Below are 57,671 nucleotides of genomic sequence, written 5' to 3'. Positions count from 1 at the left end.
GCATCGGGGAACTACAAAGAAGAAGATCAATTTATTAAAGTACGCAGAAAGTTCTTTGATCGATTTGGGAAGCCTATCCAAGGAAATCAATTCAAGCAGAATGATTTGATCATCGTTCAATTGACTCTTGAACAAGCCTATAACAAGCCTGTAGAACAAATTGTAATTACTGATCTACTGCCGGCCGGTTTTGAAATAGAAAACCCAAGAACAAAAGAAATTCCCGGAATGGATTGGATCAAAGATGGGGCGACGCCTACGGCCTTAGACGTTCGGGATGATCGTATCTTATTCTTCCTCGACTTGTTCAATACCAAACAAACTTATTACTATGCGGTAAGGGCTGTTTCTCCGGGAGTGTACCAATTGGCTCCTGCAGCCGCTGACGCTATGTATAAAGGAGAATACCATTCATACAACGGTGCCGGAAGCATTCGGATCGTAAAATAAGTGAGATGGATAAAATCAAAAGGCGGATTGAACTTTAAAGTTCAGTCCGCCTTTTTTATTCGCTGACTACTGTTTTGTTTTGATTTCAATGCGTTCGCCAACGGCATCGTATCGGTATTTCTTGTAGCGCCTCAGATAGAGTAGTTTGCCGTTCTTGTCGTAAAACTTCCAATCTCCAATTTTCCAATTGTTCTTGTACTGACCGATCGATTTTATTTCCCCTTCTTCCAAATATTCCAGCCATACTCCTTCGCGCTCATTAAGCTTGAAAAAGCCGGAATCTTTGAGTTTTCCGGAGGAAAACCAAGATTTGTATTCTCCGTCGAGTAGACTGTTAATATTGACCCTACCTTTTCTGATGGTATAATTCCGGATGTTCATGAGTTGGCCATTGTAATGCCATGTTTTCCAAATACCCTTACTATAATTTCTCCAGAACAATCCGGAATCTGCTAAAACTCCATTACTAAAATAGCGTTGGTAAACACCTGTTAAAAGGCTCTTTTTGAAAACAGCAGTAGAAGCCACCGATCCGTCGGGGAAGTAGCGTACGAATACACCGCTTTTGTTTTTAAGTCCGTGTCCTTTGTATTCACCAAAAGCAACTTTGTTTCCGTCTAAGGTGTAGAATGTAATCTCGTACTTGTTTTTGTAAAGTCTCTTCGGCAAACCCATAAAGGTCACATACTCCATTTCACTTTCTGCTTCAAAATTAGAATTGAAATAGACGTACTTCATTGTGTCGGAAGAGTCTGAAACAAAGAAGGATTTAAGTAACAATATGGGCAACCACTGCAGCATCGTTATTTTACAAATGGTATTTCAAAACTTACGGTAAAATCGATCGCTCGGTTGTGTGAAACGGCCGGTGACCATTGCTTGAGGCTTCTAAAGAAGCGCTCGGTTTCTTTCGACAAAAGTTCGTGGGGGCTATCCGTAATCACAAAATCTTTAAACTCACCCAATTTAGTGATCGTGTATCTGCCTTTTACCATTCCGCTCACGTTCTTATCCAGAAGCTCTTTGGGCCAGAAAATATTATCGAGCATATACGTATTGAAATCAGTGAATCGATCCAAATTTGGGTAGGGGGCTTTAGCAATGCTACAGAAATCGCCGGTTTTGGTACCTGTGCTGTCGAAACATTCCATAGCGGTTACTTTATCGGATTTGTAAACTTCAATGGTACTCAAATTTCCATTTTCATGGTAGTAATTCCATTTTCCTTCCTTCAAATTGTAGACATATGAACCTTTTGAATCGATTTTTCCATTGGGGAAGTAACTGGTCCAGCCTCCATGCAGCGAAAATGCAGGCAAACTGTTGTGTAGAATTTCTTTTACAATTAGTGGCTTAGATGAAGCATAAATGCTGTCGGGATCGGGGAAACCGGCTTCGAATTTTAATCCACCGTTTTCATACCAACTGCTCCAGCTACCGGTCATTTGGTCATTAATTACCATACCCGAATCTTTCATGCCTCCTGACTGGTAGTAAAATTTCCAAACGCCTTGGCGAGAATTATTGATAAAATTACCTTCACTAGCTTTGTTTCCGTTTTCATAGTACACAGAATAAGGACCGTCTTTGACTTCTAAATTGGGGTCTTTGAAGTATGCTTTTAGAATGGGTTTGTTATTTGGATAAACTGCTATCAAATACCAGTGATCTCCGGACCGAATTGCTAGACCGGCGATGGCAGCTTTTGATTTTGAAGTCGGCTGAAATGACGCGTCAAAGTATTTCCTTAACGTATCATTTTTTTGAGAAAATGATGCGTAACTACTTAAGATAAAAAGAAGGAGTAGTGTTTTTTTCATGCGTTTGATTGTCAGTACAATGAATCGAAACTATTTATTTTGTCCGATTTCATAAAAATTGGATTGAATAAGTTTTTAACATGCTATTCTCCTCTTTGAGATGAATGATTCCTTTTTCAACATACAATTTGCTACTCTAGTTCTAAATCATGAGTTTACTATGACGATAGGTATTGCTTTTGAACACATTATGCGCAACCCTTTAATGATTGTAATTCAATGGCTGAACCCACTGCTACCATACTTTCAACCTAAAGGCGGAGGCATTTCTATTACAAATAGATGAACACCTCCCTGCGAATTATTTTCGGCCGATGATCCCCGAATTATTAAAGGGAATCACAAATTTCATTGTATAATCGATATTTCTGTTATGAGAAACGGCCGGCACCCATTGTTTGAGGCTCTTGAAAAAGCGCTCTGTTTCTTTTGATAGCAGTTCGTGAACGCTACTCGTTATTTTAAAATCAATGAGTTCGCCATTTCGGGTAATAGTGTATTCTCCAAATACAACTCCATCAATTGCTTGCTTCAATAATTCTTTTGGCCAGGTAATGTGATCGTACATATAGGTTTTGAAATCGGTGCGTTCATCTAAAATGGGATAAGGCTCGCGTTCTAATGCACAATGGTCGTGCGTTTTAAATCCTGTACTATCAAAGCATTCCAATGATTCTAATTTTTGTTCTTTGTATTCTTCTTTTGTGCTGATTTCTCCATTCTCATAGTAGAATTCCCATGAACCTGTTCTTTGATTGTTCAAATAGCTTCCTTTGGAATCAAGATGTCCATTGCTGTGATAACTTATAAAATCCCCGTTTAATGAGGAGGATGGATATTCATTCATTATTATCCAAAAAATGACCACTGTCTTTGAAGCTTTCTCCAAGCTATCATAACTAGGATAGTTCGCTATTGATTTCACTTGCCCATTCTCATGCCAACTGGTCCATGTTCCGGCCATTCTTCCGTGAACAACCATGCCGGAATCCTTTAGTTTTCCCGAAGCATAGTAATACTTCCATATGCCCTCTTGCACGTTGTTTATAAAAGTTCCCTCATCCGCTTTTTGGCCATTTTCGTGATAGAAAACATAAGGTCCATTTTTTGTTTGACGGCTTTTTTCCTTGAAGTATGCTTTAATCATCGGTTGGCCGTTGGGATATACAAATTTCTGAAACCATTGGTTTCCTACCCGAAAGGCAATTCCATTATAGAAAGATGCAGCTTTTGTAGCGTTCTTGAAGTCGGCGTCCATAAATACACTCAACGTGTCGTTCTTTTGCGAAAAGCCGCTGTTCAGAAAGATTGTAAGGAGTAAAAGGAGTAAAGGTTTTCTCATTCGGTGCCAAGAATTAGACTGTCAAATTAAGAAAATAAAAGAGGGCTGTTTTTCAATAATCAAATATTAGGAAATTTTTATGTGTAGGGTTTTGCACAATCAGTGATGTTTGTGGAAAAATAACTCTCGCTATCGGACATTGTTAGATTTAAGGATGCGGTAATTTTACACTTGTTAAGCCATTCGCTTTTCCCCGAATCCATGAGACAAACCATACTATCTTTTTTTGTTGTTGCACTTTCCTTGCAAAATGGGTATTCACAAGTTGTTGAAAATCGAATACCCGACGGGGGAGGAGCATTTCTTTCCGGGCCTTCCGACCAGATGGATCCTGCTATCAAAAAATTATGGGTGTATCGATTGAAGCAATCTGTTGCATCTTTAAGGGCAAGTGGCGTTATTCCCGCGGCACCTATAAGCCCTCAAATTACCTATAGCTCTCTTCGGATGCCTCTCAAAAGGGCTACCGCATTTACAGACTCAGGGTACTATGCCATGGAAGCTTTCATGGATCATAACCCCGCAGCAGGTCAATTGCGTGATTTCAACTGCGGTACCCGCACTTGGGAATACAATGGCGACTACAATCATACCGGAACAGATATCAATATTTTTCCATTTCCTTGGACGCGAATGAATGATAATTCTGTGGAAGTTGTGGCAGCTGCTGCCGGATACATCATTGAAGGAAATGGCTACAATCGATCGAATGTAGATGGATGTGATTTTACCAATTGTCAAGGCGGGGCTCCTTGTGAGGCCAATCAGATTTTTTTGTTACACGACGATGGCACTGTTGGAGTTTACCTTCATATGAAAAGGAATACCATCACAACAAAAGCTATTGGCGCTCGAATTGAAAAGGGCGAGTATCTCGGAATAGTTGGAAGTTCCGGTCGTTCTAGAGTACCCCACCTGCATTTTGAAATTTGGCAGGATACCAACGGAGAACCCATCGATCCTTGGATGGGAACCTGTAATACCACTATTGCAAGTGGTCAAACCATGTGGGAAACTCAAGAAGCTTACCGAGCTTCATCTATTTTAAAAGTAATGACACATGGCCTAGCGCCGGTTATGGCAGCATGCCCGGAAAACGAGCAGGTAAATGTGCAAACTGTTTTTGTGCCGGGCAATACTTTGAAAGTGGCGGCGTATTATCGAGATAATATTTCAGGGCAAACAGTAACGCATCGCGTGTATGATGCTAACAACGATCTGTACTCACAATGGACACAAACATTCACTTCCACAGACAATACTTCATTTGCATATTACAATGTAGTGTTACCCGTAAACGCCATAGCAGGCTCTTGGCGATACGAAGCTAGCTATGCCGGGTACACGAAGTCAACAAACTTTATTGTAACCTTGAGTTCGCTGCCTCTTGATTTATTGGGTTTTGAAGTAAGTACCAATTCAAATAAAAAAAATGAGTTGAGTTGGGAAGTAGTGAACGATCAAGAACTCCAAGAATATGAAGTTGAGAGAGGGCAAGATGGAAGATCAGGAATTAGTATTGGTAAAGTAGCCGTGAAACAAGCATTGCAAAACAGTTATAAGTTTACTGACGAACAAAGCTTGCCGGGCATTGCATATTATCGACTTAAGATGGTCGGTAAAAATGGTGCCGTAAAATATTCAAAGTGGGTAGTGGCGAAGAATGGATCTACAAGTGGTTTTACTGCTGCTACCGTTTCTAATTCGTCCATTCAAGTACAACTGTTAGAGGCTAGTTCAAAAGGCATGTTATACCTACGAAACAGTCAAGGACAGGTAGTGAAATCTTGGAATATAGCGGGAACAATAGGGCAAGTACTCACACTGAAAGCTTCAGGATTGGCTTCAGGCGTGTATCTCTTGGAATTCCGCAATGATCAATACCAGCCCTTTACCAAGAAGGTATTGATTGCACGATAAAAGGTATATCTGCATGCAAGAAATAACACTCCACAAGAACGGTTTTGATCTTTCTACCGATCGCTCCAGAATTGATTTGGATGCCGTGCACCTGTTTCTTTCTACGAAAGCCTATTGGAGTTTGCATATCCCCAAAGAAACTGTGGCGAAGGCTATTGAGCAGTCTCTTTGCTTTGGTGTGTACCATGAAGACCGCCAAGTCGGATTTGCTCGGGTCATTACAGATTATGCAACCATTGCTTATTTGGGAGATGTTTACATTGAAGAGGAGTGTAGGGGATTGGGACTCTCAAAATGGCTGGTAGAAACGATCATGAATCACCCATCCTTACAAGGACTTCGAAGATGGATATTATTAACCGGTGATGCGCATGGGTTGTACCGTCAATACGGGTGGAAAGAAATAGCCCAACCGGAGAAATGGATGGAATGCCACAACAAAGAGGTTTACACCAAGGGGTAGGAGCAACAATAAAAAAATCCCGCCAAAAGCGGGATCAATATTGGTTTACGAGTTTTTCAACCTCGAATAGACTGCTTACTTAGCGATCGCATTCACACGCTTCGTCAAACCGCTCTTTAAGTTAGCAGCTTTGTTTTTGTGGATGATGCCACGCTTAGCGAGTTTATCGATCATAGAAGATACTTCAGTCAATTTAGCACCCGCTTCAGTTGCCGTTTTGATTTCTTTCAAATCACGAATCGCATTACGGGTTGTTTTTCCGTAATATTTATTTCTATCGCGGCGTTTTGCAGCCTGACGTACATCCTTCTGGGTAGCTTTGTGATTAGCCATGAACTCTAAAATTTAGGACGGCAAAGGTAATCGCTGTAAGGAGAACTACCAAAAAAATACAGGGTTTATTTCTGTTTTTTTTCAAAAATAGGCGCTTTTTCGACTAAATCCGGGCTTTTATTCGTTTAAAAACACCTTGTTTTTCAAGGTGCTGGACATTTTATCAAAATTTTCAAAAAATAGTGATTATCAGGGGTTCAACTACTCGGAGTTCCACCATTTTCACCGATATTTGCAAACCATTCAAAAGACGATGTTTTCATGAAGGATTTTTCGTACATCACACAGTCACACCCACAGTTTATCGAGCATTTGTACCAGGATTTTGTAAAAGACCCTGCCAGTGTTGATCCAGATTTTAAAAAGTTTTTCGAAGGATTCGATTTTGCCGTGAATTCAGGCGCTGCCACCAATGGTACCGCAACCGGTAGCACGAATGTCGGAGCCGATATCGATTGGAAAGCTGAAATAAACGCCTACCGAATGATCTTGGGGTATCGCAACAAAGGACATTTGATTGCCACTACCAATCCTATTCGCACTCGTAAAGACAGAGGAGCCAATCTCGATCTCTCCTTTTTTGGGTTCTCTGAGGCCGATCTCAATAAAGAATTCTTCGCGGGAAACATCATCGGATTAGGACGTACCGCCCTTCGCAATATTCTCAATCACTTACAAAAGAGCTACGCTTCCCACGTAGGGATTGAATTCAAATACATTAGCGACCAGAAGAAAGTAGATTTTCTGACTACTGAAATTGAGCAGAAATTCCATCAAGACATGCCCTTTGAAACCAAAAAGCGCATTCTTGAAAAATTGAACCAAGGGGTGATGTTTGAAAAATTCCTTCACACCAAGTACATCGGTCAAAAACGATTCTCATTGGAAGGAGGGGAAACAACCATTGCTGCCCTTGACGCGATCATTAACACTGCTGCCGATCATGAAGTTCAAGAAGTAGTGATTGGAATGGCACACCGCGGTCGTTTGAATGTACTCGCTAACATCATGGGAAAAACCTATGAGCAAATCTTTAGTGAATTTGAAGGAACGGCCAAGTTGGATCAAACCATGGGTAGCGGCGACGTGAAATACCATATGGGCTATGGTTCGGAATTAAAAACTCCGAATGGGAAAACCATTCACTTGAAATTGATGCCCAACCCTTCACACCTGGAAGCGGTTGATCCGGTGGTTGTAGGTTTTGCTCGCGCAAAAGCAGATATTTTATACAAGAGTGATTTCGATAAAATTCTTCCGATCCTGATTCATGGCGACGCTTCAGTTGCAGGTCAAGGTATCGTATACGAAGTATTGCAAATGAGTGACCTCGATGGCTATTTCACGGGAGGTACCATTCACTTCGTGATCAATAACCAAATTGGATTCACCACTGATTTTGATGATGCGCGTAGTTCTGACTACTGTACATCATTAGCGGCTGCTGTTCAAGCACCGGTATTGCACGTGAATGGCGATGATCCTGAAGCAGTAGTGAAATGCGTGCAAATAGCAACTCGTTACCGTCAGGCTTTCAACTCAGATGTTTTCATCGACATGGTTTGTTACCGTCGTCATGGTCACAATGAAGGAGATGATCCTAAGTTCACTCAACCACAGCTCTATTCATTGATCGATAAACACCCCAACCCTCGTGAAGTGTACACTACGTATTTGTTGGATAAGGGTGAAAAGGACGTAAAAGAGTTGGCCAAGGAAATGGAACAGAAGTTCTGGGGCGATCTTCAAGAACGTTTAGATGAAGTAAAACAAAATCCACTTCCTTATACTTACCAGCAACCCGAATTGGCTTGGAAAAGTTTGAGAACGGCAACAAACGATGACTTTGAAAGAAGTCCAATCACCGCCATCAAAAAAGAGGATTTTGAAAAAGTGTTCAATGCATTGATGGCATGGCCTTCTGATTTCAAACCATTGAAAAAAATTGAAAAGATCATTCAAGATAAAGTGAAACTCTTCGAAGCCGAGCAAAAAATTGATTGGGCTACAGGAGAGTTACTTGCTTATGGAACATTGATCAATGATGGCAAGGATGTACGTATGAGCGGACAGGACGTACGCAGAGGTACTTTTAGTCATCGTCATGCTGTTTTGCGCGATGAGAATACGGATGTTGCCTACAATCGTTTGAGCAGAATAGAAGGTGCAACAGGTGAATTTAGAATTTACAACTCATTGCTCAGTGAATACGGAGTATTGGGATTTGAATACGGTTATTCATTGGCCAACCCTAATGCCTTGGTGTTGTGGGAAGCTCAGTTTGGAGACTTCAGCAATGGGGCCCAAACCATGATCGACCAGTTCATTAGTGCAGGCGAGCAAAAATGGAACCGTATGAACGGTATCACCATGTTGTTGCCTCACGGGTACGAAGGCCAAGGTCCGGAACACAGTAGTGCTCGTTTGGAACGTTACCTCCAAATGTGTGCTGAATTAAATATGGTGGTTACCAATATCACCACAGCTGCGAATTTCTTCCACGCATTGCGACGTCAGTTGGCATGGCCTTTCCGCAAGCCAATGATCAATTTTAGCCCGAAAGCGAATTTGCGTCACCCCGGAACCTATTCACCGGTGTCTGCATTTTTAGAGGGTGGATTCAAAGAAGTGCTCGATGATACGTATGTGAAAGATCCAGCGCAAGTGAAGAAAGTATTGTTCTGCAGCGGTAAGATCTATTTTGATTTGGCCGAACAACAAGAGAAAAGAGGTGCAACCGATGTAGCCATTGTTCGTTTGGAACAATTGTATCCATTGCCTGCAACTCAAATAGAAGCTTTGTATAAAAAGTATAGCAAAGCAACTTGGTTCTGGGTTCAAGAAGAACCCTTGAACATGGGAGCCGCTTCTTTCTTGCAAATGAACTTGAAGTCAATTAATTACGGAGTGATCAGTCGTCAGCCGAGCGCTGCTACCGCCACAGGTTATGCGAAAGTTCACAAGGCAGAGCAAGAAGAAATCATCGAAACAGCATTTACTATTTAAGCATTCAACGAATTTTAATTAAGAATATATTTTTATGATCGATATTAAAGTACCAACCGTCGGAGAGTCCATTAGTGAAGTAACCTTACTGAAATGGACGAAGAAGACCGGCGATTATGTAAAGCGCGACGAAGTGATTGCAGAATTGGAAAGTGAGAAAGCAACATTTGAAGTGAATGCTGAACAGGCCGGTGTTATTACATTGGGAAATATTGCAGAAGGCGATACCATTAAAATTGGTGATGTAATCGCTTCTATTGATGAAACAGCTGCTGCTCCTGCCGCTGCACCTGAAGCTCCTAAAGCAGAAGCACCCAAGGCTGAAGCTCCAAAAGCAGAGGCTCCAAAGCCCGCTTCTGCACCTGCTGAAAATGTGAAAGCAACTCCGGTAGCATCAGCTATCATTGCCGATAAAAAAGTAGATCCTAAATCGGTTACTCCAAGTGGAGTAGGTGGAAAAATATTGAAAGATGATGTATTGGCTGCCTTGAGCAATCCGGGAAGAAAGCCGGGTGCTGAACTCTTTGGTCGCAATGTGAAGAAGGAAAAAATGAGCAACCTCCGCAAAACCATTTCTCGCAGATTGGTGGAAGCGAAGAATACAACAGCCATGTTAACTACTTTCAATGAAGTAGACATGAAGCCGATCATGGACATCCGCGCTCAGTACAAAGACAAGTTCAAAGAGAAACATGGTGTAAACCTAGGCTTCATGAGCTTTTTTGCCAAAGCCTGTGCGTACGCTTTGCAAGAATGGCCGGCAGTAAATGCCTATATTGATGGTGATGAATTGATTTACCACGATTATTGCGATATCTCTATTGCTGTCTCTACACCACGTGGATTGACCGTTCCTGTAATGCGCAACGTAGAAAGCCTTGGAATGGCCGATATTGAAAAGAAAGTAGTGGAATTGGCCGGAAAGGCACGTGATAACAAATTAACCATGGAAGACTTGCAAGGAGGTACTTTTACCATCACCAATGGTGGTGTGTTTGGTTCTTTGCTCAGTACTCCCATTATTAATATTCCTCAATCTGCAATCTTAGGAATGCATAAAATTGAAGAACGACCCATTGCTATGAATGGTCAAGTAGTGATTCGCCCGATGATGTATTTGGCGTTAAGCTACGATCACCGTATCATTGATGGTCGTGAAAGTGTTAGCTTCCTAGTGCGCGTGAAGGAATTGTTGGAGAATCCTCAGTTGATGCTTTTCGGAAAAGATCCGGTGAAAGCATTGCTGGAAATTTAAACCTTAAACGAGAACTGCTTATGTTACGCGATCTTATCAAATGGGCTTTGCCCGTGCTTTTATTATCTGCCTGCGGGAAAGAACTGAGTGTTGATTCTACTGACCCGGGTTATTCCGGAAATGGCGGAGGCGGTAGTACGAATGGAGGCCTTCTTACCAAAGTAGTGGCCGCATCATCCATTGATACTTCAACTACCGAATATACCTACGACGTTAACAAACGTCTCATAAAAGAAACCTACTTAAGTACTTCGGGTTCATTAGGTGGTATGCAGGCTAGCTATGAATTCCGCATTTACAGAAATTCTGCAGGCCTTATTACTAAGTACACCTATATTACAAGTGAGTTGGCAGGTTCGGGATTAGACAGTCTTGTTTATGAGGCTCGTTACAACAGTGCTACTTCACGTTATACTGCCATTGTTTCTTATGCATATGAAACCGGGTTTGATCCGGAAGTGTATGATAGTACCGCATTGACTTACAATACCGCAGGCAAGTTGATCAAGGCCAACGGTTACGTAAATGCGTTCGGAACTTATGAATTGTATTCTGCTTACGATTATACGTATGATGCATCAGGCAATTTAGGCAGCTCAACACAGTCGGTTGAAACCGGTAGCGGCGTGGCTCCTCTGATGAAACTTGGCTTTACGTACGATGGAAAAAAGGCGTCTATAACTCTTCCTTATCAAGATGCTGTAGCGTTGAATAATATGCAATATGCCAATTCTCAAAATGTACTGAAAACAAATATTACAGTTTATTCAAGTGGTGCACCTCAATCTTTTGAAGTAGCTTCTACCTACAAGTACAATTCAAATAACCAGCCTTCTTCAGCAAACTTAGTTTCTCAAAACGGTATTCAAACGGCTACTTACTTTTATAAGTAGTTATTATCAAATAATTGAGAAGCCCGATTCAATAGAATCGGGCTTTGTTATCTTTGTACAAATTCATCTCTTTTGAGTCGATACTATTCTTATATCAATACCGCTGCATCCATTCTTCATCACTATCAGGGAGCAGAACCCCTTGCTGCGCATTTGAAAAAAATCTTTGCTCAGAACAAGAAAATGGGTTCTAAAGACCGAAAGTGGGTGACAAGTCTCTGCTACGATTATTGCAGAGTGAAACCACATTTAACTACCAATGACCTCCCTACCGCGGTACTTCAAGCACATTTTCTTTTAACACAACAGTCTACTGCATTATTGGAAGTAGCGGCTCCGGAATGGAACTTGTTAGCTTCGGAATCTTTTCAAGAAAAAATAGAAAGAATTGGCGCTTCGTTAACGGCCAATATAGCTTGGGTGAATGAGCTGTCGCTTGAAATAAATAAAGACGCTTATTTTACCGGCATTCTTCATCAACCTCCTTTTTATCTAAGACTTCGCCCAAGTTATGAGAAAATAGTTGTTGATAAATTGAAGAAGGCTGAACTCGCATTTGAATCGATGTCTCCAACTTGCATCGCCTTGCAGGCCGGATTGAACATAGAAAATATAATACAGCTAAACAGGGAAGCAGTTGTTCAAGATCTTAGCTCACAACGTGTACAAGAATTCTATCAGCTAATTTCTTGGGTAGGAAAACCTGAAAGGAAAACACCCACCGTTTGGGATTGCTGCGCCGCCAGCGGTGGTAAATCAATTTTACTATTCGACACGCTTTCAACCATTGAACTATCAGTATCGGATATACGAGACTCCATTCTGCATAATTTATCAAACCGCTTTAAAGAAGCAGGCATTAAGAATTACCACCGATTTGTGTTTGATGCCGGCAGGGGAAGCAAGCACGATCGCAAGTTCGACTTGGTAATTGCTGATGTGCCTTGCACAGGCAGCGGCACCTGGTCGAGAACGCCTGAGCAATACCTTTTCTTTGATCAACAAAAAATTGAAACCTACGCAGCAGTTCAATCCAAAATTGTAAGCAATGTTCTTGCAAATGTGAAGCCCGGGGGCTATTTCCTGTATTGTACCTGCTCTGTATTTACCAAAGAAAATGAAGAGAGAGTGCAAGAAATTCTTTCCAATAAAAAAATGAGATTGGTTTATTCGGGATATCTAGACGGAACTTCAAGAAAGGCCGATACCTTATTTGCAGCTTTGTTTATTTCTGAATAGTAATTCGTTGAGTTGAAGTTCCATCGCGGTATTCAACTATGTAAACGCCTGCAGATAATTTTGCTGCAGCTCCAAAGCTTAAAGTGTAAGTGCTGCCAGCCTGAACATCTAGCTGTTTCAATTCTATCAATTGCCCGCTGCTATTGAACAAGCGGAGTGTGGCTTTACCAGTATTGGGTGCTTTTAATAATGCAGAGAGGGATTGTTTAAATGGAACGGGGTAGATCTTGATCCAATTCGATCCAAGAATTGCATCCTGATTCTTTTTCAGTCTTTCCGCTGCAAGATATTCATATGCTTTTCTGAAATTCGGAATGCCATATCCCAAGCTATCATTGGGACTTGTATAAGTGCTCGAACTTTTTTGAACGGCATTGATGATTTCCATATTGGTGAACTCGGGATATGCTTGCCACAGGCAAGCGATCAATCCACAAGCGAGCGGGTTCGAAAACGAAGTACCATTTCCACTCGATGCATTACCGGCGGTATTGGCCAGTACCGTGGCTTGACCTACTGATACAATATTCGGTTTTCGAGCACCGGCACCATTGGGCCCCCAACTGCTGAATTTTGCGCGAATGCCGGCCTGTGTTACCGCACCTACTGCCACCACGCTATCGCCATCGGCCGGGCAAGCAATGTATTTCGTATCATTTGTAGCATTACCCGAATTACCTGCACTATTGGTTACAATGATTCCTTTTTTAGCGGCTAAGTCGGCGCCTAATGTAACGAGTGCCGTATTACCATTGCGCTGGGCATAACTATGGTTGAAGGAAGCGTCGTCAAAATCATAATAACCCAATGATGAACTGATCATATCAACTCCCACACTGTCGGCATATTCTGCCGCTGCTACCCAGTTTTGTTCTTCTACGGGATATTCTGAATTCACATCCTCTGTTCTGAATAAATAGAAGCTAGCGTGAGGTGCTGACCCCATTAAGGAGCCCGGTTTGTTGCCGGCTATAATGGAGAAACAGTACAATCCATGTGGATGATCTTCATTTACACTTTCTTCATTGGCTACATAATCCCATACTCCCAAAATTCTGTTCTGAGAACGAACACTGTCCATGGCCACATTGGTTTTATAACCAAAAAAGCCTCCGTCAAGGATGGCGATGGTAATGCCTTTGCCGGTAAAGCCAAGATCGTGTAAGTATTCGCCTTCGTGTAAATGAATTTGATTGTAACTATTTCCGTAACTGAGAGAGTGGGTACCGTTGAGGCCGTTCATGCCAATCAATTCATTTCCCACTACGCCATATTTTTCATTTGTGATTGGTTGCCCTTTGTCGATATTGTCTACATTCAATGCAATAGGAGCCGCGGTTTTCACGAAAGGAAAACTATTGATTTTTACCAGTGCAGCGGGGTCGGTAGTTTTGACCAATACTTGGTTAAACCATTTTGAAACATTTAGTACCGTAACATTTGGTACGGAACGAATACTGTCTAAATAAGCGGGGGTAATGGGCAGATCGGTGGAATCGATACTGATATTTTGTTTCGCTCTTCGCGCGATGGCTTTCGCGCTGAGATAGCTAGATGGATTGGAAAGGCTGTGCGGGGTATTCTTCTTATCCGTAAACTTTACCACGTACCTGCTATACTGTGCAGTACTTGAAAGTGTTGCAAAGAAAAGAATTCCCATCAACAGCAGTACCCGTCTCATTTCCAGCTTTTTTAATTGTGATCGATCATCGTTAATTTGATACCATAACCAGTATATCCATGATTTGAACTACTTGGTGGTTGGTATTCCCAGTGCAAGAATTCTTTGTAGATGAGGCCAATGCCCTTTCCAAAAACTTCCTTGCTAAAGTTTCGTTCGCTGTAGAAATTAGCGTCTGTTGGAGTTCCTAAGGTTTCATCGCGTTGATTCACGGTTACTGTGTTGGGAATGTTTAGATTGTTCCAAACAGTGAACGCTTGCTCAAACTTGTCGTATACATAGTCCCACCCTTTCAGATACTGAACAGTAGAACTTTCAGAAGTTGTTTGAATATAATTGTTGCCACCCCAAGTAACGCCGTCTGCAATAGGTAGTTTCAACTTCACGAAACGAAGATTGTTTTCTACCAGTTCAATAGTTGCATTGGTTGGTGTTACCGTGTATGTACTAATAGGTGTCCAAGTGCCGGAAGCGGCAGTATCATTGAGATAACGAATGATTCGATAAGTAGGACGATTTGAATTGTCGGTTATTAATGCGTCAACTACGTCTTTTACTTGATAGGATTTTACGGTATCCTTGGTGCCGAAGTTTACAAATACGGTAGAGTCGCATCTGTAGCGAATGTATTTTCCAACTTCCAGGGGCATATAATCACTTAATGCAGGAGTCAATACTTGCGCTTTCTCGTCGCAAGAGGTGAGCAAGCTTGCGCTTACGAACAACAGCAGTGCTATTTTCAACAGTCTTTGCATAATATGGATATAGGGTTGAGATTTGGGTTAAAACACAAAACAACTTCACAATTAACGATTTAGAACCTGTTTTATTGCTTTTCCAACCAAAAAGCAGAAAATGCAAGGAGTTGAAAATCAATCGATTTTAAAATGGCCGCTGAATGATGCCACCCCCAACTACATCGTCTCCTTCGTAAAACACAGCACTTTGACCCGGCGCAACCCCTTTTGCATCCTGATAAAACTTCACTTCAATTCCTTTTTCATGGTTGTACAAATGGCTCATGGTACCACCATCTTTGTATCGAATTTTGGTAGTTGCTTCAAAGCCATCTTCCACACCTTCGTATTTTACCCAATTGATTTTGGATACGATCATCTCATTTTTATTCAAATCTTCCTCATCTCCTAAAACTACGGTATTGGTTTCCGGTTGGATGCCTGTAACATACACCGGTTTACCAAAAGTAATGTCCAATCCCTTTCTTTGACCAATGGTATAGAAAGGATAACCTTTGTGTTTACCAAGAATATTTCCCGATTTGTCAACAAAGTTTCCGCCGTTTACTTTTTCTTCCAGCCCTTCTACTTTTCTTTTTAGAAAACCACGGTAGTCATTGTCGGGCACAAAACAGATTTCATAACTCTCGTGCTTTTTAGCTAATTCAGGATAGCCATAATCGTGAGCCATTTGACGAATCTCTGTTTTACGATAAGGGCCAAGGGGTAACAAGGTTCTACTCAATAGATCTTGTTGCAATCCCCATAGCACATAGCTTTGATCTTTGGTTTCGTCTACTGCTTTGCTTACATAATACCGACCATTGCTGTGTTGAAAGCGTTTTGCATAGTGACCTGTTGCAATGAATTCACAATCCAATGCATCGGCTCTTTTAAGCAAAGCACGCCATTTAATATGGGTATTGCACATCACACAAGGGTTGGGCGTTCTTCCTGCCAAGTATTCTTCAACGAAATTATCGATCACGAAATCACCGAATTCATCTCGAATGTCCAATATATAGTGGGGGAAGCCATGTTGTACGGCTGCCATGCGCGCATCATTAAAGCTGTCGATATTGCAACAGCCGGTTTCTTTCTTGCTGCCACCGCTGGCTGCATAGTCCCATGTTTTCATGGTAATACCAATCACCTCATACCCTTGATCGTTCAACATCAGGGCGGTAACGGTACTGTCGATACCGCCACTCATCGCTACCAGCACTTTTCCTTTTTTACTCATACGTTCTTCACTTGAATGGGCAAAGATACGATGCTTGGGCGGTTTAAGAGGGTGGTATCCTCGAGGTGAGTCGCCGGTTTTCAACATGTTTTTCTTATTTCGTAAACCGGAAGGGATGGGAGGTGCTTTTATACCGTAAACTTTGTTACCTTAGAAATCCAACTAAAAATGTATGAGAAAACTTCCCATTGCGCTGATTTTCAGCCTGTTTACCTTTTTTGCAAGTGCTCAGGAATTGAGTTATTATTTGCCCGACAGTGTTAGTTACAATCCCAACATTCCCACTCCTAAATCGGTGATCTACCATGAAGTAGGGGAATGGCATGTAACACATGACCGATTGGTAAATTACATGAAGGCTCTTGCTGTAGCAGCCCCCGACAGAATTAAATTGGAAACCATGGGTTTTACGTATGAGGGCCGTCCTCAGGTGCTCCTCATCATTACTTCTCCAAAAAATCATGCGCGTTTAGAAGAGATCAGACAACAGCACGTTCAATTAACCGATCCTTCATTCAATGGAAACCTGCCCATTGATCAAATGCCGATTGTGGTTTGGGTTGGGCATTCCATTCATGGTAATGAGCCCAGTGGTGCCAATGCTAGTTTATTAAGCGCCTATTATTTGGCCGCAGCCCAAGGCAAAAACATAGATGAATTGTTAGATAAAGTAGTGATCTTATTTGATCCTTCTTTTAATCCCGATGGATTGCAACGCTTCTCCACTTGGGTGAACCAACATAAGAGCAAGAATTTGGTGACCGATCCCAATTCAAGAGAATTCAATGAAGTATGGCCCGGAGGTCGTTTCAACCATTATTGGTTCGATTTGAACCGCGATTGGTTGCCGGCTGTACATGTTGAAAGTCAAAACCGATTGAAATGGTTCCATTTATGGAAGCCCAATATTTTAACCGATCACCACGAACAAGGAAGCAATGCTACCTTTTTCTTTCAACCTGGTGTTCCTTCCCGTGTGAATCCGATTACTCCTGAAAAGAATCAAGAGTTGACGGGCAAGCTCGCTGTGTACCACGCGAAATTTTTGGATCGAATCGGTTCTTTGTATTTTACCAAAGAAAACTACGACGACTATTATTACGGAAAAGGATCCACTTATCCGGATGTGAACGGCGCCATCGGAATCTTGTTTGAACAGGCAAGTTCCAGAGGTCATGCACAACAAACATCCAATGGATTGTTGAAATTCCCTTTTACCATTCGCAATCAATTCGTGACCACTCTTTCAACTTTGGAAGGTGCCGCTGCTTTGAAGAAGGAGTTTTTACAATGGCAACGTGAGTTTTACAAAACAGCTATTTCAGAAGCGGCCACCGCACCCGTAAAAGCATTTGTGTACAGTGCGAAAAAAGATGCAACCAAGGCGGCTATTTTCACGGAGATGCTCAAACGCCATCAAATTGAAGTTTACAAAACTGCTGCGGAAGTAGCGGGTGACAATGGCGTCATTCCGAAAGGAGAAGGATACATTGTTCCGGCCAATCAACCTCAATACCGCTTGATCCATGGAATTTTTGATAAAACATTGCAGTATAAAGACAGCTTGTTCTACGATATCACCGCTTGGACCTTACCACTGGCTTTTGGTTTGAATTATGCCGAATTGGGAGCTGCTAAATTTAGTCCTTCCTTAATAGGTGATAGAGTGGAGGCCGTAACCATGCCCTCTGGTTCAGTGGTTGGAGGAAAATCGAATTATGCTTATTTGTTTGAGTGGGATGAATTGCTAGCACCTAAATTTTTATACGAATTGCAGAACAGTGGAATCATTGTGAAAACTGCAACCAATACTTTTGAAATTCCAACAAGTGCGGGTAGTCGAAAATTTGCCTATGGTACTATCTCTATTTCTGTACAATTGCAAAGCATGAGTTCAGATCAGTTGTATAAAAAGATTGAAGAAGGTGCTATTCGAAATGGTATTACAGTTTACAGTGTGGCAACAGGTAATGTAACAAGCGGAAGCGACTTGGGAAGCAGTCGCATGGCAGTAGTGCCCAAACCTTCTGTAGCAATGTTGGTTGGTAACAGTGTAAGTGCAACTGATGCAGGTGAAATTTGGCATTTGTTAGATCAACGCATGAATATTCCTTCTACACATTTGGATGTGAGTAGTTTTAACAGAGTGGAGCTGGGTCGCTACAACACCTTGATCATGGTTTCAGGTGGTTATGGAGATATCAATAAAGACAAATTGAAAGCTTGGGTTCAACAAGGCGGAACACTCATTGCTTTAGAAGAGGCTATTAATTGGTGTGCCGATAATGGTATTACAACCGTCAATTTCAAAAAGGCGAAATCTCCTTTAGACAGTCTAAAAAATCTTACTTATGTAGATCGTGAACAGATCAACGGTGCTCAACAAATGAGTGGAGCTATTTTTGGTGCGGCGATCGACCAAAGCAATCCGCTTGCTTATGGTTACCAGCAAAAAGTGGTGAGTTTGTTCAAGGCCAATAGAGTGTACATGGAAAAGGGAAAGAATCCTTTTGCTATTCCCTTCGTGTATACTGCGAATCCATTGCAGAGTGGCTGGGTTAGTAAAGAGAATTACGATGCTGTAAAAGGCTGTGCAGCAGTTTTGGTGAGCCAGGTAGGATCGGGTCGTGTGATCAATATTGCCGATAATCCAAACTTTAGAGCATTCTGGCTGGGTGGAACCAAGTTGTTTATGAATGCTATTTTCTTCGGAAGATTGGTGAACAGTGGTGGTGATAGGGGAGAAGAATAATATACCCAAATACCTTTGGTGTTGAAAATTTCTTAACAACCAAATATGTATTCTAATGTTTGTGCAGTATGTTTAGCCTATTCTAACACTTAAGAATGCATGAAGAAATTTTTGACTATAACGATAGACGTGGAGCCGGATTGTAGCAGTGATTGGACGTATTCATCCCCGTTAACCTTTACCGGTGTGGAGAAAGGGATCAAAGACATTTTGCATCCTTTGTTCATCAAATACGATCTGGTTCCTACCTATTTGTTAAACAATGTGGTTATTGAAAACGAGGCCAGTGTCGCTGTTTTAAGAGAATTGGAAGGTGCATATGAACTTGGCACTCATTTACATCCTGAGTTTATTGCTCCCGAAAAAAGTTTTGACAATTATGCAGGTAAAAAGGCAAGGGCCAATTGTTGTGATTATCCCAATGACATTGAAGAGGGAAAGTTGAACGCCATTACAGATTTGTTCGAATCAAAATTTGGATACAAACCGATTGTTTTTCGAGCAGGTCGATTTGCGGCAGGAGTGAATACCATTCGGGTTCTAAAGAAATTGGGTTATAAGGTAGATACCAGTGTTACCCCGCATATAAAATGGGACGATCATACACGCAAAAATATTTGTGATTTCAAAAATGCTCCTGAACAACCTTACTTTATGACAGACTTTTCTATGATAGAAAAGTCGAAGTTGTCGGAAGGGATTCTCCAGATACCGGTTTCGATAGCACTTCAGAAAATACCTTATTGGAAAGAGTGGCTTTTTTCATTGGGAGGCTTGCGAAGAAAGCCCTATTATTTCAAGAGAACTTGGCTGCGCCCGAGTTTTTTTGGAGATAAAGAGCTGCAAAAGTTGGTAAAGCAATACCAGTTTACTTATCAGGGAGAAGAGATCATTGTTTACAATATGATGTTCCATAATATTGAGGTGATGCCGGGAATTAATCCTTATGCACCAACTCAAAAAGATTGTGACCAGATCTTAGCCGCCATGGAATCTTTTTTTGCTTTTTGTAAGGAGGAGGGAATTCGGGGTATTTCTACAGAAGAACTGTATGATCGGTATTATGCAAAACCGTCAAAAGCTGCGAAACCATCGTTGGTCTCTCGTTTGTCGTCACTGAGTTTTTTGCCGTATCTTCTTGGTTCTGAGGAAGTAGAGGCTGCGGTTGCACTCTTTTCCGAACTGCCATTGGCCGTGTAGAAAACCCCGGCATTTTAAGTTGAAAAAACTTTTCCCCAACGGGTTTTACCCCGAGGAAGTCACTAGGGTATAGTGTAATTTGCCCTCGAATTTTTAAGCAAGGACGCAAAAAACAATAAGTTATGATCAAAATGCAAGTGATTGGCAATCTGGGGAAAGATTGTGTTACCAATGCCGTTAATGGAAAGAATGTTATCAATTTCAGCGTTGCGCATACCGAAAAATACCGCGATCAACAAGGGAACCAAAAAGATAAGACGATTTGGGTGGAATGTGCCTATTGGACAGACCGTACAGGAATCGCTCCGTATTTGAAAAAGGGTACACAAGTGTATGTTGAAGGTTCTCCTGAAGTACGCACTTATGCCAAAAACGATGGCACTAGTGGTGCATCTTTAACCCTTCGTGTGAGCAGTGTTCAATTGTTAGGTAGCCGTGGTGATGCAGGAGCAAGTCCTAGCTACAGCGGACCCGCTTCAAACAGCTCGGTTGGTTCACCGGTGATGGATATTAATGAACCAATGGACGATTTACCCTTCTAATTAAGGCTCGTTCTTCATAAATTACTCCCGCAAGTGTTTCTTGCGGGAGTTTTTATTTAATACCATTATATGAAACCGATTGTAACCGGCTTTTGCTTCCTGTTTTTAAGCACATACGGATGGACTCAAACAACGCTTAACACTGATGTATTGGTGATTGGAGGCAGCACGGGTGGCGTAGGCGCCGCTATCCAATCGGCGCGCCTTCAAAACAAAACTATTTTGATAGAACCAACGCAATGGTTGGGGGGCATGTTAACGGCTGCCGGTGTGAGCTGTACCGATGGAAACGATGAACTCCACAGTGGCATTTGGATGGAGTTCCGAGAAGAATTATACAAGCATTACAAAACCCGAAACCTGTTCACGGGTTGGATCAGTGAAACCTGTTTTGAAGCACAAGTTGGAGATAGCATTTTCAAAGCCATGTTCAAGCGGGAGAAATTTCTAACTGTAAAGTATCAATGGTTTTTTGAGAAAGCGTTGATGATGGGGAAGTCAATAACAGGAGCTGTTTTTGTAAATCAAAAAGGACAAAAGCTTACTGTGAATGCTTCACTGGTGATTGACGCAACTGATTTAGGTGATGTATTTGCATCAGCCGGGGCGGGTTTTGATTTGGGCATGGAACATCCCATTTATGCCAAAGAAACTATGGCCCCTGGTAAATCGGACATGATTCAAGATCTTACTTGGGTGGCGGTTTTAAAAGACTACGGTCCTAATGCCAATAAAACCATTCCTCGCCCGAAAAACTATGACAGCACCCGCTATTTCTGTTCTTGTTTGGATGCTCCCTGCCCCGATGGTTCAGCCTACAAAGTAAACACCGAGAAAATGTTGGACTATGCCTTGCTTCCCAATAAACAATACATGATCAATTGGCCGGCGCACGGGAATGATTACTATGTAAACGTAACATCGATTCCTCAAATAAAGAGATACGAATACCTTGAAGCAGCCCGCCAACAAACACTCGGATTCGTTTATTTTATTCAAACTCAGTTAGGAAAAAAGAACCTCGGTTTATCTCCTTTATTTCCGGGTGGTTCAGGATTGGCATTGATGCCCTATCATCGTGAGGGTAGAAGAGTAAAAGGTGAAGTTCGCCTAAATGTAAACGATTTGATTGAGCCTTTTGACCAAAATGATCCTTTATATAGAACCGGAATTTCGGTAGGCGATTATCCGGTAGATCATCATCACAGCAAAGAAAAGAATCCGCCGAATATTGATTTCCCGCGCGTGCCTTCATTTAGTATTCCATTGGGTAGTTTGATTCCAAAAGATGTCGAGAACTTGATTGTGGCCGAAAAAGGAATTTCTGTTTCCAATATTGTTAATGGATCTACTCGCTTGCAACCTTGTGTATTGCTTACCGGACAGGCTGCAGGAGCCCTCGCCGCGGTTGTTTTGAAGGAACGAAAAGCAAACCCATCATATTCAGTAAAGCAAGCCGATGTTCGAAATGTTCAAGCGCAATTACTAGCGGCGAAAGCTTATCTCAGACCCTATTTTGATGTGAAACCTGAGCATCCTAATTGGATATCCATTCAGCGCATAGGGGTTACCGGTATATTGAAGTCGAGAGGTGTTCCGGAAGGTTGGGCCAATAAAACTTTTTTCGATCCTGATTCTTTAATTACTGAAAATGAATTGTCGGAGGGTCTTGGCTCCTTTTTTGGAATTGGCGGGCTCAGTAAATCAAATACCAAGATCACAGTGAGTAATTTAAAAGCTCAGTTGATCATTGTGATGTTAGCGAAACGAATCAAGATAAGCTTTTGGAAGTCGAATGAAGAATTGCAAGAAGTTCTGAGCAACCGTTCTATCAATAGTTCAACTGCTTTAACAAAAGCTCAAGTAGCCGTGATACTCGATCACTACCTGCATCCATTTAATTACCCGGTTGATCATTTTGGAAGACTCAACAATTCCAATGATACGCCTACAATTGAGTTGAGGCCTTAATGTCATCACTTCAATAATGCTTCCAGTTCAGCTCTTGTAACAGGGCCGTTTTTGTCGTTAAGGTTAATGACGATTAAATAGCCTTTTGAACCGGAGGTAGACATAAAAGCACTGTACATATTGAACTGCTCACTCACTAGCGGTTTGCCGGTGGTTACATTCCACAATTCTTTTGCGCACAAACAGCCCATTGTTGGTGTGAGGGGATAGAAAGGATAGTCTTTAAAGAATTCCGGATCAATGGTAGTACCGTGTGCAATGATCTCAGAGCGGCCGATTTTGCCTGCTTCCAGTGCTTCCAATCGGGGCTTGAATTTCAGCCATGAAGCGGGCCAATAGTTTTGATAATGACTGATGAGTTCTTCGTTTGAAAGTTTGAGTCCATGAAAGAAATTCTTTGAACTGTCTTCCAAAGGCATTACTAATTGAATATTGGGTGTAGGGCCAATGAAACCGAGTCTTGATACAGCGGTCCCCTGAATGCTGTACATTCCTTGCGGTGTGTTTCCATTTGAAATGAAATAGGGAAGAGATGAGCCTGAACGAGCCAGTTGTTCGAACATCATAATGGCGCCGTCTGCTCTTCTTTCAAAACTTCCATCTGCATTCTGCACAATGGCCATACCCGGATAGTCGCGATTCTCTCTTTGAAAGGAGTAGATTACTTTATTGCCTTTTTCTTTGTGAAATTGAATAAGGTCTTTGACAGATGGAGCGCTGGTCTTTTTAGGCTTGATCTTGTCTTGCACATAATGAGTAAGCGATTCTAAAATAGGAAAGGAATCCGGCTCTGAAAATTGCTCTACAGTTCTTATGCTAATTTGATTGCTCACATCAATTGAAGGATTGGCGCGAATCCAGTACGCCGCCGCCATTGAGAACAGTTTTGCATCGGTTTGTTTTCGGAAAATTTGCTGTATTTGCTCTGTGAACTCGGTAGGGTATACCGCATAAGCCGCTTCTAGCAATGCTTTTCGAGTATCATATTGAAGTTGATCGAATGCATTAAAGAGTTTACGAAAGCCAAGTTTTACGGTGTCGTTTTTAATAAGAAACTGGGAAATGGCATTGCAAGCCGACTCAAAACGGTGCTCATTGTCTTCGTTGATGTCTTGCAAGAATGTTTTGGCGATTACATTTTCTCTAATATCCTTAGCCATCCGTTGGCGTTTGCCATATAAAGCCATTTCAGTATATAAATTCTGAACGGATTGGGCATTGATTTCAGAAAGGAGCATCCATAAAAAAACTACCAACAAACTTCGCTTCATAGCGCAAAATTAGCGCATCCTTTCTTAACTTGAATGCAATGAAAGCTGAGGAATGAGATTCCTCCGATAAATTTCATCATCAATCGATTGCTCAACCAAACTATTTCTTATGAGTGCTTCACGTCGTAAATTTCTTCAACAACTAAGCAGTACCGCTTTGTTTTATGGTGCAGGTTCTTTGGAACGGCTGCAAGCAGAGGAGCGATACGATACTCGAATGCTGCAATACGAAAGAAAATACACAGCCAACGATGCCATTCGTGTGGCGGTAGTAGGAACCGGTATCATGGGGCACAATGACCTCGCTTCTGCTTTAAAGGTTCCCGGCGTTAGTTTAGCAGGTGCTTGCGATTTGTATAAAGGGCGACTAACAAGAATGAAAGAACTCTATGGGAAAGATCTGTTTGTGACGCAAGACTATCGAGAACTTTTACTGCGAAAAGATATTGATGCCATTATCATTGCTACCAGTGATTACCACCATGCGCGCATTTCTACCGATGCGTTGAAAGCCGGTAAGCATGTGTATTGTGAAAAGCCAATGGTGCATCAACTATCGCAAGGATTGGGTGTGATCAATACCTGGAAAGCCAGTGGTAAAACAATGCAAGTGGGAAGTCAGGGAATTAGCGGATTGGATTTTGCGAAAGCAAGAGAACTGTATCGTTCGGGAGCCATTGGTCAATTGAATTGTATTGAGGCATTCACGGATCGACAAAGTGCACTTGGTGCTTGGCAATATACGTTACCCACAGATGCAAGTGCTGCTACTGTTGATTGGGACAAGTACATTGCAGGAATGCCCAAACAAGCTTTTGATCCCATGAAGTTCTTTAGATGGAGAAACTATAAGGAATTTGGAACCGGCATGTCGGGCGATCTTTTTGTACACCTCTTAACCGGAATTCATTTTATAACAGGAAGCCATGGACCTTCCAAAATAATGGCAAACGGGCAACTAGTGTACTGGAAAGACGGTCGCAATGTACCGGATGTTTTAACCGCCATTCTTGAATATCCAAGTACCGATCAACATCCTTCTTTTCAAGTAATGCTCCGTGTGAATTTTATCAGTGGGGCAGGAGACAAGGGAAGTACTCGATTGGTGGGAAGCGATGGTGTAATGGAGTTAGGATGGGATGGTCTCACTGTGCATAACAGCTTAATGCCCAAAGCACCTGGTATTGGAGGTTGGGATTCTTTAGAAACCTACCCCAAAGCCATGCAAGAAGAATTATTGAAAGCATACGATCAAAAGTACTCGGCAGCAGACAAAGCTTCGCCCACTAAAGAACCGATTCAATTCAAAACACCGGAAGGATTCAATGAGCATGTGGAGCATTTTGCGAACTTCTTTAATGGAGTGAGAACCGGAGCAAAAGTGATTGAAGATCCAATAGTTGGTTTCAGAGCCTGCGCGCCTTGCTTGGCGGTAAATGATAGCATTTTTCAGAAGAAGATCATTTATTGGGATGCAGAGAAGATGATGACGAGAGTATAATTAATAATTAATAAGTAATAATTAATAATTGGGGCCTCGAGGTAAAAAGTTTAAAACAAGCAATGAAAGGATATCAATCACCTACACTTTATCATAAGAGCTCACTCTATGAAAAAATGAAGCAAGTACTATTGTTTGTATTTAAGTAGAAATTTTTCGACATCTTTGGTGATCAGGTTCGCCAAACTATCGGCGGGATGGGTTTGTGTCCAATACTGCGAATGAATTTGATAGTCGCATTTCAGATCTAGATAAGGGATATTATTCTTTTGAGTGAAGGCATGAATGTATTCGTCGAATTCGCGGCTGTCTGAACGTTCACATTCCAGAATAGGAGCACGGAATAGGTAGAGCTTGATATGATTCCGGTTGCATAGATCTACAAAGCGTTCAAAATAGTCCAAGTCATCTGCTTCAATGGTATCACGGTAATTCTCAATTTTTACATTCGGATCGGGGAAGAAAGGAGAGTAGCCCTTATCAATTCCAAAAAAGGCAATGTTTTTTTGATAGCTTCTTTCCAAAAACTTGATGCGATTTTTAAATACCAAAGGGTACCTTCTTACAAACTTGTAAAAATCGTTGTACATCACATTCGCCATGAATGGAAAGTCTTTAACTGTTTCTGCGATATAAGGATTGCGGTACCTGCAAAAAGCATTGTAAACGGCGCTGTCTTGTAAGTCGGTCACAAAATAATCATCCCTAAACTTACTACTGAAGCCATTGCTTCCATTGAAACTGAATTCATCAACTTGTAATACAACATGATTTATCTGTACTTTGTATTTCTCTAACAGTACTTTTAAAAGCAAGTAATTCGATGGCAAACCATGACCATCTTCTCCAATATTGAACACTTTCAATTTTGTAGTATCCATAACATTGGGTTTGATGCAGTGTTCTGCTCTCGATGATCCCATTACCAGATAATCAACGTTTCGATCTATTTGCTCCACATACTGTTGCTTTCTTCCTTCTACCCAACTTGGATCGAGTTTGAAAAGCATCAGGTATAGGCTCACCAATAAAAACCCACCAAACAAAAGCGATTTTTTGAGAAATTGTTTCATGGGTTAAAATTGAAAGTAAATGAATTGGGTTTTGTTCAAATAGGGGAAATGCAATACTATGAGCACACACAGAATCCAGTATACAAAATACCGCAACCAATGATTCTTGATTTGTAATACATTTCTTTCATCGTGACGTTGATACCATTCTCCCATCAACAATACAATTACATAAGGAAGGTATTCCCATCCCGCAGGTTTGGTAAAGAAGCGATCCGGAATTTGTTTGAAAAAAGAAAGTGCATCTGATAGTGTAGCCGATCGAAAGAACACCCAAGAGGCCGTTACCAACAAAAAGGTACTAAGCATCTGAAACAATTCCTTTAACGACGGTAGTGCCTTTCCTTCGGCCACTACACTGTTACGGAAGTTTTTTGTTTTGTTATGCAGAAGCAGGGGTAAGAATAACAAAGCATGAATCAAGCCCCAAAATATGAATGTATAATTCGCTCCATGCCAGAATCCACTCACAAGAAATACGATGAATGTATTACGAATCGTGATCCACTTCCCATTCTTTGAACCGCCTAGAGGAATGTATAAATAGTCGCGAAACCAACCTGTTAAACTCAAATGCCAACGTTGCCAAAATTCTGCAATGTTTCGAGAGAAATAGGGGAACCTGAAATTGCTGTACAGTTCAAATCCAAATAACTTAGATGTGCCTAAAGCGATATCAGAATACCCACTGAAGTCGCCATAAATTTGAATTGAAAAATAGATCGCTGCTAGTACCAAAGAGGAACCATTCAAGTGTTCATGACCTCTAAAGGCCGGTGCTACGGCAACTGCCAGCGTATCGGCTATCACTACTTTCTTAAAAAATCCCCATAACATCAATCGAAGTCCGGCAAAGGCTTGTGCCGTATTAAAAGGCTTTTTAGCTTGAATTTGTGGGATGAGGTGGCTGGCTCTTTCAATAGGTCCTGCTACCAACAATGGAAAGAAGCATACGAATACCGCATACTCTAAAAAATTCCGAACCGGTTTTTGTTTGTCGCGATAGATATCAAATACATAACTCATTCCATGAAACGTGTAGAATGAAATGCCAACGGGAAGAGCAATGTGGAGCAGGGTTGGATGAATGTTCCAACCGATGCCTTTGAGCATCAGTTGGAACGATTCTATGAAAAAATTATAGTATTTGAAAAAAAGTAGTACGCCAAGATTGTTGACGATACTTAGTACCAACCAAAGTTTGCGGTGTTTGGATTCTTTGCCTAGTAGCAAGCCGAATCCATAGTCCATTACGGTTGATCCAATCAGCAACAATAGAAACCTCCAATCCCACCAGCCATAGAAGAAATAACTCGCTACCAAAATCAAGGCCTGTTGGGCTCTTAAGCGCCCCGAACCGATCAGCCAATAAAGGGTAAAGACCGGAATCAGGAATAGAAAAAAGGTGATCGAGTTAAATAGCACGGTTGATTAGGGTTTCATTTGGTACTAGAACGTCTTTTTATCGCCTCCTGTTGTGCCGGCAGGGGGCGGGTTCTTTACATATTTCTCCAGCCATTGGTTTTGTTCCCAAAGCATGTGCAAAATGTTTTCTTTTCCAGCATAGCCATGACTTTCGTAAGGCAAGAACACCAATCGAGTGGTGCCGCCGTGTCCTTTAATGGCATTGTACATGCGTTCACTTTGAATGGGGAAAGTGCCTGAGTTGTTGTCCATTTCACCGTGAATCATCAAAAGCGGAGTCTTGATTTTATTGGCAAAGCTGAACGGACTCATGTTGTAATACACATCCGGAGCTTCCCAATAGGTTCTTTCTTCGGCCTGAAAGCCAAATGGAGTAAGGGTTCTATTGTATGCCCCGCTTCTGGCAATACCGGCTTTGAAGAGTTTGGTATGCGCCAATAAATTAGCGGTCATGAAGGCTCCGTAACTATGTCCACCCACTGCTACGCGGTTGCTATCTCCCACGCCCATTTTTGAAAGGGCTTGAATGGCTGCATGTGCATTCAGATACAATTGCGGAATGAAGGCATCATTGGGTTCTTTGTTTCCTTCTCCTACAATGGGCATTTCTGCATTATCGAGCACCGCATATCCTTGTGTGATCCAGAAAATAGGTGAGCCATAGTTGATTCGGGTGAAGGTATATTTTGACCCTCTTACTTGAGCGGCATCACTGGCGCTTTTGTATTCTCTAGGATAAGCCCACATGATCACAGGCAAAGGACCGTCTTTTTTTGCATCGTATCCTTTTGGCAAGTATAGATCGCCTGTTAAGTCGATGCCGTCGGCTCTTTTGTAAGAAATCTTTTGCTTGGCTACTCCTTCCATTTGAGGATAAGGGTTCTTGAAATCAGTAATGGCTATCGGAGCTACTTTCTTTTTCAAGTTGCGGATATAGTAGTTGGGTGTTTCGGTTGGACTTTCCTTCGAAGTGATGAACACTCCATTTTCTGCATCTAACACATCTACTACCGTTTCATAATACGGTGCTTCGCAACGCCACAAAATGGTTCCTTTCTTTGTTTTCAAATCGAAGCTTTGCAAGAAAGGCATGTCTCCTTCCGGAGATGAACCGGCACCTCTTAATAATAAATTGCCATTTTTTGTTTGCATCAATACTTCTTTGCCGAAACTATTTTTAGAAGTGATGGGCGAGCCGATATCACTGTATGCATCGTTGCTGCTTCTTTCATTGATCAAATCTAACTGACCATTTGAGGGGTTGAAGGCAAAGATCTGTTGCTTGCGATCGTAGGTCATGCTCTGATAAACCAAGGCTAAGTTGCCATTGCCCCAAATTACATTGCGCAATCTTCTGGTAGCCTTCAGTAAACTGCTCGCATTGTCGATAGAGACAGGTGAACCGTTGATGGGAAGTTGCATCAATTCATCATGAAATTCCGTTTTGCTTCTGCCCATTCCTTTGTCTAATGCTTTTGTGAAAACAACGGTAGAAGGCAGATCGGCTCTCCATTCAAAATCTCTAGGGAAACTCACCACATCATCGAAGCCAATGGGCTGACCTTCTGCAGAAGGATTCTTTACCAATACAAATTCGCTTCCTGTTGATGCTGATATCACAGATATAGAATGAGGAAATCCGCTAGCAGGAACTAAATAAGAAAAGGGTCTGAGTATTTTCGTAGCAAGAATGTATTGCTTGTCGGGCGAAAGGCTCACACTTTGATAAATGGCCGGTTTACCCAAGGCTTGCTCTTCTGTAAGGTTATTGATCACGAGTTGACTGGTAGTCATGTAATCAAACAAATCTTCGTCGTAGCCGTTTTTGATCAAGTCTTGGTAGGTACGACTAGCAGCAGCCTTCCCCAGGTTTTCTTGAACCACCGGACCTTTGGGTGCCAATGGTGCCGGCGGATAGGTTCTATAATTATTCGGAACTACTTTGTAAAGAAGAGCGTTGTTGCTGATCCATTGGAAAGAACCACCGATCGTAGTATTCAAAGCGTTCTTATTGATCTTACTCGCTTTTTTGGTAACCACGTCTATTATGTACAAATCAACGCGATTGCCACTACTATGAGTAAACGCAATTTTGGTTTCATCCGGACTCCACTGAATGCTACCGGCTCTCAAATTTTCAGGCAAACCTTCGATCGCGCTAATAGCACCTGTTTTTATGTTTTTCAGTTGCAAGCCAACAGCGTAGCCGGTTCTGCTGGGACTGAAATTTTGAGGGTTCAGTCTCAATCCCCCAATACGCAATTCAGGTTGTGCCAATTCTTCTACAGAGGGAAAACTGCTTCTTTCAGAGAGCAACATCAAGCTTCCTTTGCTATCGATGCTCACGCCCGGAGTGGGTTTGGCGAGCACGAGGTCTTGAATGTCTTTCGGTGGCAATTGATACGAAAACGCGTCTTGCGCTTTCGAACTCATCAATGCCAAGCAAAAACTAAGTGATACTAGGATTCTTCTCATAATCTTGGTTTTATAGTGAGTGCAAGTACTTATTGATAAACACGTACGTAATCGATTTCCATTTTTTGTGGCCAAATTTTTTCGTCTACTCCTTTCGCACCGCCCCAGTTGCCACCGGCTGCGATGTTCAAGATCAAATACATTTTGTTATCGAAGGGCCAGGCAGCGTAATCGGTATGATCGTTTTTGAATCGGAAATAAACATTTTCATCGATGGTCATAATCACTTCATCTTTATTCCATTCTACTCCATATACATGAAATGCTTCGCTACAGTCGGGCAGCACTACATTGGCGGTTTTCTGTGTACCAATAATATGATTATAGGTTTTACAGTGAATAGACGCATGAACTCTTCCTTGATCGTATCCAACGTGTTCCATGATGTCGATTTCGCCATCGTCGGGCCATTTCAGCGGAGTGGTGCTACCCAGCATCCAGATGGCGGGCCAGGTACCCAAACCCTTGGGTAATTTGGCGCGAACTCTGATTTTCCCATACTGCCAATCGCCTTTTCCCTTGGTCACCAATCTTGCAGAGCTGTATTCCATTCCTTCAAACTTCTCTTTAATGCAGGTAATGGTCAACAGGCCCTTGTCTACAGAAGCATTGTCCAATCTGGCTTTTGTATAGTATTGTTTCTCATTGTTTCCCCATCCATTACCGCCAACATCGTAGTTCCATTTGGTGCTATCGGGAAGGCCGGTATAGTTGAATTCGTCGGCCCAGATCAATTTCCAGGATTTTTCCTGAGCTTGACCGGGACCTGACTGAGTCAGCAAAAGGGTCAAAAAAACGGGGGCAAGAAGTCGTTTCATGTGCGTCAATTTTAGTGTGTTAAGATACTGATAAACCATACAAACAAGTGTTGGTTTTTACAGGAGAGGTTGATTTTATTTTGGAGGTTTCATTTTTGGGCGTACTTTTGCCCCGGAAATGAGAAAAAACACCGTACATATTCATCATCATCATTCTTGCCTGCAAGGGTAAGCCGATGTGTATTGTATGTATTTGATCATAGAATTACGTGGCTTACTTCGGTAAGCCATTTTTTTTGCACGTTATTCAAATAAAAGAAAAACTATATGTCAGCGGTGAAACTAAAGATCGCCATCCAGAAATCAGGTCGCCTCTACGAAGATTCAACGGCTTTGCTCAAAGAATGTGGCATCGACTTGAGAAACGTGAAAGACCGTTTAAAAACCGAGAGTGATAATTTTCCTTTGGAAGTATTCTTCCTGCGCGACGATGATATTCCTCAATACGTTGAAGACGGTGTAGCAGACATCGGCATCGTGGGTGAAAACGTACTCTTGGAAAAAAACAAGAAAGTAAGCACGATTGAAAAACTGGGTTTTGGAAAATGCCGTTTGTCGATCGCCATTCCTAGAAATCAGGAATACGGCGGTGCTGAAAGCTTGGAAGGCAAACGCATCGCAACCAGCTATCCCTTTCTAGTGTCGCAATACTTGGCAAACCACAATGTTACTGCAGATATTCACGAGATCAGCGGATCGGTTGAAATTGCTCCCGGCATTGGACTGGCGGATGTGGTGGCCGATTTAGTAAGCAGTGGTTCTACCTTATTCATGAATGGGTTGAAAGAAGTAGAAACCATTCTGAAAAGTGAAGCCGTGTTGATTCAGAACAATCAACTCAGTGAAGAACAACTTCAATTATTGAATACCCTTTTGTTCCGTATTCGCACTGTTAAAAAAGCGAAGAAGAACAAATACGTTTTAATGAACGTACCGAACGAAAAACTCGAAACCGTTGTTTCTTTATTACCCGGTATGAGAAGCCCAACTATTTTACCCTTGGCCTCTACAGGTTGGAGCAGCGTACACAGCGTGCTCAGTGAAGCTGAATTCTGGGACAAGATCGAGCAATTGAAAGAAGCAGGTGCAGAGGGGATTTTGGTAGTGCCGATTGAGAAGATGGTGTTGTAGAGGAAGGAGGATAAGAGGAGGGAGGAAGGAGGAGAAAAAGAACAAGAAGAAGGACAGGGGGAGTTAATTAATAAATAATCAATTAATAATTAATAATGGAATAGCCGGGAGTAATTAATAATTAACAATTAATAATTAATAATGGAGCAGCCGGAAAACAGGAGGGAGGAGGGAGGCTGGTTTTGCGTAGCAAAAGCAGTGGAGTCTATCCCGTGAGGAACGATACGGGACAGGCGAAGCCGTTGCGGGAAGGGAGGAAATACAGAGAGACTGACAGCGCTGCGAAAACGCTGCGGTCGCTGCGCCGCCGCGGTGAAAAAACGGACGGCAATAAGCAATAGAACTTTTTGATACTAAAAAATTAAAACACTCAAATCTCAACAAACTATGAGATTGTATACAAATCCGGAAAAATCACAATGGTCGGAGATCGTAGCTAGACCCGTGATGGATGCGCAGAAATTAGAAAAGACCGTTCGGAAGATTTTAGAGAAAGTGTCGGACAAAGGCGATAAAGCCGTAAAAAAATTCACCAAAGAATTGGATGGCATTTCATTGAAGCGCTTGCTCGTTACTGAAAAAGAATGGAAGCAAGGCATTGCCTCGCTCGATCCGGCTTTGAAAGCCGCCATGGATCAAGCCGCTGCCAATATTAGAAAATTCCACGAAGCACAACAAAGCGAAGTGCAGGTAATTGAGACCATGCCCGGTATTCAATGCTGGCGCAAATCCATAGCCATCGAAAAAGTGGGCTTGTACATTCCGGGTGGCACCGCTCCATTATTTTCTACCATATTGATGTTGGGCATTCCTGCTCAAATTGCAGGCTGTAAAGAAATTGTGTTGTGCTCTCCTCCCAATAAAGAAGGAGGCTTGCATCCGGCTATTCTCTATGCTGCCAAATTAGTGGGCGTAACCGTTCTTGCTAAATGCGGCGGTGCGCAAGCGATCGGCGCCATGGCCTATGGAACCGATTCTATTCCCGCTGTATATAAAATATTTGGTCCCGGAAATCAATACGTCACTTGTGCGAAACAGTTAGTTCAACAATCGGGTACCGCCATCGACATGCCTGCCGGCCCTAGCGAAGTTGCAGTGTTTGCCGAAGCAACCGCCAATGTTGATTTTGTGGCAGCCGATCTTCTTTCACAAGCAGAACACGGGATCGATAGTCAAGTAATTTGTGTTACTACAGATGCTAGTCTTCCCGAAAAATTGAAAGAAGCCGTAGCACAGCAGCTTTCTCAATTGCCCCGCAAACACTTGGCCGATCAGGCATTGGAGAACAGCAAGATAGTTGTAGTGAAAGACCGTGAGACAGCGCTACAATTGCTAAATGCCTATGCTGCTGAACATTTGATCTTGAATTGCGAAGACCCACAAGCATTAATTCCATCCATTGTTAATGCAGGATCTGTTTTCTTGGGAGCGTATACTCCGGAGAGTGTGGGCGATTATGCCAGTGGTACCAACCACACCCTTCCCACCAATGGTTATGCGAAAGCATACAGCGGTGTGAGTCTGGATAGTTTTGTGAAGAAAGTAACCTTCCAGCAATTGTCTAAAGAAGGACTTCAAGCCATTGGCACAACTGTTACTACCATGGCCGAGGCAGAGGGACTGCTAGCGCACGCCAATGCGGTAACGGTTCGATTAAAAACATTATAATTCGATAGCGATGAATTTTGATATTAACAATCTACTGCGTGATAATATCCGCAATTTGGTTCCTTACTCTTCTGCTAGAGACGAGTTTAAAGGAGAAGCGAGTGTGTATTTAGATGCCAATGAAAACAGCTTGGGCTCGCCCCTCACCAAATGGTATCATCGTTATCCGGATCCCCTACAGTGGGCCATTAAAGAAAAACTGTCTGCCATTAAAGCTGTAAAACCGGAACAAATTTTCTTAGGTAATGGAAGTGATGAATGCATCGACGTGTTGATTCGTGCGGTATGCGAACCGGGGATCGATAATATCTTGATTTGTCCGCCTACTTATGGCATGTATTCGGTAAGCGCGAATATCAATAATGTGAAAATTAAGTCGGTGCCCTTGACGCCCGATTTTCAACTCGATATTCCCGCCATTGATGCGGCCATCGACGATCATACTAAAATGATCTTCCTTTGTTCACCGAACAACCCTACCGGCAATTCTTTGAATAGAGCCGATGTGGAAGTGCTGCTGAACAACTATTTCGGGTTGATTGTGATTGATGAAGCCTATATCAACTTTTCTCGTCAGCCTTCTTATGCCCGCGATTTGGTGGAATTCCCCCAATTAGTGGTAATGCAAACGCTGAGTAAAGCCTGGGGATTGGCAGCGCTCCGCGTGGGAATGGCATTCGCAAGTAAAGCCATCATTGATGTGATGAACAAAGTGAAACCGCCTTATAATATCAACCAGGCTTCTCAAGATTTGGTGCTAAAAGCCTTGGAGGAAGTGGGACAGGTGAACGATATGATCCGAATTTTAGTGGAAGAAAGAGATAAACTGGCCGCTGAATTGACCACCGTTCCCGGAGTAGAAAAAGTGTATCCTTCCGATGCGAACTTCTTGTTGGTAAAAGTAAAAGACGGAAGAGCCGTATACGATTACCTTCTCACTCAAGGAATTGTGGTTCGTGATCGGAGTAACGTCACTTTATGCGAGGGTTGTTTAAGAGTAACCGTAGGTACCCCCGCCGAGAATCAAACACTGGTCGCCGCTCTTAAAAATTATTCAAAATAAGGGTGGTAAATAAGTTAAATTGCGATTCGCATAAACTAAAATAACATGATGAAAACCTTGCTTCGCACAACTGCATTGGCCGCCTTTGCGGTTCCATTTTTGTTTGCCAGCTCATTACATAAGTATTGGCTGCCGGTAGAACAAATCAAATTAAAAGTTCCGGAAGGATTTACCGCCACTACCATCGCTGCTAATAAAGGCCGCGCTCGTCATATTGCGGTGAACACCAATGGTGACGTGTTTGTGAAATTGGAGCGTTTGAGTGGAGGTGCCGGGATTTTACGCCTTCGCGATACGAATAAAGACGGCTTTTTAGATGATACCTTGAAATTCGGTAACTACATCGGTACCGGTATCGCCATCAAGAACGGTTATTTGTATGCTTCATCAAACGATGATGTGTTTCGTTACAAATTGAAAGCAAACGGTGATATTGAAAACATCGAGAACCCTGATAAGATTGTGAGCGGATTGGTGAATAAGAACCAGCACGCTTCTAAATCATTGGCACTCGACAATGCCGGAAACATTTATGTAAACATCGGTGCCCCAAGCAATGTATGTCAGGAAAGCGATCGCAAGAAAGGTTCTAAAGGAATGATGCCTTGCCCCATTCTGGAAACAGCCGGTGGGATTTGGCAATTCAAAGCAGATAAACTCAATCAAACCTATGCCGATGGCGTTCGCTATGCTACAGGTTTGAGAAACGTAGTGGGATTGGATTGGAACAGTGACGCAAACGACTTGTTTGTAATGCAACACGGTCGTGATATGTTGTTCCAAGATTTTCCCGAAATGTTCGATGCGAAAGCTGGTGCCAACAGCCCTGCTGAAGAAATGTTCCGTATTAAGAAAGGAGTTGACTGCGGATGGCCCTATTGTTATTTCGACAACGATAAGAAGTTGAAATTGTTGAACCCTGAATACGGCGGCAATCGTGAGAAAGAAGATATCTGTGCTACCAAAGAACATTCTGTAGCGCAATATCCAGGTCACATGGCTCCCAACGGTTTGTTGTTCTATACCGGAAATCAATTCCCCGCTAAGTACAAAAATGGTGCTTTCATTGCCTTCCATGGTTCTTGGAACAGACCACCCGAGCCTCAATATGGTTATTTCGTGGTATTCCAACCATTCAAGAACGGCGTTCCTTCAGGTGAGTGGGAAGTATTCGCTGATGGCTTTGCAGGCGAGAACATCAATCGTGCAAAATACCGTCCTTGTGGCTTAGCTCAAGGTCCCGATGGATCTATCTATGTTACCGAAGACAATGCCGGTATGATTTGGAAAGTATCGTATAAAAAATAAGGATACATGAAAAAGTATTGGATTGCCTCATTGCTATTAGTTACAACAGGAGCGCTTTTGATGAGTTATACCGCTCCTCAACCGGCTCCTTTGAAAGCAGCCATGACAAGAGGTAAGAAAGTGTACGACGAAGTGTGCATGGCCTGTCACCAAGCAGATGCCGGTGGGGTTCCTAGAATGAATCCGCCACTGATCAAAACAAAATATGTATTGGGCGATAAGAAGGCCTTGATCAAAATTGTTTTGAAAGGATTGAAAGGGGGAGAAGTAGAGATCGATGGAGATCGTTATGAAAACCCCATGCCTCCGCAAGAATCGGTATTGACCGATCAACAAATTGCGGATGTGTTGACCTATGTTCGAAACAGTTTTGGTAACAAAGCGAGTTTGGTAACACCGGCCGAAGTAAAAGCTCAAAGAGGAAAATAATCCTCCATAGAATAAGTAACTTGCAAGCTGTTTCAATTTGAAACAGCTTGTTTTTTAAAGAATCGTATGAAACGTTGTTTATTTATCGATCGCGATGGTACGCTTATTTTAGAAGCACCACCTACTTATCAGTTAGACAGTTTTGATAAACTCACATTCTATCCAAAAGTGTTTGAGTTCTTGGGTAAGATTGCCAAAGAACTCGATTATGAATTGGTAATGCCTACCAATCAGGATGGATTGGGAACTGCAACCTTTCCCGAAGATACCTTCTGGCCTTTGCACAATTTTGTGATCAAAAGTCTGGAAAACGAAGGGATCAAATTTGAAGAGGTATTGATCGATAAAACCTACCCTCATGAAAATGCTCCCACCCGTAAACCGGGCACCGGCATGTTCACCAAATACATCAACAATCCTGAATACGATTTGGCCAATTCATTTGTAATTGGTGATCGAATTACCGATATGCAACTCGCTAAAAATCTAGGTTGCAAAGGTATTTGGATGGTAGAAGATCCAACACTCGGCGCTGCTGAAATTCAAGACCAAGTAGCGCTGTTGAGAGAAGAAACGGTGGTATTGGAATCAACCGATTGGCAGAAAATTTATGAGTTCTTGAAATTGGGATTGAGAAGGGTGAATCACGATCGCAATACCAACGAAACACAAATTCATGTAGAGTTGAATTTGGATGGAACCGGTAAAGCGAATATTCATACCGGACTCGGATTCTTTGATCACATGCTTGATCAAATTGCCCGTCACGGCTCTATGGATTTAACCGTGATTGCAAAAGGAGATCTGCACATCGACGAACATCATACCATTGAAGATACAGGTATCGCACTCGGCGAAGCATTCGGAAAAGCCTTGGCCGATAAGCGTGGAATAGAGCGCTACGGATTTGCACTTCCTATGGACGAAGCCGAAGCAAAAGTGTTGATTGATTTTGGCGGACGCAATTGGATTGTATGGAATGCTCTGTTCAAACGTGAACGCATCGGTGAAATGCCAACAGAAATGTTCTTCCATTTCTTCAAAAGCTTCAGTGATGCAGCGAAATGTAATTTGAACATTGAATGTCACGGCGACAACGAGCACCATAAAATCGAAGCGATCTTCAAAGCCTTCGCCAAAGCCATTCGCATGGCAGTAAAACGAGACCCGATGAAGAATTATTTACCGTCGACGAAAGGAGTACTTTGAGGAATTAATAGTTTAGAATTAATAATTAATAATGAGGCCCACACTATTGTGTGAGGCCTTTTTCTTTTTAATGAAATAGAGACAGGCTTGAAATGGAATTCTAACTTCTCAAAAAGATGTTCTATTGCAATCATGCCACTTGAGAATTTCAATTCATTAATGTTATAGAGCGTTACCTGCATTTAAAAGAACAATCTACTTTCTATGCTACTCTTCCAACCGATATTTTGAGTGGGCCCCACAAGGTCCCTGAGTATCCCGAAGGGATTATCGAAGGGCCGATGTGGGGGCCACGAAAAATATCGAATGTTTAATAAAAAAATGAGGGGTCATTCCGAACGACTGAGTTTGCAAAGCAAACGAAGGAGAGAGGAACCTCAGAACGGGTTTTATAGAAGGAATCTGATTTCGAAGCCCTGACGCTTCACGCTATTAATTGCTAAGTAATTGAGTTGTTGAGTTTTTTAGTTCTTAAGTTGTTGCACTATTGAAGAATGGAGCCGATCTTCAGGCAAAAATGCCCAAAAGCACAAATTCAAACCAGTGTCTTGTGCAAAGCCCCAAACACAAAAACTAAACAATAGGTTTAGTGAAAAAAATAGTTTCAAAACCGTCTCTTCTCTAACAACACATTGTTAGTTTCCTTTATCAAATGCCAAGCTCTTAAGTTATTTAGTTTTTAAGTTCTTCAGTTGCTACACTATTGACGCATGGCACTCATGTCCACGCAAGAATACCAAAAGCACAAATTCAAACCAGTGTCTTGTGCAAAGCCCCAAACTCAAAAACTAAACAACTAAATCACTAAAGAACTAACCAACGAGTTTAGTGAAAAAAAATAGTTTCAAAGCCGTCTCTTCTTTAACAACACATTTTGAGTTTCCTCTCTCGCTGCGGCTGCTTCGCAGCCTCGCTCGATCGGAATGACGGGGATTTTTTAAAAAGAACCCAGATTTCTCGCATACTTCTTCAGGCCTTTGGCCTTTCGAAGCATGCTCGAAATGGCTTCGGACATCGTTTTCTTCATAGATGGACGAATGGAACTTAAAAAATGAAATCATTTTGAATATATAAGCAGTATGCGACAGAGAAAATGTAAGAGAAAGCAGTCTTGCTTTTTGATGCCATCAGTTTTTCTTGATTAGCCATTAGCACAACGAATTAATAATTAATAATGAGGCCCACACTATTTTGTGAGGCCTTTCTCTTTAGAGCCAAATGGAGAAAGGGCTTTCAAAATAGCAATAGTGAATCGCTTGCGAAATCCAGTGTTGTCAATATTTGCGAAGCAACCCAATTCTTAATTCTTAACTCTTAATTCTTAATTACCTTCCCTCCTAACATCACAAATCCCACTGCCTTCACTGCCCCAATATTCTTACTAGGGTCACCGTCAACAGCAATAAGATCGGCGAGTAATCCGGGTTTGATGAAGCCCATTTTATCGGCTACGCCGAATACCGTGGCATTCACAGAAGTGGCCGATTTTAATACATCAATTGGAGTCATTCCGTATTCAACCATCATGATCATTTCACGGGCATTATCGCCGTGCGTAAACACGCCCACATCTCCGCCCATTACGATGGTAACACCTGCTGCAAGTGCTGCTTGAAAACTTTTCTTTTTTTGTTGAATGCTGGCGGGAGTGATTCCGGAAGCTTTGTTCCAGCCACCGTATTGTTCATACGCATCACTGGCCGCAAGGGTAGGGCAGTAGGCGATGCCTTTTTCTTTCATTAGTTTGAATACTTCTAGGGTGCCCTGATCGCCGTGCTCAATGGTGTACACTCCGGCAGCAATGGCTCTTTTCATGCCTTCCACACTGGTGGCATGGGCTACCACTTGTCGGCCGCCCGATTGTGCAATTTCCACCGCTGCTTTCATTTCTTCTACAGTAAAAGTAGGCATGGCTTCATGACTTTTACCCCAACGGTAATCGGCATATAGTTTTATCAGATCCGCACCTTTAGAAATTTGAAGGCGTACTTCACTTTGCATTTCTCCTACATTGCCCACTTCCGCAGCACCTTGGTGGAAATCAATATCAGAACTGGCCGGACGTGGCGCGTAGGTTCCTCTTGCCACAATAGCCTTGGTAACTACTTGCATTCTTGGTCCAATAATGAGTCCTTTTTCAATCGCTTTTTTCAATCCCACATCATCGTATTCAGCACCTTCGGTACCTAGATCGCGCACCATGGTGAAGCCCGCTAATACGGTGGCTTTGGCGTGATTGCCTGCACGCAACATGCGTTCAGCTCTTGATTCTTTCAAAACCTGATCTTCCCATTTTGTTTCGTTGTAGGGATGTAGCAAGAGGTGAGAATGTCCTTCAATCAATCCGGGCATTAAGGTTTTGCCGGGCAATTCGATGATGGTGGTGCCGGCAGGCAGCTTGAATTGCTGCGGTCCTGCAGCCACTATGGTATCGTTTTTTACCAGTACGATCCAGTTATCGTGCATTTCAACGCCGTCGAATACACGAGCGGGCTTGAGTAAAGTGTATTTGTCTGTTTGACCGAAGCTTTGAGCAGATATTAATAAAAGAAAGAATAGCAAACGCATGAGAGTCGATTTGCTATAAAGATATTGGATAATTTTTAGAGAAAGTGCGCAAAGTGCGCGGAGAGAGCGCAAAGAGGCGCAAAGGGAGAATAGAGTAATGTTTTCTCCGCGTATCTCCGCGCCCTCCTTCATTTTGCGATGAAAAAAGAAGGAAGGCACAGCATTTTTATAGGATCGTTAACTACAGAATAATCGTAGTGTTTTCTCCGCGTATCTCCGCGCCCTCCTTCTCTTTGCGATGAAAAAAGCCGGATATTACAGCATTTCGATTGGATCATCCACCACTCTAAAATTTTCATTCAATCCACACAGTCTTTCCATATCAGCTTCACTAATTTCAAAATCAAACACATCAAAATTCTCCCTCAACCTTGCTTCATTTGATGATTTCGGAATAGTGGAAACCCCCAACTGCAAGTTCCAACGAATGATGATTTGTGCGGGCGTTTTTGAATACTTTGTAGAAAGTTCTTGAATCAGCGGATCGCTGAATTTCTTACCTCGAACCAGTGGTGTATACGATTGCAATTGAATCCCGTCTTTTTTGCAACGATCCAATTCGGCTTTTAAATACAACCAAGGACTGAATTCCATTTGATCGATCACCGGAACAATATTGGCGTAAGATTTCAATTCATCTAGAAAAGGGACCAAGTAATTGGCCACTCCAACCGATCGAACCCGTTTTTCTTCGTACAAGCGCTCCACTGCTTTCCAAGTATCTTTTCGCTTTCCTTTGATAGGCCAGTGCACGAGGTAGGCGTCTATGTATTCGATGTTCAATAATTTCATACTGGTATCGAATGCGCGTAGGGTAGAGTCGTATCCCTGATCTCCATTGCCCACTTTAGTAGTTACAAAAATCTCATTTCTCGGTAGGGAACTGTTTCTTACGGCATTGCCTATCTCTTTTTCGTTTCGATAGAGCGAAGCCGTATCAATCAATCGATATCCGATCTCCAATGCTTTTGAAACTGCCGCTTCTGCTTCAGCATTGTACATGTCGTACACACCCAATCCCAGCAGCGGCATGGATATTCCGTTGTTTAATGTAGTAGTCATTTGGTGGTATGTTTTTCGGGGCAGGTAGCTTTTTTTTGAGTTTTTTAGACCACAGATTCGCACAGATTATAACGGATTAACACAGATTAGAGTCTGAATATTTTGTCTTGCTGATATTCTTTCGGCCTCTAATCTGTGTAAATCTTGTATTTGTAATCTGTGTGTTCTGTGGTCAAAAAAAGCCTAAAGCCTAAGGCCCAATGCCTAAAACACCGAACTCAATAACTCAAAACTTGATCTAAAGGTGTTCTGTGTTCAAAATAAAAAATCATTCTCTAACTCCAACTTCTCAACCCCAACAACTTCTCCCCCAATTCCGTCAACTCCGCTGTTCCGTATTTATTCTGCTCCCATTTTCTTGGATCGCCGGGGAATGCATACCCTTCCGGTGCAATACGGTCTCTCCAAGAATTGATGCGCCATTCTTTTAATGCAGGATTGTCTTCTTCCGCAGGCATCATGGAAATGTACTGTGCAATACGCACTTTATTGCCCGATAAATTCGGACGAATGCCGTGCGCCAAAAGACTATTGAAGATCAACAAATCGCCCGCTTCCATTTTTACTTTTACCAGATCAAATCCGGTTGTATCGGGACGGAAATGGTTTCGGTCTTCCGGCTGCGTTAGTTTCCACGTATCATAGGTTCTGTACAATTCGGGGATGCATTGAAAGCCGCCCATGTTTTCATCGGTTTGATCGGCCAAGGCCAATACCCCTTGAACGTTTTGTGGTTTGGTTTCAGGGTCGTAGTCCCAATGAATAAAGCCTTTGAATTCAAATCCGGGTCGCATAGGGAAATTCAAATTCGCACGGTCGATTGTGACCCATAGCTCTTCTGTTCCCCAAATATCACTAAAGGCATCGTATACTCGTTGCATTTGACGGTTGTTCCACAAATGTTGGTTGTTGTACACTTCTACCATGCCACTATTAGTAAGCTCTTTCATTTGTATTTCTGCGCGAGGTGGTGCGTACCAAGTCTCCGGATCATTCGGGTCTTTTTCCTCAAATTCCCAAAGAAAGGCTGCTGTGGCTTCGGCTTGTTCTTTTGGAACCGCGTTTTTGATCACGATATAGCCGTTCTCGATCCAGAACTTCCAATCTTCTTCCGACAAAACTTTCAATGGTTTTCCATTGGAGCGGTCGTTCAATCGTTGTTGACTGCTCTTCGCAACGGAAGGATTGCCGGGGATGTCTTTATGGGCATTGGTGGCCATCGTTGGGGCCATGGTTGCCGCCATAGTGGGGTTCATTGTTGGTGTGGGATTCATATAGCAATTGATTTAATACACCAAAGCTACTTTTTCATAGAGGCTGAATACAAGCCCTGTTTTGGCTATTTTTTGCACTGTATTGACCGTTTTTATCTTTTCTGAACCAAAATTCAGTAAATTCAGGTATGAAGATCTTGCTGGAGAACATTCAAAAAGATGAGGATAGTTCCTTTAAACTATTGCTTACGCCGGGGTTGAACGATGTCTATTATTGGCATTTTCACCCGGAGTTTGAATTGTTGTATGTAGAAGCAGATCGCGGCCCTCGTCAAATTGGCGACCATGTTACATTTTACGAAGAATCGGATTTGGTGTTGATTGGTCCGCATACGCCCCACCTGAATTTCGACTACGGCGTTAACACCCCCATCGATCAAACCATTGTACAATTAAACGAAGATTTCTTGGGCTCCGCGCTCACGCATTCGCCTGAAATGAAAAAGATACGGTTAATGATGGAGAAGGCCCGAGGAAGTTTGGTGTTTACAGGATCCATCAAAGCTCAGGTGGGACCGCTATTGCAAGCCCTTCCTCAAAAGAACAAATTCGATCAATTACTGGAATTGCTGAAAATTTTGCAGCTTTTAGCCTGTAGCACCGAATACATGGAATTGGATGCCAAGCCGTACAGCTCTGAAATATTGCAGAAGCACCAAAGAAGAATGGAATTGTTGTACCGACACGTAGAAGCACATTACTTAGAACCCATAGAAGTGCAAGCGGCGGCGGATTGCTGGCATTTAAGTGTCCCTGCTTTTTGCAGAACCTTTAAAAAACTCACTGGTAATACCTATACGCATTTTGTATTGAACTATCGGATCAATCAAGCCAAAAAACTATTGATGCAAGGAAGCACTGTCACCGAAGCCGCCTTTGATACCGGCTTTGAGAGCTTGAGTTATTTCAATAGGGTGTTTAAGAAGATTGAGGGGGTGACGCCGGGGAATTGGGGAGGGTAATTAATAATTAATAATTAATAATTAATAAGTAATAATTAATAATGGAACAGCCGGAGGTAATTAATAATTAATAAGTAATAATTAATAATGGAACAGCCAGAATACAGGAGGGAGGAGGGAAGATGGAAGATGGAGGAAATACAGAGAGACTGAAAGCGCTGCGAAAACGCTGCGAGCTTGTCCTGAGCCAACCGAAGGTTGAGTCGAAGGACGCTGCGCCGCCGCGGTTTAAAAATAGACAATCAGACAAATTGAGTATTGGAGGCCAATCTGCGCGAATCCGTGGTCAAATAACTAAAAAACTAAAGAACTCAAAACTCAGCACCTCCCCTGTAACTTATCCTTACAAATTGCGTCTAATCACACAAATAACCTTCACCATGCAAAAAATAGCCATTACATGCTGCTTGCTCCTCATCACCGTATTTAGTTTCGGTCAACAAAGCTGGGAAAAGCAGGTAGACAGTATGCTCAACAAAACATTTCCCGCCAAGGGCTCGGGAGCCACTGCCATTATCGCCCAAAAAGGTCAAATTCTCTACCACAAAGCCTTTGGAATGGCCGACCTGGAAAACAAAATTCCCATGCGCACAGAAATGGTGTTTCGCATTGGGAGCATTTCCAAGCAATTCACAGCCGTGGCCATATTGAAATTAATGGAGGAAGGCAAGCTGAGTTTGCAAGATGAGATCACGAAATACATCCCCGACTACCCCACACAGGGAAACAAAGTAACCATTGAACATTTGCTCACCCATACTTCAGGAATCGTGAGCTATACCAATATGGCCAAGTTTGGGTCTGAATTAATGGCCCGCGACATGAAGCCCACCGAACTCATCGATGTTTTCAAAAATGAAAAATTCGAATTTGCACCGGGAGAGAAATGGAACTACAACAATTCCGGATATTTTCTATTGGGATACATCATTGAAAAAATCACCGGCATGACCTACGCCGATTATATCGAGAAAAACATTTTCAAGCCACTCGGTATGAAAAGTAGTTTGTATGGAAGCAATTCAAAATTGATTCCGAATCGCGCGCAAGGATACGAGCCCGGTCCAACTGGCATTCAAAATGCCACTTACTTAAGCATGACGCTTCCTTATGCCGCAGGTTCCTTGATGAGTACGGTAAACGATTGCTATATCTGGAATAAGGCGATCAATGAAGGAAAGATCATCAAGAAGGAAACATTGGAAAGGGCTTTTACACCGTATATCTTGAATTCGGGAAAGAAAGTAAACTATGGATATGGCTGGAGCATTGGTGAAGTGAACGGACAAAAAGTAGTGCAACACAGTGGCGGAATCAATGGATTTCTGACGAATGGGATTTATGTACCATCGCAAGATTTGTACATCGCCGTTTTTTCGAATTCAAATGCCATTCAGCCAATTGAAGTATCTCAACGGATGACCTATGAAGTGCTGGGTTTGAACAAACCTAAAACGGTGATCAAAATAGATTCTTTGAAAGCGAAAGAATACTTGGGAGTATACGAAACGGAAGAAGGTGATCTCCGACAAATCAGTTGGGTAAAGGGGAAATTGCAATCGCAGCGATTAGGAAGTACTGTTTTCGAAATCTTTGCATATGATAAAGACAAGTTCTTCTTTCAAAACAGTCCAACCGAATTGAGTTTTGTACGCGATGCCAAAGGTGCAATAATTGGATTGACCACAAAGAATTTAACCGATGCGCCTACGATGTGGAAGCCTACTAAGAAGCCTTTTGAAGCTGCTCGTAAAGAGATTAAGATAGACGAAGCGATTCTCAAAACCTATGAAGGCGAGTATGAAATAAGTTCCAATTTGATATTGAAGATCAGTGTAGATAAAGGTCAGTTGAAAGTGAGTCCAACCGGCCAACCCACTTTCGATCTCTTTCCCGAATCGGAAACCAAATTTTTCTTGAAAGTGGTGAATGCGCAAATTCAGTTTTTTAAGAATGACAAGGGTGAAGTGAATCGTTTGGTGTTGTATCAAGGGGGGCAGGAAATGGAGGGGAAGAGGATTTCAAAGTGATCAGGATTGTGCTAGGATTAGAATGATTGGTGGGATTAGGTGTAGGATTACGTCTATTGCGTTGAAGTGTGTTTAGTGCTAACTAAAGAACTAAATCACTAAAAAACTAAACAACTTCTGTGCTAGGATTAGAATGATTGGTGGGATTAGGTGTAGGATTACGTCTATTGCGTTGAAGTGTGTTTAGTGCTAACTAAAGAACTAAATCACTAAAAAACTAAACAACTTCTGCGCTAGGATTAGAATGATTGGTGGGATTAGGTGTAGGATTACGTCTATTGCGTTGAGGTATATTCATTGCCAACGAAAGAGCTTAAAAACTAAAAAACTAAACAACTTCTGTGCTAGGATTAGAATGATTGGTGGGATTAGGTGTTGGATTACGTTTATTGCGTTGAATTTTATTTTGTGCTAACTAAAGAACTAAATAACAAAAAAACTAAACAACTTCTGCGCTAGGATTAGAATGATTAGTGGGATTAGGTTAAGGATTACGTCTATTGCGTTGAGGTATATTCATTGCCAACGAAAGAACTTAAAAACTAAAAAACTAAACAACTTCTGCGCTAGGATTAGAATGATTAGTGGGATTAGGTTAAGGATTACGTCTATTGCGTTGAGGTATATTCATTGCCAACGAAAGAACTTAAAAACTAAACAACTAAATAACCTCTATGATAGCACCAGAGGAATTGTTGGCATTAAGTGTGGGATTTCGTTTATTGCTCTGACTTAACAACTCAAAAACTTAAAACTTAAAAACTTAGCATTTTTCTCCTTCTTTTTATGTAATTTCCCTACCAAGCGCATCAACTTTAAACCTTAAAAATCTTAGTGTATGACCAAACTAATGTATGTAGTGGCCATTGGCTTGCTATTTGCGCAATGCAGCGCTTCCAAGAAGTCCTCCTCTTCGTCTTCTTCTTCCTCTGCCTCAAGTTCAAAGTATCCGAACAAGAATACCATGCCGCGTTTGGATGAGCAAACGTTTCAATTAACAGAAGTATCGACGGATGAAACCTATGGCTATACTGAGTCCAACCCCATTCGTGTGGGCGGTCCATTTAGTGACGCGGTTAAGAACGAACAACGGTTCTTGAATGCCTTGTTGGGTCCAGATAATCAGGTCATCAAATACCGAAGAACTGGTAGTTGTTGCCCATTCGCAACCTCCAATGGAATTATGGATGGTGGTTTGCTGGATCGTTATGAAATCACCTATGAAGGATTGGAAAAGCCCATTTATCTCTTTGTGAACATGTACGACTATGAGTATCTGAAAGCGCCGAAGGGGTTTACGTTTAAGAAGTGAGGGGTGATGTCTTTTTGATATCCTTTTTTTGAGCGGAAGGTTGTAGGAGTTTGAATAAGAGATTGGATGGAAAAACGACAAGACTAAAACGAGCTTGGATTATTAAATGACGTAATTCAATAAACTCGTAAGCTGAAAAGTCACCCTTTGTAACGCTACTTCATCTTGCGTTTGATGGATGGATTAAAGAGCATATTGGAACAAGCTTAATTCAAGTATATTTAATAGATTGGATTAAGAATAGACATTTACTTAAAGTGGAATAAAATGAGACATCGGTTGATTCTTGCTCTATACATTGTATTTAGCTGCTTCAATTCATTTTGTCAAACCGGATTTGAAGAATTCAAAGTTTTTAAATCTATTGATGGTGAAGTGAGGTCTATTTCTTTGGGAGAATATCAGTTTGGGTTCAGCAGGGGTAGAATGAAGTCGTTAAAGACTGAGGATAGCAACCTAGTGTACATTGATTCAAACAAGAACCTAATTCTTACAGATCGGGGTAGTAAGTACGACATTAGTTTAGGTAGATATGGAATAACATACCATGATGCAGATACGTCTTTTTTAATTACTTCAGTAAAATCCCTGAATCCTTCTATAAACGATACGCTGAATGGAAACATCTATTTTTTTTCTATTCATAATCATGATTTTATTTTTGAATTTGACCGCAGTGGAATTCGAAAAGTGAATGTCTACACTAAAGGTTATTATATTGTTATCAAAGTCTTTATCTATTATACTAATCCAGAATGGGATTTGTATATTACTTCGAACAAGACAAAAAGCTTTTGCGCAGTTGATTATTACGAAATAAACCCTAGTTTGGTAAGTATCCAAGATTCCGTACGAAAATTAAAAAGTTTATTTACCTTTTCTCGAAAGTCAAGAAGACTCGAGAGAATTTCAATATGGAGGCCATATATAAAAGATGTTACAGTTGGCAAAACTTTTAGGAGAATATACTTCACGAGACGTGGAACCTTGAAGAAGAAAGCAGATTTTTTTACGACGGGCATTGTTGAATAGCCTTTTTAAAAATTTAAATATATCAAATTGAGAGTTTTGATTTGCGCAATAGGCCTTTTGGTTTCATCTTGTAATACCCAAATGAAACTTACATTGAAAAATAATGAAGCCTTTTGTAACTATCTAACTACCGTTGTTAACGATACCGTTTACTATGAGTTACCTGAGTACAAAATTGTAGAAAATAGTATTTATCCGATTTTGGATTCAGCTATTAACTCTAGCGAAAGATGTCGATACTTTGATTCTCGGGTAAGATTTCTGAATTCGTTTCTGATTAGAAAAATTTTAAAAGATGGAAAGGAGTTTTTTTCTGTCATGACAAATTTATCACCTGCGCAAGCTCTTGGGGTTTTCGCTTTGGGAGTCAATGAAAGGAAGGAATTTAATGATATTGGTGGCTTTATGTACAGAAATCATTTTTTTGTTATTTCTTCATCAATTCTTGCAGAACAGAATAGAGTTAGTGGCTTTCCTTTTGCAGCAAAGACAGGAGGGGTTTTGAAAGTAAGAGCGCCTAGGTTTTTTGACGAAAAATGGTATTCGTCTTATATCAGTTTTGATTTACAGAACGCGATTTACAAAATAGAGGAGAATCAAACTTGTGGTAATCAGATATTGATAACAAGAAGCGCTTCTCAATATCATGAGCCTCTATAGGTTGGCATCATTTCGACGGTACCTCCTCATAAACAATCGTTTTTTGATTTTCATCGAACTTCCGAAATTCAAGAATCAATTCTATTAAAATAAGTGGCGGGTGTTACTAAGTTCAAAAGGGATCTGTGATGCATTTGCTGCTGTTTTGTAAAACCTAAATTCTGCTGTATGTATAAGTTGACAGTTTTGCTTGCATTAATGGTCTTAATTGGATGTAAGGAATTGGGTACTAGCGCGTAAGCTGATTTGTGTTTTTCAGATCCTTTCTATCAAGAGATTACTCAAGTAAGCATCAACGATATTTCAACTATTAAGAGCTTAGAAGGGAAATTTGTTCAAATGCAAGGTATTCTTAGGTTTAGTTTTGAAGATGTTGCTTTATATTCAAGTTCATCAAGTGGTTCTGCTAAAGCCTTTTGGTTGGAGTTTAAAATTCCCAATGATTCAACAATGGCACAAATTAAAGCGCTTAGTAATAAAAAAGTGAAAATTGTTGGCCGAGTAAACCTTCACGATAAAGGCCATTTAGGTGCATATTGTGGTACACTTGATAGTGTTTTTTGTGTGAAGTAGAGTAGCAGTACTCTAGTAAACGTGAATGGATATTTGTATATTTATGTTAATAATGAAACACCCGGATGGGATAGCCTGTCCCGAGAGGGAAGAGATTCGGGATATTTTTTGATAATATGATTGTAAAGCATTATAGTGGGGCAATCACAGAGGAAACGCATTATTATCCGTTTGGCTTAGTTATCAGTGGTATATCCTCAAGTAGGTTACCAAACACAACTCCTAACAAGCTAAAGTATGACGTTAAGGAAGAACAACGCAATGATTTCTCCGATGGTACAGGGTTGGTGTGGTTGGACTATGGAGCGAGGATGTATGATAATCAAGTAGGAAGATTTTTTACTCAAGATAGATTTGCTGATAAGTATCATTCATTATCACCTTATCATTATGCAGCCAATAATCCTATCAGTATTATAGATGTTAATGGGGATAGTATTTGGATTGTTATAAAAACAAATATTACTGATGCAAGCGGAAATCAAGGCATTAAGGAAGAAAAGTACTATTACGGGCAAGATAAAAGCGGCTCCTATGGTTTTTTAGATGGTAGTGGATCTATTTATTCCGGGTCAGAAGCTTTTGTAGGCGATGTTACAGCTGCAATAGAAAAAATAAGAACAGCAGGCGATGTAGGAAAAGGATTAGTTGATGATTTAATGACTTCTACAAACAGCACTGAAATCGTAAAACGCTCTTCAAATTCAGCAGAAGAAGCCAAGGGGAATTATATAGCATGGAATCCTACAGGAACTACGAGTGCTCCTGACACTAAGGGATCTACAACAAGACCATCATTTATTGGATTAGCCCATGAGATGGCACACGTAAGAGATGTATGGAATAACACAATAGACAGAAATACATGGCAAAGCGTTACAGATGCATATGGCAATACTGTAAATATCCGAAATGCCGAATTGTACGCGACTCATATTGAGAACCAGATCAGGTCAGAGAATAAATTACCACTAAGGGCTTACTATAGTTTTGATGCAAGCGGTAGCGGAGACCCTAATACCAGATTGATAAGAGCCGGTACACAACAAAGTTTGTATTATGATGCTGCTGGTACTACTAACTATAAACAATTGGGAAAGAAACAACCTGCATTTACCTATTAAAAGTAGCTTTATGAAATCAATACTGTTCATTATAATATCAGTTGCTTTTTTTTCATGTGCACCTAAAGGTTTTATAAGCATATCAAAGCAAGTTGAAAAAAAATGTGTTGGTGAAAATGGTAAATGGAAAGGTGATTCGTTCCATATTTTGAGAACAAAACTTCACAATGATGGGAAGCTGAACTTTATCAACTCTGTTTTTGATACTTTATATATACTTGAAACTTATGAAATTGAAAGCGGTACTTACACAGGTAGGATATGGAATGGAAAAAGTGTTTTAAATTATACCTACAATAGAAATACTTTTTCTTTTGAACAGCAAAATCTATTTACAACCTATATTGTTAAGCTTATTCAGAGCTGGGATACTACGGCAATACGGAAGGAAGAAAATATAAATGCAAGCATTCTGCCAGAAAAATATATAAATGGAACAAGAGTTTTTATAGCAAATACAAAAACTCAAATTGAATGTATAAAGTTTAAAGAGTTTTTTAAATTGGAAAGAGACCTTTAACAAAAGCCCGGCAGTTGGTGAGTTTTTATTATTGTAAAAGTTGCGAAAGATTATTCTTCTTTTTTGATTAACTAGATCAATTATTTTAAAGTATTTGAAGGGTTTCGAAACTCTTGATTTCTTTAAAAGAAATTTAATAGTAGCGATAAGTGTGAATTCAATGTTTTGATAGCGTTACATTGCGCTTACTTTTTATTCAACTCAATTGAAAAACTAATTTTAACATTCAATGCCTCAAAAACTTTCTACAAAGTTTCAAGGCGACCACTTTTTACGTTGTTTTCAATTTTGGAGATTTGGGCTTTTTGTACACCTACCAATTCTCCCAATTGTGTTTGAATGAGATTTTTTTGAATTCTTGCTTTTTTAATGGCTGCTCTAAAAAGGTCTAAACTCAGTTTGGCCTCATAAGCTTCTCTTTTCTTTGTGCCAGGCTTTCTGATGTGTTTGTTGATGTGAGTATTTAGACCAATTAAACTCATTATAGGGTATGGTGTATTGATATTATATGCAGTAATCTTGTTCTTTGTTAAATCAGACTAACTATTTGATACTAGATCATTCCAAAAATAATATTTAAATAGTGAACGAAGTCTTCTTTTTAAATGGTGTAGTATGACCGTATTTATACCTATTAGTCTACCGGTAATTCACTAAAACAGCTACCTATGTCCTAAAGTCAAAAAAAAGTGATTTTCTTTTGTAATGTATATTTTTTTTTATTTTTTAATCTGGTTATCCGGTGGATGGCATCACCAATCCCAATGATTCACTGATGCGATTGAACGGAAGCGGGCCAAAAGTAGGAGCAGCAATTGTTTTGAAGGTCATGAGTGGTGATGTGATAGATGTAGCTGTTAAAGCATTTTACAAGGATCAAACGTATACGGCTACGAATAATTCCGTGAATGATATTTTGAATGCACTGGCAAGTGGCGCTTTTGGCCTCACCGGTGGGTCAAAAGGCACTCTGGATCAACTCAATAACACGAGTACGAGCCCTCTTTTAGGCGCTTTGAATAGCTTTATAAGTGGTAACAATCCCACAGTTGTCAATAAACCCCGTGCCCATCTGAATTGGATATTATTGGATGAACAGTTCCAGTATGTAAGTAGTTACCCTCAAAGTGGTGCTCTTGCTGTTGGAAATTATGCCAGCAATGTGTTAAATACATTAGCGTACACGGGAATTCCAATAACAAAGAATGGATATTTGTATATTTATGTAAACAACGAAACACCCGGATGGGACGTGTTCTTTGATAATATGAGTGTGAAGCATTATAGTGGGGCAATTACTGAGGAAACGCATTATTATCTGTTTGGACTAACGATGGCTGGGATTTCATCGAAAGCAGCGAATAAGTTGGATAATAAATACGAGTATAACGGCAAAGAAAAACAAGAGAAAGAGTTCAGTGATGGGAGTGGATTGGAGTTGTATGATTATGGAGCGAGAATGTACGATCAGCAGATAGGAAGATGGCATGTAATTGACCCACTAGCTGACCAAATGCGCAGACATTCTCCCTACAATTTTGCTTTTGATAATCCGATACGATTTATCGACCCTGATGGAATGAGTCCAACGGACCATTACTATGCAGTAACTGAAAGTGGTTTGAGATATTTGGGTAGTGACGGAAATGGGGATGCTGTCAAAATTACCGAGACCACTGATAAAGAGGCAAATAAAATTCAAAAGACTTTAAAAGGAGAAAAAACAACTTCGGCTAATGAACAGGCTGTCAAAAGTAATGATAACTTTGTGCCTTTGGAAGTGCAGGAGCAAGCCGATCAGACTGCAGCTGTAACTACAATGAAATCAGATGCACAAGGAGATAAAAAAGAGCATGGACAAACGATAGTTATACAGCTTAATCACAATGAGAAAGGAAAACTAAGTAGTGCCGAACTGAAGTTTGGTGACAAAGTAACTGGTGAAAAAGACAAAATAAATTTTGGACTCAAAACAAACAGTGAAGGTACAATGTTTGACCAAAATGGCAACATCCTTGTTGCTACAGCACACACCCATAAGGATGATAAAGGGTTGTCAGGATCTTCATCAAGAGGCGTTGATGAAGATTTAGGAAAATGTGATGTTCAGAATGTTTCTAGTACAAGAGTCCCATGGTTTACACTTGGACCCTCAATAAATCATGTAGGCTTTATAAACAGATATCAGGGAAACGTTGAAACCAAAGTTTATAAAGGTGCAAATATTTTGATGGACGCCTTAAGATTGCTAACCAATCAATAGAAGAATAATGCTAAGAATAGTTATTTTGGTTATATTTTCTTTCTGTTATCAATATCAATACGGACAGTTTAGAATAACTAGTGATAAAGATTTTAAGAATTACAGTGATAGTTTACTTCGATATGCTGGTATATCAAAGCCTGATTTTAGCCAAAATGATTTCGAAATGCGTTTTTGGGTTACTGAATATATTGGCGAGGCTCAGGCCCTTTTTGTATTTAACCATAATAATAATGGGTGCTGGAATGTCAAAGGATTTTATTTTTGTACAAATGACTGGGTACATTTTTATCGATTCAAGAAAGATAGTTTTTCACTTAGCGAAGACTGGATTAAAAGATGGGACAGCTTAAACAAGAGCCATATTTTATCACTTCCTACGGAGAGCAAAGTATTTAGTAACTGGAAATCATCTACAGGCAATATTGTTGTTGTAGCTGATGGAATAAGTTATCGTGTAGAATTATTTACTCCTAAAAGAAATCGAAGATATTCTTACAGCAATCCAGAAGACAAACTCTTAACTTATGATTTAAATAATAGGGAGTTAGTAGCTATTAATAATATTATATCTATTTTAAATAATGAATTAAAGTTTAAAAATATTATAGAAAGACAATGTGAATAAATATTTTTCCGAATTTATTCACTTACTGTGCCACACGTGTCAAGACTGCGGTTAATGAGCTGCCAGTTTAGGACTGCTGAAAATCATTGAAGTTATTATTCATTAGCGCGAGTGCTTACAAGTAAGGAAACTGAAATGCAAGAATCTTTTTAGGTCTACTTTTTAATTGAGATATTGTCCTTAGAAAGGGTAGAGTTTTAAATAAAAAAGGTCGGAAGATTATTGATCAATTTCTGGCTTGTAAGCTCTACTAATAAAGAGAATTCGAAACATTATATTTTATCTTAATGTGAGTGAGATGGGTTGATAGAATCGAAGAAGAGCTGTTTAGATTTTTAATTTTGAGATATAGTTTGCCTCAAAATGATACTTGATTTCAAAAACGAGCAGCCGAATCAAATATATCACGTTGAGTTTTATTTGGTGCTAACTAAAGAACTGAATAGCTAAAAACTAAACAACTTCCATGCTAGAATTAGAATGATGAGTGAGATTAGGTGCAGAAGTTCGTTTATGGACTTGAAGTATAGATTTTTCTTTAGTTAAACCTACCTAAGTTTTCAGTGAAATTTAAAGAATGATTTGGCGCATTCTATACACCCCCTTTTTCTGTTAATCGGAAATCTGATTTAAATTGATCTTGTTTTGTGTTTAAAAGCATGAGACAAATTGGTCTTTGCGGGCGTAAGTGTTAACCATTAGTAAGTGTTAATAAATTATTTAGTTGATTTTTGTATTAGTCTCGTTTGTATATTTGAGTTATAACGGTAACGTTATATATTAAACTTAAACCTTTTACTAGCTTCTTATGCGAATCAGGCATTTGCTTACGATTGTATGCATGGTGCTGTTGAGTCAGGTGTCTATTGCCCAAGTGGTAAAGATTGATTCAACACTGGCAAGTCTCTCCGACAAAGCCATTGATAAGCTTTCCTCTAAAGCCGATAAGCTAGCATTGAAGCTTCAAAAGAAATCACTAAAGCAATTAGACAAGTTTGAAAGAATAGAAAAAAAGGCACTGCGTAAGATTGCTTTGAAAGACTCTATTCTTGGAAATTCGCTGCTCCAAGAATCCAAGGAGAAGTATGCTGCAGTGAAGAGTAGACTCCGCTCTGGAAGGCTCGAAACACTCGGACTCGACAATTACTTGCCAAAACTCGACAGCCTTGAAACGGGTCTTGCCTGCATTACAAAGAGTTTTGATATTTCTTCTAATGAAAAGTTAGCTTGCATTTCTAATGGAATTAAGAGCATTTCATCACTAAAACAATCTTATAAAGATGCTGGGTCTGTTAGTGCATTTCTGAGGCAGCAACGAAATCAACTGAAACAGTACTCGACAAAGTTTGGATTAAATCGACAGCTAAAGAAGCTAAATAAGGACTATTATTATTATGGTCAAATGTTAGCGGACTACAAGCAAGTATTGAACGATCCGTTGAAGCAACAAGAGTTGGTTTTAAAGGTGATTCGAAAAGTACCTATGTTTTCGGAGTTTTTTTCTAAGCATTCTGAGCTAGCTTCTTTATTCCCTAATAATGGAAATATCGGTACTGCCGCCGGATTAGTAGGCCTGCAAACCACTGCAATGGTGCAGCAAGGGATCCAGGGCCAATTACAAGGTGTCAGCACCGCTCAAATAAACGCCCTTCAGCAACAGATTACACAGGCGCAGCAAGAGTTGAAGCAATTGAAACAAAAGCTGAGTCAATTGTCCTCTGGCAACTCTGAAATGGAAGTGCCCGATTTTAGGCCGAATTCGATGCGCCGAAAGCCCTTTGCAAAAAGACTTGAATATAATGCTAATATTCAATCAACGAGGAACACTCCTTTTTGGCCTACCACTTCAGATATAGGACTAGGACTTGGATTTAAATTAAACGATCGAAGTGTTATTGGACTTGGTGCCAGTTACAAGTTGGGCTGGGGTAAAGACATTCGAAACATTAAGATAACACATGAAGGTTTAGGACTACGCTCCTACATTGACTGGAGGTTGAAAGGATCTTTTTATTTGTCGGGAGGTTATGAGCAAAATTATAGACAGCGAATTGAAAACATTAGTCTTTTAAAGCAGACGGACTACTGGCAACAAAGTGGGTTATTGGGGTTATCGAAGAAGATCGCTGTAAAGAAGAAAATGAAGACAGATTTTAAATTGTTATTTGATTTTTTATACAGACAACACGTTCCCGAAACGCAGCCAATTTTGTTTCGGGTAGGGTATTCCTTTTGATACAAGCGTATAAGGGAGTACTTGGTGGTTACTTTGTCGCTCATTTTGGTAAGAAGCGTTTATTTTAAAGAATATAGATCATGTTTAAACTAGTTCAATTTATTGCGGCACTATTGCTAAGCGGACAGCTTTTCGCACAATCCAACACATGGTCTGATGCGGATCACGCATTAGCGGTTTCAAAAATGGAGTTTAAAGCGAAGCGGGTAGTGCCCCCTGCTCCTGAAGCCGCTTCGCTTGGGCAGTTTGGTAATGTGCCTGTAAGTTTATTTACGGGTACTCCGAGAATAAGCGTTCCATTAGATGATTTGAAAGGTGCATCGTTGAGCGTAGGAGTAAGTCTCTCGTACAGTGCTTCTGGGTTCAAACCGCAAGATATTCCTACATGGGCAGGTGCGGGCTGGACGTTTTCAGCAGGCGGTGTTGTTACGCGGAGTGTCATGGGGAATCCGGATTTAATTGGTAATTATTACACCGGAAATAATTCTTGGAATTTGCCTTCTACAGATAATCTCTTCGCGAACTATAATTTCATGGATTCTATTCAGAAAGGTTTGAAAGAGGTGCAGCCCGATGTTTTCTATTTCAATATGAATGGCAAGAGTGGCAAGTTTTATATTAAGCCCGATTTATCAGTATTTAAAAAGGAAAAGGACAATATACAGATTAGTCATTCGATCACAGCTAATTGGAATACCTCCAATTTGAATAAGTTTGTAATAACAGATGAACAAGGGGTGGTCTACGAGTTTGGAGAAGTAGAAGTTTCTACAATGACATTGGACGACGCTACTACATCCGTACAACAGCCGATGACTTATTCCTATCCAAGCAGTTGGTATTTAACGAAAATGACCTCGCCTGATGGCAAAGAAACAATTGAGTTTACTTATTACACAACTAGCCAGAATCATACTTTGTTTCAATCTTATTTAGGTAGCGGAGCAGTGACTACGGGCATTAAAATTGGAACCTCAGGTTCAGTTTCCCCCAGCTCTGTATTCTCCTTGTCTCCTGCGGTTAGCGTATCAAGAAAGTATCTTCAAAAGATTTCATTGAAGAAGAATAACGCTATCGTTGGATATATCGATATTGTAAGCGTTGCAAACACTAGACAAGATCTAAGTCCAGGTAGTTTCCCTGATGAAAGACTTTTGCAGAGTGTTAAATCCTATAGTTTGAATAGTCTAAATACGTTTACTCAAACTA

Annotated in this window: 46 protein-coding genes (1 of these 46 running past the window's edge); 30 read left to right on the top strand and 16 right to left on the bottom strand. The window is 41.0% G+C overall.

Going from position 1 to position 57,671, the window contains the following annotated elements:
• Window positions 1-450, top strand: the 3' portion of a protein-coding gene (locus tag ACQ2HE_RS07585; RefSeq protein WP_430898951.1) for an alpha-2-macroglobulin family protein. 4,929 nt of this gene lie to the left of the window's left edge; only the last 450 of its 5,379 coding nucleotides appear in the window; the start codon falls outside the window, past its left edge; it ends in the stop codon at window positions 448-450.
• Between the two features lie 66 nt (window positions 451-516).
• On the opposite strand, the gene ACQ2HE_RS07580 is transcribed toward ACQ2HE_RS07585, so the two are convergent.
• The 3 genes from ACQ2HE_RS07580 to ACQ2HE_RS07570 all read right to left on the bottom strand — a co-directional run bounded on the left by ACQ2HE_RS07580 (window position 517) and on the right by ACQ2HE_RS07570 (window position 3,612).
• Window positions 517-1,188 carry a toxin-antitoxin system YwqK family antitoxin gene (locus ACQ2HE_RS07580; RefSeq protein WP_430898954.1) on the bottom strand — a complete coding sequence of 224 codons (672 nt, stop codon included), beginning with the start codon at window positions 1,186-1,188 and terminating at the stop codon, window positions 517-519.
• Between the two features lie 65 nt (window positions 1,189-1,253).
• Complete coding sequence (locus ACQ2HE_RS07575) at window positions 1,254-2,270, bottom strand: energy transducer TonB (protein WP_430898956.1); 1,017 nt, start codon at window positions 2,268-2,270, stop codon at window positions 1,254-1,256.
• A gap of 301 nt (window positions 2,271-2,571) precedes the next feature.
• Window positions 2,572-3,612, bottom strand: coding sequence for an energy transducer TonB (locus ACQ2HE_RS07570; RefSeq protein ID WP_430898958.1), 1,041 nt, complete (start codon window positions 3,610-3,612; stop codon window positions 2,572-2,574).
• Between the two features lie 201 nt (window positions 3,613-3,813).
• Here ACQ2HE_RS07570 and ACQ2HE_RS07565 point away from each other — a divergent pair, with 201 nt between their 5' ends.
• Both ACQ2HE_RS07565 and ACQ2HE_RS07560 read left to right on the top strand, forming a co-directional pair.
• Complete coding sequence (locus ACQ2HE_RS07565) at window positions 3,814-5,532, top strand: peptidoglycan DD-metalloendopeptidase family protein (RefSeq protein ID WP_430898960.1); 1,719 nt, start codon at window positions 3,814-3,816, stop codon at window positions 5,530-5,532.
• 13 nt (window positions 5,533-5,545) lie between these two features.
• Complete coding sequence (locus ACQ2HE_RS07560) at window positions 5,546-5,995, top strand: GNAT family N-acetyltransferase (RefSeq protein ID WP_430898962.1); 450 nt, start codon at window positions 5,546-5,548, stop codon at window positions 5,993-5,995.
• 75 nt (window positions 5,996-6,070) lie between these two features.
• Here ACQ2HE_RS07560 and rpsT read toward each other — a convergent pair whose 3' ends face one another.
• Window positions 6,071-6,328 (bottom strand): 30S ribosomal protein S20, encoded by a 258-nt coding sequence (gene rpsT, locus ACQ2HE_RS07555; RefSeq protein WP_430898964.1) that lies wholly within the window; start codon window positions 6,326-6,328, stop codon window positions 6,071-6,073.
• 261 nt (window positions 6,329-6,589) lie between these two features.
• Between rpsT and ACQ2HE_RS07550 the strand changes: the two genes are divergently transcribed.
• From ACQ2HE_RS07550 to ACQ2HE_RS07535, 4 genes are all read left to right on the top strand, one after another.
• Window positions 6,590-9,334, top strand: coding sequence for a 2-oxoglutarate dehydrogenase E1 component (locus tag ACQ2HE_RS07550; protein ID WP_430898966.1), 2,745 nt, complete (start codon window positions 6,590-6,592; stop codon window positions 9,332-9,334).
• 34 nt (window positions 9,335-9,368) lie between these two features.
• Complete coding sequence (gene odhB, locus ACQ2HE_RS07545; protein ID WP_430898968.1) at window positions 9,369-10,589, top strand: 2-oxoglutarate dehydrogenase complex dihydrolipoyllysine-residue succinyltransferase; 1,221 nt, start codon at window positions 9,369-9,371, stop codon at window positions 10,587-10,589.
• Between the two features lie 20 nt (window positions 10,590-10,609).
• Complete coding sequence (locus ACQ2HE_RS07540; protein WP_430898970.1) at window positions 10,610-11,482, top strand: hypothetical protein; 873 nt, start codon at window positions 10,610-10,612, stop codon at window positions 11,480-11,482.
• Window positions 11,483-11,554: 72 nt separating this feature from the next.
• On the top strand, window positions 11,555-12,721 hold the full coding sequence (locus ACQ2HE_RS07535; RefSeq protein ID WP_430898972.1) for an RsmB/NOP family class I SAM-dependent RNA methyltransferase: 1,167 nt from the start codon (window positions 11,555-11,557) through the stop codon (window positions 12,719-12,721).
• On the opposite strand, the gene ACQ2HE_RS07530 is transcribed toward ACQ2HE_RS07535, so the two are convergent.
• From ACQ2HE_RS07530 to mnmA, 3 genes are all read right to left on the bottom strand, one after another.
• Window positions 12,708-14,402: a S8 family peptidase gene (locus tag ACQ2HE_RS07530; RefSeq protein WP_430898974.1), complete on the bottom strand. Its 1,695-nt coding sequence runs from the start codon at window positions 14,400-14,402 to the stop codon at window positions 12,708-12,710. The two genes, ACQ2HE_RS07535 and ACQ2HE_RS07530, sit on opposite strands and share 14 nt — an antisense overlap.
• A gap of 11 nt (window positions 14,403-14,413) precedes the next feature.
• Entirely contained in the window at window positions 14,414-15,157 is a 744-nt protein-coding gene (locus ACQ2HE_RS07525; protein ID WP_430898976.1) for a hypothetical protein, read from the bottom strand.
• 127 nt (window positions 15,158-15,284) lie between these two features.
• A complete protein-coding gene (gene mnmA / locus ACQ2HE_RS07520; RefSeq protein WP_430898978.1) occupies window positions 15,285-16,469 on the bottom strand; it encodes a tRNA 2-thiouridine(34) synthase MnmA in 1,185 nt (394 codons plus the stop codon).
• Between the two features lie 85 nt (window positions 16,470-16,554).
• Between mnmA and ACQ2HE_RS07515 the strand changes: the two genes are divergently transcribed.
• The 4 genes from ACQ2HE_RS07515 to ACQ2HE_RS07500 all read left to right on the top strand — a co-directional run bounded on the left by ACQ2HE_RS07515 (window position 16,555) and on the right by ACQ2HE_RS07500 (window position 22,847).
• On the top strand, window positions 16,555-19,134 hold the full coding sequence (locus ACQ2HE_RS07515) for a M14 family metallopeptidase (RefSeq protein ID WP_430898980.1): 2,580 nt from the start codon (window positions 16,555-16,557) through the stop codon (window positions 19,132-19,134).
• A 99-nt stretch (window positions 19,135-19,233) separates the two neighbouring features.
• Window positions 19,234-20,334 carry a polysaccharide deacetylase family protein gene (locus ACQ2HE_RS07510; RefSeq protein ID WP_430898982.1) on the top strand — a complete coding sequence of 367 codons (1,101 nt, stop codon included), beginning with the start codon at window positions 19,234-19,236 and terminating at the stop codon, window positions 20,332-20,334.
• Between the two features lie 122 nt (window positions 20,335-20,456).
• Entirely contained in the window at window positions 20,457-20,876 is a 420-nt protein-coding gene (locus ACQ2HE_RS07505; protein ID WP_430898984.1) for a single-stranded DNA-binding protein, read from the top strand.
• Between the two features lie 69 nt (window positions 20,877-20,945).
• Window positions 20,946-22,847, top strand: coding sequence for an FAD-dependent oxidoreductase (locus ACQ2HE_RS07500; RefSeq protein ID WP_430898986.1), 1,902 nt, complete (start codon window positions 20,946-20,948; stop codon window positions 22,845-22,847).
• 5 nt (window positions 22,848-22,852) lie between these two features.
• On the opposite strand, the gene ACQ2HE_RS07495 is transcribed toward ACQ2HE_RS07500, so the two are convergent.
• Window positions 22,853-24,118, bottom strand: coding sequence for a hypothetical protein (locus tag ACQ2HE_RS07495; RefSeq protein ID WP_430898987.1), 1,266 nt, complete (start codon window positions 24,116-24,118; stop codon window positions 22,853-22,855).
• A gap of 109 nt (window positions 24,119-24,227) precedes the next feature.
• Here ACQ2HE_RS07495 and ACQ2HE_RS07490 point away from each other — a divergent pair, with 109 nt between their 5' ends.
• A complete protein-coding gene (locus ACQ2HE_RS07490) occupies window positions 24,228-25,619 on the top strand; it encodes a Gfo/Idh/MocA family oxidoreductase (RefSeq protein WP_430898989.1) in 1,392 nt (463 codons plus the stop codon).
• Window positions 25,620-25,747: 128 nt separating this feature from the next.
• Here the strand turns inward: ACQ2HE_RS07490 and ACQ2HE_RS07485 are convergent, their stop codons facing one another.
• The 4 genes from ACQ2HE_RS07485 to ACQ2HE_RS07470 are packed head-to-tail and all read right to left on the bottom strand — an operon-like array spanning window position 25,748 to window position 31,410.
• A complete protein-coding gene (locus ACQ2HE_RS07485; RefSeq protein WP_430898991.1) occupies window positions 25,748-26,692 on the bottom strand; it encodes a hypothetical protein in 945 nt (314 codons plus the stop codon).
• Window positions 26,693-26,695: 3 nt separating this feature from the next.
• The gene (locus ACQ2HE_RS07480; RefSeq protein ID WP_430898992.1) at window positions 26,696-28,117 is read right to left on the bottom strand and encodes an MBOAT family O-acyltransferase; all 1,422 of its coding nucleotides are present in this window, start codon (window positions 28,115-28,117) and stop codon (window positions 26,696-26,698) included.
• A 24-nt stretch (window positions 28,118-28,141) separates the two neighbouring features.
• Window positions 28,142-30,592, bottom strand: a complete 2,451-nt coding sequence (locus tag ACQ2HE_RS07475; protein ID WP_430898994.1) for an alpha/beta hydrolase family protein — start codon at window positions 30,590-30,592, stop codon at window positions 28,142-28,144.
• A gap of 29 nt (window positions 30,593-30,621) precedes the next feature.
• Complete coding sequence (locus ACQ2HE_RS07470) at window positions 30,622-31,410, bottom strand: glycoside hydrolase family 16 protein (protein ID WP_430898996.1); 789 nt, start codon at window positions 31,408-31,410, stop codon at window positions 30,622-30,624.
• 267 nt (window positions 31,411-31,677) lie between these two features.
• Here ACQ2HE_RS07470 and hisG point away from each other — a divergent pair, with 267 nt between their 5' ends.
• The 6 genes from hisG to hisB all read left to right on the top strand — a co-directional run bounded on the left by hisG (window position 31,678) and on the right by hisB (window position 38,218).
• Complete coding sequence (gene hisG, locus ACQ2HE_RS07465; protein ID WP_430898998.1) at window positions 31,678-32,541, top strand: ATP phosphoribosyltransferase; 864 nt, start codon at window positions 31,678-31,680, stop codon at window positions 32,539-32,541.
• A 387-nt stretch (window positions 32,542-32,928) separates the two neighbouring features.
• On the top strand, window positions 32,929-34,209 hold the full coding sequence (gene hisD, locus ACQ2HE_RS07460; RefSeq protein WP_430899000.1) for a histidinol dehydrogenase: 1,281 nt from the start codon (window positions 32,929-32,931) through the stop codon (window positions 34,207-34,209).
• A 10-nt stretch (window positions 34,210-34,219) separates the two neighbouring features.
• A complete protein-coding gene (gene hisC / locus ACQ2HE_RS07455; protein WP_430899002.1) occupies window positions 34,220-35,272 on the top strand; it encodes a histidinol-phosphate transaminase in 1,053 nt (350 codons plus the stop codon).
• A gap of 45 nt (window positions 35,273-35,317) precedes the next feature.
• On the top strand, window positions 35,318-36,580 hold the full coding sequence (locus ACQ2HE_RS07450) for a PQQ-dependent sugar dehydrogenase (RefSeq protein ID WP_430899004.1): 1,263 nt from the start codon (window positions 35,318-35,320) through the stop codon (window positions 36,578-36,580).
• 6 nt (window positions 36,581-36,586) lie between these two features.
• Window positions 36,587-37,009: a c-type cytochrome gene (locus tag ACQ2HE_RS07445; protein WP_430899006.1), complete on the top strand. Its 423-nt coding sequence runs from the start codon at window positions 36,587-36,589 to the stop codon at window positions 37,007-37,009.
• Between the two features lie 66 nt (window positions 37,010-37,075).
• A complete protein-coding gene (hisB, locus tag ACQ2HE_RS07440) occupies window positions 37,076-38,218 on the top strand; it encodes a bifunctional histidinol-phosphatase/imidazoleglycerol-phosphate dehydratase HisB (protein WP_430899008.1) in 1,143 nt (380 codons plus the stop codon).
• Window positions 38,219-39,532: 1,314 nt separating this feature from the next.
• Here hisB and ACQ2HE_RS07435 read toward each other — a convergent pair.
• The 3 genes from ACQ2HE_RS07435 to ACQ2HE_RS07425 form a co-directional block, all read right to left on the bottom strand.
• A complete protein-coding gene (locus tag ACQ2HE_RS07435; protein ID WP_430899010.1) occupies window positions 39,533-40,786 on the bottom strand; it encodes a metal-dependent hydrolase family protein in 1,254 nt (417 codons plus the stop codon).
• Window positions 40,787-41,041: 255 nt separating this feature from the next.
• Entirely contained in the window at window positions 41,042-41,848 is an 807-nt protein-coding gene (locus ACQ2HE_RS07430; RefSeq protein WP_430899012.1) for an aldo/keto reductase, read from the bottom strand.
• A gap of 275 nt (window positions 41,849-42,123) precedes the next feature.
• Entirely contained in the window at window positions 42,124-43,122 is a 999-nt protein-coding gene (locus ACQ2HE_RS07425; protein WP_430899014.1) for a phytanoyl-CoA dioxygenase family protein, read from the bottom strand.
• A gap of 128 nt (window positions 43,123-43,250) precedes the next feature.
• On the opposite strand from ACQ2HE_RS07425, the gene ACQ2HE_RS07420 reads away from it, so the two are divergent.
• The 8 genes from ACQ2HE_RS07420 to ACQ2HE_RS07385 all read left to right on the top strand — a co-directional run bounded on the left by ACQ2HE_RS07420 (window position 43,251) and on the right by ACQ2HE_RS07385 (window position 51,335).
• A complete protein-coding gene (locus ACQ2HE_RS07420; protein WP_430899016.1) occupies window positions 43,251-44,084 on the top strand; it encodes a helix-turn-helix domain-containing protein in 834 nt (277 codons plus the stop codon).
• A 380-nt stretch (window positions 44,085-44,464) separates the two neighbouring features.
• Entirely contained in the window at window positions 44,465-46,114 is a 1,650-nt protein-coding gene (locus tag ACQ2HE_RS07415; protein WP_430899018.1) for a serine hydrolase, read from the top strand.
• An 838-nt stretch (window positions 46,115-46,952) separates the two neighbouring features.
• Window positions 46,953-47,426: a hypothetical protein gene (locus tag ACQ2HE_RS07410; protein ID WP_430899020.1), complete on the top strand. Its 474-nt coding sequence runs from the start codon at window positions 46,953-46,955 to the stop codon at window positions 47,424-47,426.
• Between the two features lie 267 nt (window positions 47,427-47,693).
• Window positions 47,694-48,458, top strand: coding sequence for a hypothetical protein (locus ACQ2HE_RS07405; RefSeq protein WP_430899022.1), 765 nt, complete (start codon window positions 47,694-47,696; stop codon window positions 48,456-48,458).
• Window positions 48,459-48,539: 81 nt separating this feature from the next.
• Window positions 48,540-49,118, top strand: coding sequence for a hypothetical protein (locus ACQ2HE_RS07400; RefSeq protein ID WP_430899024.1), 579 nt, complete (start codon window positions 48,540-48,542; stop codon window positions 49,116-49,118).
• 339 nt (window positions 49,119-49,457) lie between these two features.
• A complete protein-coding gene (locus tag ACQ2HE_RS07395; RefSeq protein WP_430899026.1) occupies window positions 49,458-49,691 on the top strand; it encodes a hypothetical protein in 234 nt (77 codons plus the stop codon).
• Window positions 49,692-49,807: 116 nt separating this feature from the next.
• Window positions 49,808-50,815, top strand: coding sequence for a M91 family zinc metallopeptidase (locus tag ACQ2HE_RS07390; protein ID WP_430899028.1), 1,008 nt, complete (start codon window positions 49,808-49,810; stop codon window positions 50,813-50,815).
• Window positions 50,816-50,825: 10 nt separating this feature from the next.
• Window positions 50,826-51,335, top strand: a complete 510-nt coding sequence (locus ACQ2HE_RS07385; protein WP_430899030.1) for a hypothetical protein — start codon at window positions 50,826-50,828, stop codon at window positions 51,333-51,335.
• Between the two features lie 245 nt (window positions 51,336-51,580).
• Here ACQ2HE_RS07385 and ACQ2HE_RS07380 read toward each other — a convergent pair whose 3' ends face one another.
• On the bottom strand, window positions 51,581-51,817 hold the full coding sequence (locus ACQ2HE_RS07380; protein WP_430899032.1) for a helix-turn-helix domain-containing protein: 237 nt from the start codon (window positions 51,815-51,817) through the stop codon (window positions 51,581-51,583).
• 260 nt (window positions 51,818-52,077) lie between these two features.
• On the opposite strand from ACQ2HE_RS07380, the gene ACQ2HE_RS07375 reads away from it, so the two are divergent.
• The 4 genes from ACQ2HE_RS07375 to ACQ2HE_RS07360 all read left to right on the top strand — a co-directional run.
• The gene (locus ACQ2HE_RS07375; protein ID WP_430899033.1) at window positions 52,078-53,598 is read left to right on the top strand and encodes an RHS repeat domain-containing protein; all 1,521 of its coding nucleotides are present in this window, start codon (window positions 52,078-52,080) and stop codon (window positions 53,596-53,598) included.
• 7 nt (window positions 53,599-53,605) lie between these two features.
• Entirely contained in the window at window positions 53,606-54,226 is a 621-nt protein-coding gene (locus tag ACQ2HE_RS07370) for a hypothetical protein (protein WP_430899034.1), read from the top strand.
• 808 nt (window positions 54,227-55,034) lie between these two features.
• Window positions 55,035-56,462: a hypothetical protein gene (locus ACQ2HE_RS07365; protein ID WP_430902433.1), complete on the top strand. Its 1,428-nt coding sequence runs from the start codon at window positions 55,035-55,037 to the stop codon at window positions 56,460-56,462.
• Between the two features lie 80 nt (window positions 56,463-56,542).
• On the top strand, window positions 56,543-57,671 hold a 1,129-nt coding region (locus ACQ2HE_RS07360; protein WP_430902432.1), incomplete at its 3' end, for a hypothetical protein.

The organism is Endoryza foliicola (assembly GCF_050589245.1).
Lineage (GTDB): Bacteria > Bacteroidota > Bacteroidia > Chitinophagales > Chitinophagaceae > Endoryza > Endoryza foliicola.
The sequence above is the reverse complement of the archived record's forward strand: the minus strand, read 5'-3'. Positions and strand labels throughout refer to the sequence as shown.

Coding starts and splice junctions, on each gene's coding strand:
- ACQ2HE_RS07580 (WP_430898954.1), bottom strand. CDS start 1,188: ATGAAGTACGTCTATTTCAATTCTAATTTTGAAGCAGAAAGTGAAATG.
- ACQ2HE_RS07575 (WP_430898956.1), bottom strand. CDS start 2,270: ATGAAAAAAACACTACTCCTTCTTTTTATCTTAAGTAGTTACGCATCA.
- ACQ2HE_RS07570 (WP_430898958.1), bottom strand. CDS start 3,612: ATGAGAAAACCTTTACTCCTTTTACTCCTTACAATCTTTCTGAACAGC.
- ACQ2HE_RS07565 (WP_430898960.1), top strand. CDS start 3,814: ATGAGACAAACCATACTATCTTTTTTTGTTGTTGCACTTTCCTTGCAA.
- ACQ2HE_RS07560 (WP_430898962.1), top strand. CDS start 5,546: ATGCAAGAAATAACACTCCACAAGAACGGTTTTGATCTTTCTACCGAT.
- rpsT (WP_430898964.1), bottom strand. CDS start 6,328: ATGGCTAATCACAAAGCTACCCAGAAGGATGTACGTCAGGCTGCAAAA.
- ACQ2HE_RS07550 (WP_430898966.1), top strand. CDS start 6,590: ATGAAGGATTTTTCGTACATCACACAGTCACACCCACAGTTTATCGAG.
- odhB (WP_430898968.1), top strand. CDS start 9,369: ATGATCGATATTAAAGTACCAACCGTCGGAGAGTCCATTAGTGAAGTA.
- ACQ2HE_RS07540 (WP_430898970.1), top strand. CDS start 10,610: ATGTTACGCGATCTTATCAAATGGGCTTTGCCCGTGCTTTTATTATCT.
- ACQ2HE_RS07530 (WP_430898974.1), bottom strand. CDS start 14,402: ATGAGACGGGTACTGCTGTTGATGGGAATTCTTTTCTTTGCAACACTT.
- ACQ2HE_RS07525 (WP_430898976.1), bottom strand. CDS start 15,157: ATGCAAAGACTGTTGAAAATAGCACTGCTGTTGTTCGTAAGCGCAAGC.
- mnmA (WP_430898978.1), bottom strand. CDS start 16,469: ATGTTGAAAACCGGCGACTCACCTCGAGGATACCACCCTCTTAAACCG.
- ACQ2HE_RS07515 (WP_430898980.1), top strand. CDS start 16,555: ATGAGAAAACTTCCCATTGCGCTGATTTTCAGCCTGTTTACCTTTTTT.
- ACQ2HE_RS07510 (WP_430898982.1), top strand. CDS start 19,234: ATGAAGAAATTTTTGACTATAACGATAGACGTGGAGCCGGATTGTAGC.
- ACQ2HE_RS07505 (WP_430898984.1), top strand. CDS start 20,457: ATGATCAAAATGCAAGTGATTGGCAATCTGGGGAAAGATTGTGTTACC.
- ACQ2HE_RS07500 (WP_430898986.1), top strand. CDS start 20,946: ATGAAACCGATTGTAACCGGCTTTTGCTTCCTGTTTTTAAGCACATAC.
- ACQ2HE_RS07495 (WP_430898987.1), bottom strand. CDS start 24,118: ATGAAGCGAAGTTTGTTGGTAGTTTTTTTATGGATGCTCCTTTCTGAA.
- ACQ2HE_RS07490 (WP_430898989.1), top strand. CDS start 24,228: ATGAGTGCTTCACGTCGTAAATTTCTTCAACAACTAAGCAGTACCGCT.
- ACQ2HE_RS07485 (WP_430898991.1), bottom strand. CDS start 26,692: ATGAAACAATTTCTCAAAAAATCGCTTTTGTTTGGTGGGTTTTTATTG.
- ACQ2HE_RS07475 (WP_430898994.1), bottom strand. CDS start 30,592: ATGAGAAGAATCCTAGTATCACTTAGTTTTTGCTTGGCATTGATGAGT.
- ACQ2HE_RS07470 (WP_430898996.1), bottom strand. CDS start 31,410: ATGAAACGACTTCTTGCCCCCGTTTTTTTGACCCTTTTGCTGACTCAG.
- hisG (WP_430898998.1), top strand. CDS start 31,678: ATGTCAGCGGTGAAACTAAAGATCGCCATCCAGAAATCAGGTCGCCTC.
- hisD (WP_430899000.1), top strand. CDS start 32,929: ATGAGATTGTATACAAATCCGGAAAAATCACAATGGTCGGAGATCGTA.
- hisC (WP_430899002.1), top strand. CDS start 34,220: ATGAATTTTGATATTAACAATCTACTGCGTGATAATATCCGCAATTTG.
- ACQ2HE_RS07450 (WP_430899004.1), top strand. CDS start 35,318: ATGATGAAAACCTTGCTTCGCACAACTGCATTGGCCGCCTTTGCGGTT.
- ACQ2HE_RS07445 (WP_430899006.1), top strand. CDS start 36,587: ATGAAAAAGTATTGGATTGCCTCATTGCTATTAGTTACAACAGGAGCG.
- hisB (WP_430899008.1), top strand. CDS start 37,076: ATGAAACGTTGTTTATTTATCGATCGCGATGGTACGCTTATTTTAGAA.
- ACQ2HE_RS07435 (WP_430899010.1), bottom strand. CDS start 40,786: ATGCGTTTGCTATTCTTTCTTTTATTAATATCTGCTCAAAGCTTCGGT.
- ACQ2HE_RS07430 (WP_430899012.1), bottom strand. CDS start 41,848: ATGACTACTACATTAAACAACGGAATATCCATGCCGCTGCTGGGATTG.
- ACQ2HE_RS07425 (WP_430899014.1), bottom strand. CDS start 43,122: ATGAATCCCACACCAACAATGAACCCCACTATGGCGGCAACCATGGCC.
- ACQ2HE_RS07420 (WP_430899016.1), top strand. CDS start 43,251: ATGAAGATCTTGCTGGAGAACATTCAAAAAGATGAGGATAGTTCCTTT.
- ACQ2HE_RS07415 (WP_430899018.1), top strand. CDS start 44,465: ATGCAAAAAATAGCCATTACATGCTGCTTGCTCCTCATCACCGTATTT.
- ACQ2HE_RS07410 (WP_430899020.1), top strand. CDS start 46,953: ATGACCAAACTAATGTATGTAGTGGCCATTGGCTTGCTATTTGCGCAA.
- ACQ2HE_RS07405 (WP_430899022.1), top strand. CDS start 47,694: ATGAGACATCGGTTGATTCTTGCTCTATACATTGTATTTAGCTGCTTC.
- ACQ2HE_RS07400 (WP_430899024.1), top strand. CDS start 48,540: ATGAAACTTACATTGAAAAATAATGAAGCCTTTTGTAACTATCTAACT.
- ACQ2HE_RS07395 (WP_430899026.1), top strand. CDS start 49,458: ATGCAAGGTATTCTTAGGTTTAGTTTTGAAGATGTTGCTTTATATTCA.
- ACQ2HE_RS07390 (WP_430899028.1), top strand. CDS start 49,808: ATGATTGTAAAGCATTATAGTGGGGCAATCACAGAGGAAACGCATTAT.
- ACQ2HE_RS07385 (WP_430899030.1), top strand. CDS start 50,826: ATGAAATCAATACTGTTCATTATAATATCAGTTGCTTTTTTTTCATGT.
- ACQ2HE_RS07380 (WP_430899032.1), bottom strand. CDS start 51,817: ATGAGTTTAATTGGTCTAAATACTCACATCAACAAACACATCAGAAAG.
- ACQ2HE_RS07370 (WP_430899034.1), top strand. CDS start 53,606: ATGCTAAGAATAGTTATTTTGGTTATATTTTCTTTCTGTTATCAATAT.
- ACQ2HE_RS07365 (WP_430902433.1), top strand. CDS start 55,035: ATGCGAATCAGGCATTTGCTTACGATTGTATGCATGGTGCTGTTGAGT.